Source organism: Halarchaeum sp. P4 (genome assembly GCF_051195175.1).
Classification (GTDB): domain Archaea; phylum Halobacteriota; class Halobacteria; order Halobacteriales; family Halobacteriaceae; genus Halarchaeum.
The window spans coordinates 1-57671 of the sequence record NZ_JBNTKC010000006.1 but is presented as its reverse complement, the minus strand read 5'-3'; the positions used below and the strand labels follow the sequence as shown (position 1 = coordinate 57671).

50 protein-coding genes are annotated in these 57671 nt (G+C 70.1%); 34 read left to right on the top strand and 16 right to left on the bottom strand.

What is annotated here, in order from left to right; all coding sequences use genetic code 11:
* The first annotated feature begins 804 nt into the window (after positions 1–804).
* Both ACQUS8_RS15440 and ACQUS8_RS15435 read left to right on the top strand, forming a co-directional pair.
* Positions 805–2127: an orc1/cdc6 family replication initiation protein gene (locus tag ACQUS8_RS15440; RefSeq protein WP_435102734.1), complete on the top strand. Its 1323-nt coding sequence runs from the start codon at positions 805–807 to the stop codon at positions 2125–2127.
* Between the two features lie 246 nt (positions 2128–2373).
* The gene (locus ACQUS8_RS15435; protein ID WP_435102732.1) at positions 2374–3207 is read left to right on the top strand and encodes an NmrA family NAD(P)-binding protein; all 834 of its coding nucleotides are present in this window, start codon (positions 2374–2376) and stop codon (positions 3205–3207) included.
* Between the two features lie 6 nt (positions 3208–3213).
* On the opposite strand, the gene ACQUS8_RS15430 is transcribed toward ACQUS8_RS15435, so the two are convergent.
* The 4 genes from ACQUS8_RS15430 to ACQUS8_RS15415 are packed head-to-tail and all read right to left on the bottom strand — an operon-like array spanning position 3214 to position 5758.
* Positions 3214–3633 carry a CopG family ribbon-helix-helix protein gene (locus ACQUS8_RS15430; protein ID WP_435102730.1) on the bottom strand — a complete coding sequence of 140 codons (420 nt, stop codon included), beginning with the start codon at positions 3631–3633 and terminating at the stop codon, positions 3214–3216.
* Positions 3634–3678: 45 nt separating this feature from the next.
* Complete coding sequence (locus ACQUS8_RS15425) at positions 3679–3894, bottom strand: hypothetical protein (protein WP_435102728.1); 216 nt, start codon at positions 3892–3894, stop codon at positions 3679–3681.
* A gap of 25 nt (positions 3895–3919) precedes the next feature.
* On the bottom strand, positions 3920–5452 hold the full coding sequence (locus ACQUS8_RS15420) for a lipopolysaccharide biosynthesis protein (protein WP_435102726.1): 1533 nt from the start codon (positions 5450–5452) through the stop codon (positions 3920–3922).
* Between the two features lie 48 nt (positions 5453–5500).
* The gene (locus tag ACQUS8_RS15415) at positions 5501–5758 is read right to left on the bottom strand and encodes a hypothetical protein (RefSeq protein WP_435102724.1); all 258 of its coding nucleotides are present in this window, start codon (positions 5756–5758) and stop codon (positions 5501–5503) included.
* Between the two features lie 175 nt (positions 5759–5933).
* Here ACQUS8_RS15415 and ACQUS8_RS15410 point away from each other — a divergent pair, with 175 nt between their 5' ends.
* A complete protein-coding gene (locus ACQUS8_RS15410; RefSeq protein WP_435102722.1) occupies positions 5934–6740 on the top strand; it encodes an aldo/keto reductase in 807 nt (268 codons plus the stop codon).
* Positions 6741–6978: 238 nt separating this feature from the next.
* Positions 6979–7995: a zinc-dependent alcohol dehydrogenase family protein gene (locus ACQUS8_RS15405; protein WP_435102720.1), complete on the top strand. Its 1017-nt coding sequence runs from the start codon at positions 6979–6981 to the stop codon at positions 7993–7995.
* Here ACQUS8_RS15405 and ACQUS8_RS15400 read toward each other — a convergent pair.
* Together ACQUS8_RS15400 and ACQUS8_RS15395 are read right to left on the bottom strand one after the other, a co-directional pair.
* Positions 7992–8570: a GNAT family N-acetyltransferase gene (locus ACQUS8_RS15400; protein WP_435102718.1), complete on the bottom strand. Its 579-nt coding sequence runs from the start codon at positions 8568–8570 to the stop codon at positions 7992–7994. The two genes, ACQUS8_RS15405 and ACQUS8_RS15400, sit on opposite strands and share 4 nt — an antisense overlap.
* A gap of 186 nt (positions 8571–8756) precedes the next feature.
* The gene (locus ACQUS8_RS15395; protein WP_435102716.1) at positions 8757–9407 is read right to left on the bottom strand and encodes a polysaccharide deacetylase family protein; all 651 of its coding nucleotides are present in this window, start codon (positions 9405–9407) and stop codon (positions 8757–8759) included.
* 115 nt (positions 9408–9522) lie between these two features.
* Between ACQUS8_RS15395 and ACQUS8_RS15390 the strand changes: the two genes are divergently transcribed.
* Positions 9523–9915, top strand: a complete 393-nt coding sequence (locus tag ACQUS8_RS15390; RefSeq protein WP_435102714.1) for a ribbon-helix-helix domain-containing protein — start codon at positions 9523–9525, stop codon at positions 9913–9915.
* A gap of 1 nt (position 9916) precedes the next feature.
* Here ACQUS8_RS15390 and thiD read toward each other — a convergent pair whose 3' ends face one another.
* Positions 9917–11173, bottom strand: coding sequence for a bifunctional hydroxymethylpyrimidine kinase/phosphomethylpyrimidine kinase (gene thiD / locus ACQUS8_RS15385; RefSeq protein WP_435102712.1), 1257 nt, complete (start codon positions 11171–11173; stop codon positions 9917–9919).
* Positions 11174–11334: 161 nt separating this feature from the next.
* On the opposite strand from thiD, the gene ACQUS8_RS15380 reads away from it, so the two are divergent.
* From ACQUS8_RS15380 to thiM, 10 genes are all read left to right on the top strand, one after another.
* Positions 11335–12255, top strand: coding sequence for a TIGR03571 family LLM class oxidoreductase (locus ACQUS8_RS15380; RefSeq protein WP_435102710.1), 921 nt, complete (start codon positions 11335–11337; stop codon positions 12253–12255).
* Between the two features lie 261 nt (positions 12256–12516).
* Complete coding sequence (locus ACQUS8_RS15375) at positions 12517–14289, top strand: nitrite/sulfite reductase (protein WP_435102708.1); 1773 nt, start codon at positions 12517–12519, stop codon at positions 14287–14289.
* Positions 14282–14452, top strand: coding sequence for a hypothetical protein (locus tag ACQUS8_RS15370; protein WP_435102706.1), 171 nt, complete (start codon positions 14282–14284; stop codon positions 14450–14452). The genes ACQUS8_RS15375 and ACQUS8_RS15370 overlap by 8 nt, the downstream gene beginning before the upstream one ends.
* Positions 14449–15795 carry an MFS transporter gene (locus tag ACQUS8_RS15365; protein WP_435102704.1) on the top strand — a complete coding sequence of 449 codons (1347 nt, stop codon included), beginning with the start codon at positions 14449–14451 and terminating at the stop codon, positions 15793–15795. Before ACQUS8_RS15370 ends, ACQUS8_RS15365 begins: the two co-directional genes overlap by 4 nt.
* Entirely contained in the window at positions 15795–15935 is a 141-nt protein-coding gene (locus tag ACQUS8_RS15360; RefSeq protein WP_435102702.1) for a hypothetical protein, read from the top strand. The genes ACQUS8_RS15365 and ACQUS8_RS15360 overlap by 1 nt, the downstream gene beginning before the upstream one ends.
* Positions 15932–16477: a molybdenum cofactor guanylyltransferase gene (gene mobA, locus ACQUS8_RS15355; RefSeq protein ID WP_435102700.1), complete on the top strand. Its 546-nt coding sequence runs from the start codon at positions 15932–15934 to the stop codon at positions 16475–16477. Before ACQUS8_RS15360 ends, mobA begins: the two co-directional genes overlap by 4 nt.
* Before the next feature lie 114 nt (positions 16478–16591).
* Positions 16592–17869: a four-carbon acid sugar kinase family protein gene (locus ACQUS8_RS15350; protein ID WP_435102698.1), complete on the top strand. Its 1278-nt coding sequence runs from the start codon at positions 16592–16594 to the stop codon at positions 17867–17869.
* The gene (gene pdxA / locus ACQUS8_RS15345; RefSeq protein WP_435102696.1) at positions 17862–18863 is read left to right on the top strand and encodes a 4-hydroxythreonine-4-phosphate dehydrogenase PdxA; all 1002 of its coding nucleotides are present in this window, start codon (positions 17862–17864) and stop codon (positions 18861–18863) included. Before ACQUS8_RS15350 ends, pdxA begins: the two co-directional genes overlap by 8 nt.
* A 99-nt stretch (positions 18864–18962) precedes the next feature.
* Positions 18963–19640 (top strand): thiamine phosphate synthase, encoded by a 678-nt coding sequence (locus ACQUS8_RS15340; protein ID WP_435102694.1) that lies wholly within the window; start codon positions 18963–18965, stop codon positions 19638–19640.
* A complete protein-coding gene (gene thiM / locus ACQUS8_RS15335) occupies positions 19630–20457 on the top strand; it encodes a hydroxyethylthiazole kinase (protein WP_435102692.1) in 828 nt (275 codons plus the stop codon). The genes ACQUS8_RS15340 and thiM overlap by 11 nt, the downstream gene beginning before the upstream one ends.
* 3 nt (positions 20458–20460) lie before the next feature.
* On the opposite strand, the gene ACQUS8_RS15330 is transcribed toward thiM, so the two are convergent.
* Positions 20461–20769, bottom strand: a complete 309-nt coding sequence (locus ACQUS8_RS15330; protein WP_435102690.1) for a flippase-like domain-containing protein — start codon at positions 20767–20769, stop codon at positions 20461–20463.
* Positions 20770–20965: 196 nt separating this feature from the next.
* Positions 20966–21403, bottom strand: coding sequence for an Hsp20/alpha crystallin family protein (locus ACQUS8_RS15325; protein WP_435102688.1), 438 nt, complete (start codon positions 21401–21403; stop codon positions 20966–20968).
* Positions 21404–21523: 120 nt separating this feature from the next.
* Between ACQUS8_RS15325 and ACQUS8_RS15320 the strand changes: the two genes are divergently transcribed.
* Genes ACQUS8_RS15320 through ACQUS8_RS15305 form a run of 4 tightly spaced genes read left to right on the top strand, consistent with a single transcriptional unit; the run spans position 21524 to position 25551 of the window.
* Positions 21524–22321, top strand: coding sequence for an aldo/keto reductase (locus ACQUS8_RS15320; RefSeq protein WP_435102686.1), 798 nt, complete (start codon positions 21524–21526; stop codon positions 22319–22321).
* A 59-nt stretch (positions 22322–22380) separates the two neighbouring features.
* Positions 22381–23112, top strand: coding sequence for an ABC transporter ATP-binding protein (locus ACQUS8_RS15315; RefSeq protein WP_435102684.1), 732 nt, complete (start codon positions 22381–22383; stop codon positions 23110–23112).
* Entirely contained in the window at positions 23105–24325 is a 1221-nt protein-coding gene (locus tag ACQUS8_RS15310; protein WP_435102682.1) for an FtsX-like permease family protein, read from the top strand. Before ACQUS8_RS15315 ends, ACQUS8_RS15310 begins: the two co-directional genes overlap by 8 nt.
* A complete protein-coding gene (locus ACQUS8_RS15305; protein ID WP_435102680.1) occupies positions 24325–25551 on the top strand; it encodes an ABC transporter permease in 1227 nt (408 codons plus the stop codon). Before ACQUS8_RS15310 ends, ACQUS8_RS15305 begins: the two co-directional genes overlap by 1 nt.
* Positions 25552–25591: 40 nt before the next feature.
* Here the strand turns inward: ACQUS8_RS15305 and ACQUS8_RS15300 are convergent, their stop codons facing one another.
* Positions 25592–26107: a metal-dependent hydrolase gene (locus ACQUS8_RS15300; protein WP_435102678.1), complete on the bottom strand. Its 516-nt coding sequence runs from the start codon at positions 26105–26107 to the stop codon at positions 25592–25594.
* 72 nt (positions 26108–26179) lie between these two features.
* Complete coding sequence (locus ACQUS8_RS15295; RefSeq protein WP_435102676.1) at positions 26180–27190, bottom strand: aldo/keto reductase; 1011 nt, start codon at positions 27188–27190, stop codon at positions 26180–26182.
* 147 nt (positions 27191–27337) lie between these two features.
* On the opposite strand from ACQUS8_RS15295, the gene ACQUS8_RS15290 reads away from it, so the two are divergent.
* Entirely contained in the window at positions 27338–28144 is an 807-nt protein-coding gene (locus tag ACQUS8_RS15290; protein WP_435102674.1) for an aldo/keto reductase, read from the top strand.
* A 178-nt stretch (positions 28145–28322) separates the two neighbouring features.
* On the opposite strand, the gene ACQUS8_RS15285 is transcribed toward ACQUS8_RS15290, so the two are convergent.
* Positions 28323–29399 (bottom strand): mannonate dehydratase, encoded by a 1077-nt coding sequence (locus tag ACQUS8_RS15285; protein ID WP_435102672.1) that lies wholly within the window; start codon positions 29397–29399, stop codon positions 28323–28325.
* Positions 29400–29495: 96 nt separating this feature from the next.
* On the opposite strand from ACQUS8_RS15285, the gene mobB reads away from it, so the two are divergent.
* The 3 genes from mobB (at position 29496) to ACQUS8_RS15270 (ending at position 31337) form a co-directional block, all read left to right on the top strand.
* Positions 29496–29951 carry a molybdopterin-guanine dinucleotide biosynthesis protein B gene (gene mobB / locus ACQUS8_RS15280; RefSeq protein ID WP_435102670.1) on the top strand — a complete coding sequence of 152 codons (456 nt, stop codon included), beginning with the start codon at positions 29496–29498 and terminating at the stop codon, positions 29949–29951.
* Positions 29952–30126: 175 nt separating this feature from the next.
* The gene (locus tag ACQUS8_RS15275) at positions 30127–30552 is read left to right on the top strand and encodes a CBS domain-containing protein (protein WP_435102668.1); all 426 of its coding nucleotides are present in this window, start codon (positions 30127–30129) and stop codon (positions 30550–30552) included.
* Positions 30553–30650: 98 nt separating this feature from the next.
* Complete coding sequence (locus ACQUS8_RS15270; protein WP_435102666.1) at positions 30651–31337, top strand: trimeric intracellular cation channel family protein; 687 nt, start codon at positions 30651–30653, stop codon at positions 31335–31337.
* A gap of 98 nt (positions 31338–31435) precedes the next feature.
* Here the strand turns inward: ACQUS8_RS15270 and ACQUS8_RS15265 are convergent, their stop codons facing one another.
* The 3 genes from ACQUS8_RS15265 to ACQUS8_RS15255 all read right to left on the bottom strand — a co-directional run bounded on the left by ACQUS8_RS15265 (position 31436) and on the right by ACQUS8_RS15255 (position 39716).
* Complete coding sequence (locus tag ACQUS8_RS15265; RefSeq protein ID WP_435102664.1) at positions 31436–35656, bottom strand: PAS domain S-box protein; 4221 nt, start codon at positions 35654–35656, stop codon at positions 31436–31438.
* A 92-nt stretch (positions 35657–35748) separates the two neighbouring features.
* A complete protein-coding gene (locus ACQUS8_RS15260; RefSeq protein ID WP_435102662.1) occupies positions 35749–36606 on the bottom strand; it encodes a hypothetical protein in 858 nt (285 codons plus the stop codon).
* A 2-nt stretch (positions 36607–36608) separates the two neighbouring features.
* Positions 36609–39716 carry a 5'-nucleotidase C-terminal domain-containing protein gene (locus ACQUS8_RS15255; RefSeq protein ID WP_435102660.1) on the bottom strand — a complete coding sequence of 1036 codons (3108 nt, stop codon included), beginning with the start codon at positions 39714–39716 and terminating at the stop codon, positions 36609–36611.
* 264 nt (positions 39717–39980) lie between these two features.
* Here ACQUS8_RS15255 and ACQUS8_RS15250 point away from each other — a divergent pair, with 264 nt between their 5' ends.
* Positions 39981–41039 (top strand): sensor histidine kinase, encoded by a 1059-nt coding sequence (locus ACQUS8_RS15250; RefSeq protein ID WP_435102658.1) that lies wholly within the window; start codon positions 39981–39983, stop codon positions 41037–41039.
* Positions 41040–41117: 78 nt separating this feature from the next.
* On the top strand, positions 41118–41495 hold the full coding sequence (locus tag ACQUS8_RS15245) for a hypothetical protein (RefSeq protein ID WP_435102656.1): 378 nt from the start codon (positions 41118–41120) through the stop codon (positions 41493–41495).
* A 101-nt stretch (positions 41496–41596) separates the two neighbouring features.
* Here the strand turns inward: ACQUS8_RS15245 and ACQUS8_RS15240 are convergent, their stop codons facing one another.
* Positions 41597–42238, bottom strand: a complete 642-nt coding sequence (locus tag ACQUS8_RS15240; RefSeq protein WP_435102654.1) for a hypothetical protein — start codon at positions 42236–42238, stop codon at positions 41597–41599.
* A 338-nt stretch (positions 42239–42576) separates the two neighbouring features.
* Here ACQUS8_RS15240 and ACQUS8_RS15235 point away from each other — a divergent pair, with 338 nt between their 5' ends.
* The 9 genes from ACQUS8_RS15235 (at position 42577) to ACQUS8_RS15195 (ending at position 57566) form a co-directional block, all read left to right on the top strand.
* Positions 42577–43947, top strand: a complete 1371-nt coding sequence (locus ACQUS8_RS15235) for a diaminobutyrate--2-oxoglutarate transaminase (protein WP_435102652.1) — start codon at positions 42577–42579, stop codon at positions 43945–43947.
* The gene (locus ACQUS8_RS15230; RefSeq protein WP_435102650.1) at positions 43944–45422 is read left to right on the top strand and encodes a pyridoxal phosphate-dependent decarboxylase family protein; all 1479 of its coding nucleotides are present in this window, start codon (positions 43944–43946) and stop codon (positions 45420–45422) included. Before ACQUS8_RS15235 ends, ACQUS8_RS15230 begins: the two co-directional genes overlap by 4 nt.
* Entirely contained in the window at positions 45419–47266 is a 1848-nt protein-coding gene (locus ACQUS8_RS15225) for an IucA/IucC family protein (protein WP_435102648.1), read from the top strand. The genes ACQUS8_RS15230 and ACQUS8_RS15225 overlap by 4 nt, the downstream gene beginning before the upstream one ends.
* Positions 47263–47895, top strand: a complete 633-nt coding sequence (locus tag ACQUS8_RS15220; RefSeq protein WP_435102646.1) for a GNAT family N-acetyltransferase — start codon at positions 47263–47265, stop codon at positions 47893–47895. Before ACQUS8_RS15225 ends, ACQUS8_RS15220 begins: the two co-directional genes overlap by 4 nt.
* A complete protein-coding gene (locus ACQUS8_RS15215) occupies positions 47888–49285 on the top strand; it encodes a lysine N(6)-hydroxylase/L-ornithine N(5)-oxygenase family protein (protein ID WP_435102644.1) in 1398 nt (465 codons plus the stop codon). The genes ACQUS8_RS15220 and ACQUS8_RS15215 overlap by 8 nt, the downstream gene beginning before the upstream one ends.
* Entirely contained in the window at positions 49285–51120 is a 1836-nt protein-coding gene (locus tag ACQUS8_RS15210) for an IucA/IucC family protein (protein ID WP_435102642.1), read from the top strand. Before ACQUS8_RS15215 ends, ACQUS8_RS15210 begins: the two co-directional genes overlap by 1 nt.
* Positions 51121–51167: 47 nt before the next feature.
* Positions 51168–51944 (top strand): hypothetical protein, encoded by a 777-nt coding sequence (locus ACQUS8_RS15205; RefSeq protein ID WP_435102640.1) that lies wholly within the window; start codon positions 51168–51170, stop codon positions 51942–51944.
* Positions 51945–52017: 73 nt separating this feature from the next.
* Positions 52018–54099, top strand: coding sequence for a hypothetical protein (locus tag ACQUS8_RS15200; RefSeq protein WP_435102638.1), 2082 nt, complete (start codon positions 52018–52020; stop codon positions 54097–54099).
* Entirely contained in the window at positions 54096–57566 is a 3471-nt protein-coding gene (locus ACQUS8_RS15195) for a UvrD-helicase domain-containing protein (RefSeq protein WP_435102636.1), read from the top strand. Before ACQUS8_RS15200 ends, ACQUS8_RS15195 begins: the two co-directional genes overlap by 4 nt.
* The last annotated feature ends 105 nt before the right edge of the window (positions 57567–57671 follow it).

Sequence of the window (57671 nt, the reverse complement as noted above, 5' to 3'; positions counted from 1 at the left end):
GAGAAGCGGCGAACGGGGCGAACCTGGATCTCCGGAGTACTGCGGACACGGTGGTGTACGGTGCAGTAGTGTTGGCACGGATGTGACGCCACCACGAACACCACCACGTCCGGAGTAATGGAGCGGTCACGACGGTGTAGCGGTCCGCTACGAGAGCGCGCGACGATCCGATAGCACGACACCGGCATGTCCGGAGTAACTCCGAGGGCGAGCGAGTCGTCTCGGCAGTTTTCGGGAGTTGCTGGCCACCAGAAGCATAGAGTGGTGTGATCGCCGACGGGAGATGACCGATTGAGGGAGCGGGCAGCCGCTAACGAAGGCGTCCACAACACACCACCGTGTCCGCTGTTCTACGGTCGGCGAGCGACGGCGGGAAGAGTGGGACACACTCACCCCACCGTGTCCGCAGTAACGGGAATCAAAGGTGGGTGGGGGTCGAGAGAGGCGGAGAATACTGCCACGGCAGGACGGTGAGAGGTTGAGAGAAGTTGGTCACCGAGATAAGGAAACAGCAATAAGAAACACAATAAAGACAGGTAACTAAACAAACTATTCTAGCAGCGTATATTGCGGTTACTGTTTCTCTCTATCCGTCTTCAATCTTTCTCCTTATCTAGAGACCTCCGTCCCCACCCCCTCCCTCTCGTCGTCGTTACTGCGGACAAAGTGGAGGGGGTGTGTTCAGCGATATCCTTATCTGTCTCCGATTCTCGTTCAAGTACCTCCAGAACAGCGGACGCTACGGACACTCCGGACACTCCGGACGCGGTGGTTTTATGGTGGACGGAGTCCAGTGCCATTCGCATGGGACTCTTCGAGCGGGACACCGACATTTATCGGGACCGCGACGCACTCCGGGAGGACTACCAACCGGACGAACTCGTCGGGCGGGACGAGGAACTCTCCACCTACACCTCCGCCCTCCAGCCGGTCATCAACGGCGAACAGCCGAACAACGTCTTCCTCTACGGGAAGACCGGCGTCGGGAAGACCGCGGCGACGCGCTACCTCCTCGACCACCTCCGCGACGACGCCGAGGAGTACGACGACATCTCCCTCGACATCATCTTCCTCAACTGCGACGGCCTCTCCTCCTCCTACCAGGTCGCGACGCACCTCGTGAACGAACTCCGCGCCGAGCACAACCAGATCAGCACGACCGGCTACCCGCTCGCCACCGTCTACGAGATGCTCTGGGAGGACCTCGACTCCCACGGGGGCACGGTCCTCATCGTCCTTGACGAGATCGACAACATCGGCGACGACTCCATCCTCTACCAACTCCCCCGTGCCCGTGCGAACGGCAAACTCGAAGACACCCAAGTCGGTTTGATCGGTATTTCGAACGACTTCTCCTTCCGCGACGACCTCTCCCCGAAGGTCAAGTCCTCGCTCTGTGAGAACGAGATTCACTTCCCCGCCTACGACGCCACCGACCTGAAGGCCATCCTCCAGCAGCGCGCCTCCGTCGCCTTCCACGACGGCGTCCTCGAGGACGGTGTCATCCCGCTCTGCGCGGCCTACGGCGCGAAGGACGCCGGCGACGCCCGCCAGTCCATCGACCTCCTGATGAAGGCGGGCGACGTCGCGCGCGACGACGAAGCCACTACCGTCACCGAGGACCACGTCGACCGCGGTCGGACGGCGCTCGAACGCGGCCGCATCGAGGAGGGGATTCGCGGCCTCACCGAGCACGGCCACCTCGTGCTCTACGCGCTCGTGACGAACGACCTGGAGGGTGAGACGCCCATCCGCTCGCGCGACGTCCGGCCGCGCTACACGCGCTTCGCCGAGCTCGCGAACCGCGACCCGCTCGTCCCGCGTCGGATGCGCGACCACCTGAGCGAACTCGCGATGCTCGGCATCATCTCCGTGACCGAGCGCAACGAGGGTCGCCGCGGCGGGACGTACCGCGAGTACGAACTCGATATGCCGGTCCAGCAGGTGTTGAGCGCGCTCTCGGAGACGGTAGAACTCGTCGGCGTCCACGAGTCCGTGGTCGAACTCGCCGAGGAGGTGATGCCGGACGTCGCCGCGGCAGCGACCGCGAGTGCGGAATCCGACGAAGAGGCCGACGACGCGGCGGACGACGACCACGAGGACGCGTCGCTCACCTCCTTCGAGTAGCACGCTCAGTTTCGGCGCGCGCTCTCCTCCGCGCGAATTACTGCGGACACGGTGGGGTATGAGTAACGTTTATCCGTCCGTACCTCACTTGGTGAAGGGACGAACTGCGGACAGGGTGGTGTTCGGCGGGGGATATTCCGCCGGAGATACCGGTGTTCGGCCGCGATACTGCGGACGCGGTGGTGTTCGGGTGACGGCGGGCACCGAACCGAAAGGGCCCTGAAGGCGCACGCGGTAGGTCGGCCGATGCGTGTACTCGTCACGGGCGCGACTGAGCGCTACGGTTACGCCGCCGCGCGCGCACTCGACGACGCCGACGTGGACGTCACCGCGTTCGTCCGCGATCCCGACACGCCCGCTGCACCGGCGCTTGCCGAGCGCGGTATCGATATCGTTCGGGGTCGGCGCGACCAACTCGACCACGTCGAGGACGCGCTCGTCGACGCGGACGGCGTCTTCCTCGCTGTCGGCACAGGGTCGGCGCGTGCCGCCACCGACCAGGGCGAGACGCTCGTCCGTGCCGCCGACCGCACCGACACGCCCGCCGTCCACGCCTCGGTCTTGCACGCCGACGACCGGCCGGGCGTCCGCTGCGTCGACGTGCGCGCGAGTGTCGACGCCGACCTTTCCTCCCGGGGTGTCCCGCACGTTTCCCTCCGAGCGGGCGTCCCCCTCGACGCGTTCGAGCGCGCCCGCGACGCCGTCGAGGCCGAGGGGCAGCTCGCGTTCCCGCTCGAGGGTCACGCACGCGCCGCGCTCACGGACCCGCGGGACGTCGGCCGTGCCGCCGCCGCAGTCTTCACCACTGCGGGCGGCCCATCGGGTGCCGACCGTCTCCCCGTCACGAGCGGGACGCACTCGCTCTACGACGTCGCGGACGTCCTCGAAACCGTCACCGGCCGTGACGTGCGCGCGGACCCGCAACCGCCGACGGCCGCGCCGCGCTCGCAGACGGCCTTCTACCGGTGGGTGAACGAGGGGGCGCTCCTCGGCGCGGCGAGCGACGCGCTCGCGGACGCGTACGGCGTCGAGACAGCACCCATAGCCGACTACTTCGAACGCACCGACTGGGGCGAGTAAGAGACGCTAGGCGAAGGGCCCGACCTCGTCGACGGGCGTGACGGAGTAGTCGACGGTGAGGGTGTCCTTCGTGGCGCGAATCTTCCCGACGAACGTCGAGATGTCCTCGAGGCGGCCCTCGAGGATGAACAGCTCCATGCAGTGGTGGTCGCCGACGTGGCTGTGGAAGTTCGCGGCGACGAGGTCCTCGTTCTCGTGGCGGAGGTGCATCATCTTCTCCTCGACGGTCGTCGTCTCGTAGTCGAACAGCACCGTGACGACGGCCATCAGGTCGCGGTCCTCGAGGCGCTTGTCCTCGAACTCGCCGAGGAGGTTGCGCGCGGCCTCGCGAACGACCTCAGAACGCCCGGTGTAGCCGTGTTCGTCGGCGAACTCGTCGATGCGGTCGGCGAGTTCGTCCGGCATGGAGATGGAGACGACGGTCATGGTTAGTAACTCGGCGCCGCTCGATTAATAAGGATTCCTTCCGCGTCAGTGCGCGGAGTGCGCTTCGTGGTCGGACGTCGGGTGACGCCACGCCTCGAGCGTGTAGAGGCCGAGCGCGGCGAGCGCGATGATGGCGGCGGCGCCGATGACGTAGAACAGCGCCATCGACTGGACGCCGACGACGATAACGAGGACGAGTGCGACGACTTCGGCGAGCGCTGCGACGCCGAAGATGCCGAACCCGAGGTCTTTCATGTCCATATCGGGCGGTACTGTCGAAACCCGCTTATTCGTGTCGGTCCACGAGCGCCGCCCGGTAGCGCTCCCGGAGCGTCGCGGCGAGGCGGTGTTCGGCGGGCGTGAAGCCGAGATGCCGGAGGACGAGCACGTAGGCGAGCAGACCGAGCGCGGTGCCGACGAGCGCGTCGACGCCGCGGGGCAGGACGAGTGACGCGGCGAGCGCGAGCGCGACGTAGGGGACGGCGGCGACGAACGGGAAGGCGTGGCGGCGCGTGAACGGCTGGAGTCCTTCGAGGTGGTAGAGGACCGCGACTTCGGCGCCGTTGTTCAGGCTCAACATGAGGAGGTAGCTCGCGACGAGACCGGCGAGCCCGTAGACGGCGGTGAGCGGAATCGCGGTCGCGACGAGGACGAGCGTGACGGCGACGTTGACGACGAGGAGCGCGCGCTGGTTGTCCGTCATCGTGAGGAGGATGCCGACGCTTCCCGCGGCACAGGCGGCGTACTGCGCGAGGACGAACCCCGGGAGGAGGACGGCGTAGGCGGTGTAGGCGGCGCCGAACACGCCCATGATGGCGTGCCGGTAGACGACGGCGGGGACGGCGAGCCCCGTCACGCCGACGAGGACGAGGCGCGAGGTGACGTGGTAGAGGCGTTTCAGCGACTCGTGGTGCCCCTCCTCGTTGAGCGCGGCGACGACTGGCGGGATGAACTGGTTGATGGCCATGAGGGGGAGGCGGACGAGCGTCCCAACGACGACGCCGACGGTGAAGACGCCGGCGGCGACGCTCGTGAGGAGGACGGCGGCGAGCGGGTAGAAGCCGAGGCGCTGGACCGTCGTCGCGATGCCGCCGAAGAACAGCGGCACGGTGAACTCGAGGTAGCGCCGCGCGACGCGCTCGACGACCGCACCGCGGAGGCGTGGCTGGAGGCCGTGCGCGCGGGCGGCCCACGCGGCGGCGACGAGGCCGGTGAGCCCCATGACGAGGACGACGCCGACAGCGACGGCGACGAGGCTGTGGAGGACGAACGCGCCGACGACGCCGACGAGGAGTTGGGCGAGCGGGTAGGCGACGCGGAGGGTGAGGGTGAGCGGGCCGACGGCTTCGAGCGCGCGCAGGAGTTCGGTGACGGTGAACAGCCAGACGGTGGCGGGGAGCGCGAGCGCGAACACGCGGAGGAGCACCTCGAAGCGCGCGCCGTGGCCCGTGTAAGTAGTTATCGCGGGCGCGGCGACGAAGAGCGCGACGCCGAAGACGGCGGCGACGGCGAGGAGGACGACGACGGCGACGGAGACGTAGGCGTCGCGTTCCTCGCCCTCGGCGGTGGGGAGGAAGCGACTGAGGCCGCTGCGGAAGCCGAGCGCGAGCGCCCGCAAGAAGTCCGCGAGCCGTCGGGTGAGCGCGAAGACGCCGTAGGCGGCGGGCGTGAAGCCGTTCGTCAGGACGGCGGTGAACGCGACGGTGAGGACGCGCGAACAGAGGATGCCGGGGACGGAGACGGTGGCGCCGTGCGCGACGCGTTCGAGGGCGTCGTCGAGACGCGCGTCGACGTCGTCGGGTGGTTCGTCACTCGACACGGCACGCACCAACCGTCGACGCCGGATTAAGTCTGCCGGATAGGCGGGTCAGCGCATGTGCCGGAGGTGCCGGCGGTGTTTCGTGCGCGCGATCATGAAGACGAACGCGGCGAACGCCATCGTGAGGAAGCTCATCGCGATGATGACGGCGGCGACGGTGAGCGCGGACCCCGAGATGATCTCGGTGCCTCGCACGACGGCGATGGGCTCGCCGATGAACTCCCTGAGGAAGATGACGCTCCCGAGGCAGAGCCCGATACACCCCACGACCATCATCGTGAAGGAGTAGACACCGCTGTTCACCACGGTGTCCGGGCGACGAGTCGGCCGGCGCGGCGCCGTCCTCGACGTGGCCCTCCCTCCATAGTCATAGCTGATTGATTAGTCTTGATGGCTAATAACCCTTCTCAAACAAAAGATGGCTGACAGGCACCTCGCCGGAGCCCGGAGGTTCAAACCGCCGGTCGTCCAACCTATGCGTATGGCCATCGAGATGCCCCGCATCGGGCTCGGAACGTACACGGACAATGACCAGGAGGGCCGCTACGACGCCGTCAAGACCGCGCTCGACGTCGGCTATCGCCACATCGACACCGCGCAGGTCTACGAGAACGAGGAGTACGTCGGCGCCGCCATCGCCGACTCCGACGTCGACCGGGACGACGTCTTCCTCGCGACGAAGACCGTCCACCACGACGTCCCCGAGTCCACCGACGACGTTCGCGACGCCATCGAGGGCTGTCTCGAACGCCTCGGCACGAACTACGTCGACCTGCTCTACGTCCACTGGCCGACCGGCGTCTACGACGCTGAGGAGGTGCTCACCGCCTATCAGGAGGCCCACGACGACGGCCTCGTCGAGCACATCGGCGTCTCGAACTTCCTGCCCGAACACCTCGAGGAGGCCCGCGAGGTGCTCGACGTCCCCATCGCCGCCCACCAGTTCGAGATGCATCCGCTCCTCCCACAGGAGGAACTCCGGGCGGACGCCCGCGAACACGACTACTGGGCGGTCGCGTACTCGCCGCTCGCGCAGGGCCGCGTTGCCGACCTCGACCCGGTCGTCGAGGCGGCGGAGTCACACGACGCCTCGCCCTATCAGGTGTCGCTCGCGTGGCTGCTCGCGAAGGAGAACGTCGCCGCCGTCCCGCGCGCGACGGGCCGCGAGCACATCACCGCCAACTTCGGTGCGCGCAACCTCGATCTGACCGAGGAGGAAGTCGCGGCCATCGACGCCGTCGAAGAGCGCGAGCGAATCATCGACCCGGACTGGGCACCGTGGAACTGAACCCGTCGCGATAGCGTACTCGCGCGGAGCGCGAGTTTCACCGGTCACCGGCGATGCCCGTCTCCTTTTTCTCCCGTGTTTTTGCTGCGAGCGGTGCGCGGAGCGCACCCCGAGCAGGAAAAAGACGGCGGATAACCGACCCGGACTGGGCACCGTGGAACTGAGCGCTTAGTGAGAAGGGGGCGACATCCAACGCCTTCCCGACTTACAAGCGCGCGCCGGCACGATTTCGTCGTGTATGCGCGCGTACGAACTGCAGGAAGTCGACCCGGAGTTCGAGGGACTCGAGGAAGTCGAGCGTGAGCGCCCGGAGCCGGGTCCCGGCGAGGTGCTCGTCCGTATCGAGGCGGCCTCCATCAACTACCGCGACCTCGCCATCGCGGCGACGGAGTTCGGCTATCCGGGCGAGTCCTACCCGATGATTCCGCTCTGCGACGGCGCGGGCGACGTTGTCGCGGTCGGCGAGAACGTCGAACGCCTCGAGGAGGGCGATTCGGTGGTCGCGCCGTTCTTCCCGGAGTGGGTTGACGGCCCCGGGACGCCGGAGAAGACGAAGGTGGCGACGGGCGGCAACCGGCCGGGGACGCTCGCGGAGTACGCGGTGTTCCCGGCTGAGGGCACGCCGAAGATGCCCGAGAGCCTCGACTACGCGGAGGCGGCGACGTTGACGTGTGCGGGGCTGACGGCGTGGACGGCGCTCGTCGAGCACGGGAACCTCACCGCTGGCGAGTCCGTCCTCTGTCTCGGGACGGGCGGCGTCTCGACGTTCGCCCTCCAGTTCGCGGACGCGATGGGTGCGCGTCCCATCGTCACGTCCTCGAGCGACGAGAAACTCGAGCGTGCCGCGGAGCGCGGCGCGGAGACCACCATCAATTACGAGCAGACGCCTGAGTGGCACGAACCGGTCCTCGAGGCGACGGACGGCGTGGGCGTCGACCACGTTATCGAGGTCGGCGGCGCGGGGACGCTTGAGCGCTCCCTGCAGGCGGTGACGTACAACGGCGAGGTCCACCTCATCGGTGTGCTCGCCGACCAGGAGGCGGACGTCGACCCTGGCCCGATTCTGCAGAAGGCGAGTAGCGTGCGCGGCGTGAGCGTCGGGAGTCGCGCGTCCTTCGACCGGATGGCGCGCGCCATCGACGAGACCGGCATCGAACCCGTCGTGGACAAGACGTTCGACTTCGCGGACGCGCCCGAAGCGTACCGCTACGTCTGGAACGGCGAGCACACCGGAAAAGTCGTCATCGACGTTTAAGCGCCGCCGGCGAGGTCGCGGCGCATCTCGAACTCCAGCGGGCGTTCGGTGATGACCTCGAAGTCGTAGCGCTCGTAGAGCGAGACGGCGGGCGCGTTCGACTTCTCGACGTGGAGCCAGACGGTCTCGACGTCGTTTTCGCGTCCGTAGTCGAAGAGTTCGCGCATCGTGTGGGTGCCGACGCGTGCGCCTTGGTAGTCGGGATGGACGAAGATGGCGAGCTCGCAGGCGTCACCGGCGTGGTCGTCGTCGGGGACGAGGACGGCGTGGGCGGCAGGGGTATCGTCGTGGCGGACGACGAGGTGGGAGGCGTCGAACTCGCCCAGGCGTTCGAGCCACGAGCGGATGCCGTCGGTGTCGAGCGGCGGGAGGCCCTGTGCGCGGTCCTCGTGGCCGAACTCGTTGTACATCTCGGTGAGGTCGTCGACGACGCCCGTCGCCAAGTGGCCGCGGTGGCCGGTGATGTCGAGAGTGCGACCCCGATTGTCGGTGACGGACGTGCGGAACGCGCCCGTCGACTCCGACGTCGTGGACGACTGCCCGTCGTTCTCGGTGGTGGGGTTGCTCTTCGACATCTGTTGCTTGGATATGTGTACACTCCACTCTCGTATAGGGGTTTTCCCGCACGAAAGTACACACTATACTCGGGTACTTTCGTGTTCGTTCACGAAAGTACCTTACCGCGTGGTCGAACGTGAAGAATAGAATGGCCGTTTACAGATTGCCGGAGTGACCCGGGTGCGCTCGCGTCGCGCACGGCGTCAGACGAGGTCGAGCGGGTCGCCGAAGGTGACGCCGTAGTCGGCGAGGGCGTCGAGGTACGCCTCGAACTCCGCGACGCCGTTCCCGCCGTCGTGGAAGAGCAGGAGATCGTCGGGGTCGCTCTCGATGCGCTCGGCGTTCGCCGCGACGTTCTCCCGGATGCCTGCGGGCGTGTCGACCTCCCAGTCGTCGACGCTCACCGTCCACCCCCAGTCGCGGACGTCGCCGTGCTCCTCCTCGTACCAGTCGTAGGCGAAGGCCGAGGGCTCCGGCGGGACGAAGCCGTGGTCGGCGAGACACGCCTGGAAGCGGTCGGCCTGCACGTCGCCGCGGTCGCCGTAGGGGAAGCGAAAGAGCTTCGCGGGGCGTTCGGCGTCGGCGCGCTCGTAGACGTCTTCGATGAGCGACTCGGTGCGCTCGACTTCGTCGCGGAACGATTCGACGTCGAGTTCGGAGGCGTGGCTGTGCGAGTAGGCGTGGTTCCCGAGGACGTGGCCGGCCTCGACGGCCTCGAGGGCGTGGTCGGCGTAGTCGGCGAGGCGGCGGCCCTCGCAGAAGAAGACGACGGTGACGTCGCGCTCGGCGAGGACCTCGAGCTTCTCGGGGAGCGTCTCGGTGGGCGCGTCGTCGACGGTGAGGTAGGCGGTCACAGGCACGGAGTTCGACGCGGGGGACAAAGAGGGTTCGCGAGGCGGCGAACGCGTGCCGTGTCCGCGGAGGGCCAGGGGGTAGTTTTACGCCGCTCCAACGCCTCCCTCCACAGGAATGGTCAAGTCGACGGTCCGGTTCCCGGAGGAGGTGCTCGACGCCGTGGAGGAACTCGTCGAGCGCGACCTCTTCACGAACCGCTCGGAGTTCCAGCGCTTCGCCGTCGAGTGCATCCTCGCGCAGGTCGACGAGGAGTACGACCCCCAGATGCTGGACTACGACGAACTCCACGCGGAGGTGTTCCCCGAGGAGCACGAGGACACCACGGAGGGCGTCCCGGCGGAGGCGTCGATGGACGAGGAGTTCTTGCAGACGGCGGCGCGCGTCCGACAGTTCGCGATGCGCGGGAAACTGGAGACCGCCGAGGAGCTCGTTGACACGCGCTACTCGCCGGCGGACCCGCGCGCGCTCTTGCTCGAGGACTTGCTCGCGGGCTACCGCGAGGAGTAGCTTAGGCGTCGAGCGCCGCGAGGCGCTCGCGGAGGCCTTCTGCGTCCCCGGCGAACACCGTCGCGGCGTCGCCGTCAGTCGTGCTCGGGTCGACGAGCACGGGCGCGTCTGGACACGTCTCGAACGCACGCGTGACTCGTTCCGCCGTCGAGAGCGACGGGTCGGGTGCGCACGTCCGGCCCTCATCAAGAGCCTCGCGCACCTGCGCGTCATAATGGAACGTCGCGGCGTAGCGGAGGTCGGGGTCGTGTTCGCGCGCGGCGAGGAGGAGTTCGCCGGGTCGGCTCTCGACGCCGAAGCGCGGCACGCCGGTCACGTCCGGCGCAGCGACGGCGTCTTCCGACTCCGCGTAGGGCGTCGCGCCCGCGACGGCCGCACCGTCGGGCGCGTCGGCGGCGAGCGCACGGACGGCGTCGAGGGTGGAGAAGCGGGCGGCGTCGTCGCGGAGTGACGCGAGGTGGTGGACGCTCCCGGTGGGGCCGCCGACGGCGTGCGGGTAGCGGACGGCGCGCCCGACGGCCTCGATGCCCTCGGTGACGGCGTCGTCCAGCGAGTCGCCGGCGGCGAGGCGGGCGGCGATGGCGCTGGAGAGGGTACAGCCGGAGCCGTGGGTCCGCTCGGTGTCGACGCGCTCGCTCGCGTAGACGCGCGTCCCTTCACCAGTGACGAGGACGTCGACGGCGGTGTCGCGGTCGTCGTCGACGAAGGGGTCGCCGCCGGTGACGAGGACGGCGTCCGCGCCCTGTTCGCGGAGGGCGTCGCCGGCGGCGACGGCGTCCTCGCGGGAGTCGATGCTGACGCCGGTGAGTGCTTCGGCTTCGTCGGCGTTCGGCGTGAGGAGCGTCGCGTGCGCGAACAGCGTCTCGTAGGCGGCCTCGACCTGGTCGTCGGCGAGGGCGTCGCCGGAGGTGGCGACGAGGACGGGGTCGACGACGAGCGGCGCGTCGAGGACTGCCACCTTCTCGACGACGGTTTCGAGGACGTCCGGTGTGCCGAGCATCCCGGTCTTGACGGCGCGGACGTCGTAGTCGTCGACGACGGCGTCGAACTGGGCGGCGACGTCGGCGGGCGGGAGGTGATGGACGCCGTGGACGCCCCGGGTGTTCTGTGCGGTGACGCTCGTGACGACGCTCGCGCCGTAGGCGCCGCAGGCCTCCATGGTCTTCAGGTCGGCCTGGATGCCGGCGGCGCCGCCCGAGTCGCTCCCGGCGATGGTGAGCGCGACGGGGTAGTCGACGGGAGCGGGGCGGCGCGTCACGCGACATCACCCGCGACGGTGCGGTACGTCGGGTTTACTGGCGTCATACGCCACGATATAATGTAGTGGTATAATAGTGTGGTGGAGGGCCGACGGGCGACGGTCGGGTCGGCGCGTGCCGGCGTCCGGCGGTTTTTCCGCGCGCGCCGCCGAGTGACCGTATGGAGACGCCGAACCGAGGGTACGAGCGGCTCTTCGGTGGCGAGGGGTTGACCGTTGGGGCGACGTTCCCGCTCACGGGCACGAGCGAGGAGCGCCCGGACGCCGAGCGCGAACTCGCGCTCGCCGAGCACCTCGAAGCGCTGGGGTTCGACGGCCTGTGGGCGCGCGACGTCCCGACCTACTGGCCGAAGTTCCGGGACGCCGGCCAGACGTTCGACCCGTGGACGTGGCTCTCGCAGGTCGCCGCGCGCACCGACACCATCGCACTCGGGACGGCGAGCGTCGTCCTCCCGCTGCGTCACCCCGTGCACGTCGCGAAGAACGCGGCGAGTCTCGACCACCTCTCCGACGGCCGGCTCGTGCTGGGTGTGGCGTCCGGCGACCGCCCGCCCGAGTACGAGGCGTTCGGCGTTGAGGAGGACGAGCGCGGCGCGGCGTTCCGCGAGAGCGTGCGCGTGCTGCGCGCGGCGTGGCGCGAGGCATACCCCGAAATCGAGACACGCTGGGGGACGCTGGACGGCACGCTCGACGTCGTGCCGAAACCGACCGTGGGCGACCTGCCGGTGCTCGTGACGGGGAACAGCCGGCAGTCCCGCGAGTGGATCGCCGAGCACGGCGACGGCTGGCTCTTCTACCACCTCCCCGAGGACACCCTCCGGGACTACCTCGCCGACTGGCACGCGCGCACGGACGCGCCGTTCGTCACCACCTGCACGGTCGAGTTGGCGGACGACCCCGGTGCGGACCCCGAGCACGTCAACCAGGGCTTTCGCGCGGGTGCCGAATGGTTCCGCGATTACTTCCGCGACCTCGAGCGCTGGGGGGTGAGTCACGTCGTCGTCGGCGTGACGGGCGAGGACGCCGACGCCCGCGAACGGGCCTTCGAGCGGGTCGCCCGCGACGTCCTCGACGCGCTCTGAGGGACGAACCCGACGAACACGAAGAACCGGCGGTCACGACAGACTACTACTGGACAATTGGGACGTTTTAGACGTTTCTAGACCTTATACACATCCCGATTCTCCGTGTTCTCTTCATCGAAGTCAATAGAAATCCGATACTGGAAGGACGAATGAACAGAATGTTTTTACTTCCGAGTCTATACTGATTGTCCGTAATCGGCGCACGAGAGTTCACCAATTTCAGATATTGGTGGACACACGTGCTCAGAACACTCCACCATGGCACACAAGAAGGAAGACGTCAAGGGCGAGATGTACGGCGACGAGGTCAGGGAGAAGATCGAGGAGTTCGCTGAAGAAGGCTGGGAGTCTATCCCCGAGGACGAGCGCGAGGAGTGGTTCACGCGCTTCAAGTTCTGGGGGCTGTTCCACCAGCGCAGCGGGCAGGAGAGCTACTTCATGATGCGCCTCAACAACTGCGGGGGCGTGCTGAAGCCCGGCCAGCTCCGCGCCATCGGCGAGGTCGCGCGCGACTACGCCGTCGGGCCGGCCGAGAACCCCCGCTGGGGCAACGGCTGGGTGGACTACACCACCCGCCAGTCCATCCAGCTTCACTGGCTGAAACTCGAGGACGTCCCCGAAATCTGGGAGAAACTCGAGTCCGTCGGCGTCTCCAGTCGCTCCGCCGGCGGCGACACGATGCGCAACATCTCGGGCTGTCCGGTCGCCGGGAAGGACGCCGACGAGTACGTCCCGACGCGCGAGCTCCTCGACGAGATCGAGGAGGGCATCCGGGGCGACGACTCCCTCTCGAACCTCCCGCGGAAGTTCAACATCTCCGTGACCGGCTGCACGGAGGGCTGTGCGCAGGACTCCATCAACGACGTCGCGCTCGAACCCGCCCACCGGCCGGTCGACGGCGAGGACACGAAGGGGTTCAACGTCCGCGTCGGGGGCGGCCTCGGCGGACGCGAACCGCGGAAGGCGCGCTCGCTCGACCTGTTCGTCACCCCGGAGAACGCCTACGACACCGTGCGCGCGTTCGTCGAACTCTACCACGAGGAGGGCAACCGGCAGAACCGGAACAAGAACCGCGCGCGCTTCTTCGTCGACGAGTGGGGGACGGAGAAGATTCGCGAGGAACTCGACGAGCGCCTCGACTTCGAGCTCCTGCACGCCGGCACCGACTTCCGCGACGAGTACACCTACAACGCCGGCAAGCACGACGACGAAGGCGCACACGACCATGTCGGCGTCCACGACCAGACCGAGGAGTTGAGCTTCGTCGGCGTCAGCGTGCCCGTCGGACGGATGCCCGCCGAGGACGCCATCGAGCTCGCGGACCTCGCCGAGGAGTACGGCAGCGGCGAAGTCCGGCTTTCGCGCCGGCAGAACCCCCTCGTCATGGACGTCCCGGATGAGCGCGTCGACGACCTCCTCGAGGAGCCGCTCCTCGAGACCTACTCGCCGAACCCGAGCGTCTTCACGCGCGGCGGGATGGCCTGCACCGGCACCGAGTTCTGCTCCATCGCGCTCGCGGAGACGAAGACTCGAATGGCCGAGACCCTCCAGTGGCTCCAGCGCAACGTCGACGTCCCGGAGGACGTGACGCAGCTGAAGATTCACTGCTCGGGCTGCACGGCGGACTGCGGGCAGGCGATGAGTGCGGACATCGGCCTGCAGGGGATGCGCGCCCGGAAGGACGGCGAGATGGTCGAGGCGATGGACGTCGGTGTCGGCGGCAGCATCGGGCAGGACCCCACGTTCATCGAGTGGGTCCACCAGCGCGTCCCCGCCGACGAGGTGCCCGGCCTCCTGAAGGACCTCATCGAGACGTACGTCGAGCTGCGCAACGGCGAGCAGACGTTCCGGGAGTGGGTCGAGGCCACTGGCCACGAGACCATCGCCGAGCTCACCGAGCCCGCGGAGACCGACTACGAGGACCCGTGCCTCTACGACGCGAAGCAGTCGTGGTACCCGTTCGACTCCGGCGACGGCCCCGCCCCGACTACCGCGGACGGCACGCCCCTCGGCGCGGAGAGCGATGACTGAGGACGCCGCTGCGACGCGCACGAGCACCTGCGCGCCGATGGACGTTGCGCCCGAACTCCACGCCGACCCCGCGCCGACGGGCGGTGAGAACGACGCGACGGCCGTCGAGACGACCGAACCGGACGTGACCGACAACCACACCACCAGCACGTCACGCGAATGATCTCGAAGAAGACCGAACAACTCGTCATCGCCACCGTCGGGTTCTTCTGGGCGTTCCTGATGTGGTTCTCAACGGCGGCGTTCAGCACGTCCATCAGCGGCGCGTTCGGCCTGACGACCGGCGCGCTCGCGCTCCTCGCGTCGAGCGCGCTCTGGCTCGCGCCGCCCGGTCGCGTCATCGCGGGGTGGGCGGCCGACCGCTTCGGCGCGCACAACACGTTCTCGTTCATCCTCGCCTACTCGGGGCTGGTGAGCATCGCGTCGGCGTTCGCGTCGAGCTACGACGTGCTGTTCGTCGAGCGCCTCGTCGTCGCCTCGGCGGGCATCAGTTTCGTCGTCGGCATCCAGCACGTCTCCCAGTGGTTCGACGAGCACGAGATCGGCACCGCCGAGGGGATCTACGCGGGCACCGGGAACGCCGGCGCGGGCGTCGGCGCGCTCGTCCTCCCGCGGCTCTACGGGACGAACTTCGGCGACGCGTTCCTCCACCTCGGCGTCGTCGCGCTCCTCATCGCCGTCGTCTACAAGTGGCGCGGCGAGCCCGCGAAGGACGTCGAGACGGCGGAGACGGCGCGCGCGAACTCGGGCGTGAAGGATACGCTCTACGTCTGGACGCGCTTCGCCGCCATCGGGCTGATGCTCGCCTACGCGATGTCGTTCGGTCTCGAAATCGCGATGAACTCGTGGCTCCCGACCTACTACGCGATCGGGTTCGAGGAGGCGATCGCGGGCCTCGGCTTCACGGGTGCGGCCGCCATCCAGACGGCGGCGGGGACGTTCGCGGCCGTCCAGTCGTTCAACGCGTCGCTCTTCCGGCCGTTCTCGGGCTACATGTCCGACCTCTGGCAGCGCAAGGGATGGACGCCGTACCCGTTCCTCTCCGACGAGCAGGACTACGCGCCGCGCGTCCACTGGCTGATGACCGCGCTCGTGCTCATCACGGTGATGATGTGCGCGCTCAGCGCCGCCGGGATGCTGGGCCTCCTCCCGGTCTCGGTGGTCGTGCTCGCGGGCTTCGGCGTCGCGGTGAGCTTCGGGACGGGCGGCGTGTTCGCCATCGTCCCGCTGATGTTCAAGGAGCGCCCCGGGATTGCGGCCGGCTTCATTGGCGGCGTCTCGACTGCGGGCGGCATCGTCTACCCGCTCGTCTTCGGGTGGGTGCCGAACATCCACACGGGCTACGCGGTCGTCGCGGCCGTGTTCTTCGTGCCGTTCGCCCTGTTCTTCGTGTGGGCGATGCGCTCGGAGCAGGACCTGAGCGAACACGGTATCGGGTCGCGCGAACGCTGGCTCGGCCCCGAGTCGGGGTCCGACCGCTCCGTTCCCGCAGGAGGTGATGACTGATGCCTGACCAGACAGAACCGGACGAACCGTGGTATCGCTGGGGCAAACGCGTCCTCTACGCCGAGATGGGTGTCGCGGTGCTCGTCACCGTCTTCTCGCTCACGATGGCGTTCATGGGGGAAGCGGGGTACATCGCATGATCGGGCGCGAGGACTGCGCGGCCGTCGTCGTCGCGAGCGGGCGCACGCACTGCGCGCCAGAGGCCGAGTCGACCGACGTCCGTCGCCTCCACCACGTCGTCGAGCGCGTCGCCCCGCTGGTTGACGAGGTGGTGGTGTGTTGTCGGCGCGACCAGCGCCGTCGCTACGCGCGTGCGCTCGAGGGCTCGTCCACGCCGGCGCCGGACGCGACCGTCCAGTTCGCCCGCGAGCGCACGCCCGGCAGCCTGATGGCGGGACTGGCGGGTGCGCTCCACGAGACGGACGCGCCCTACGTCGCGGTGCTCTCCGCGGGCGGGCGCTCGCCGGGACGCCACGCCGTCGCGTCCCTCTTCGCGGCGGCGCGCGACGCCGGCCAGACGACCGTTCCGGTGGTGAAGGGGCGGCCCCAGCCGCTCTGCGCAGTCTACCACCGCGAGGACGCGCTCGCCGCCTGCGGTGCGGCCATCGCGGACGAGGCTGACCACGCGAACGGCGTCATCGACCACCTCGAGGGCGTCCAGTACCGCGCGGAACCGATCTAGTCGACGCCGGTTGGACTCTTCTGCGGTCGCGACGCCTCGGCGGACGCTCCGAGCGGCGGCCACGCCGATTCATGCGAAGACCTAACTACGCCGGCGCGCACGCTCCGGCATCGAATGAGCGAGGACGGCAGGTCGCACGCCGTCGGGGTCGTCGCCGACGACCTGACGGGTGCGATGGACACGGCACACGGGTTCGCCGTGCGCGGCCACGACACGACGGTGCTCGCGACGCTTCCGGGTGACGGCCCGGTCGACGTCGAGGCCGACGCGCTGAGCGTCAACACGGACAGTCGCTACGACGGCGCGCAGGAGGCTGCGGCGGCCGTGACGGACGCTGTCGAGCGCGTGGCCGCGCGCTGCGTCTACAAGAAGGTCGATTCGACGCTCCGCGGGAACGTCGGTGCGGAGGTGACGGCGGCGCTCGACGCCACCGACGCTGGAGTCGCGCTGGTCGCCCCGGCGTTTCCGTCCGCCGGTCGGACGACGGTCGACGGCGTCCACTACGTCGCGGGTACGCCGGTCGCGGAGACCGAGTACGGGCGCGACGAGAAGGGTCCGGCGTCTTCCGAGATTCGGGACCTGTTCGTCGACCGGCCGGTCGTCTCACTCACGCTCGACACCGTCGAGGCGGGGCGTGACGCGGTGGTGGACGCCGTCGCGGACGCGATGGCGGCGAGCGAGACGGCACCGGTCGTCGTCTGTGACGCGCGCACGGACGAGCATCTGGTGACGATTGCGGCGGCCGGAGCCACTCGAGACGCGCTCTACGTCGGGAGCGGCGGGCTGGCCGAGCACCTCGTCCTCGACGGTGTGGCGACGAGGCCGCCCTCGACGCCGCGACCCGCGTCGGGCGCGCCGCTCGGCGTCGTCGGGAGCGTGAGCGAGACGACGCTCACGCAACTCGAACGCGTGCCGGCCGAGGCTGTCGTGGCCGTGGACCCGGTCGCGCTCCTCGACGGGGACGGTGACGCGGCGGCGGTCGAGCGCGCCGCGGCGCGATTGGCGGCGGGTGACCCGGTCGTTCTCACGACGGCGACGCGGCACGCGACCGTCGAGGAGACGCTGGCGGCCGGCCGCGAGCGCGGCCTCTCCGCCGCCGACATCCGGGAGCGCGTGTCGAACGGGCTGGCGGGCGCCGCGCGCCGCGTCCACGACCGCGCGTCGCCCTCGGGCGTGTTCGTGACGGGCGGCGACGTCGCTCTCGCGGTGTTCGAGGTGTTCGACGCGACGGCCGTCTCGCTCTCCGGCACGGGAGTCGAGGCAGGGATTCCGGTGGGGACGTTCGCGGACGGCGTCGCCGCGGGCATCCCAGTGATAACGAAGGCCGGCGGGTTCGGCTCCCCGGAGGCAATCGTTACGTGCCTCGATGCGCTAACGCCCGAGAATGAGTAGTAGCACGCCCAGAATCGGTATCACGATGGGGGACCCGGGCGGTATCGGCCCGGAGGTCATCGTCAAGGCCTATCCGACGCTGTGCGACGTCGCTCGCCCGGTCGTCATCGGTGACGCGGACGTCATCCGTGCGGCAATCGACGTCTGCGACCTCACTCTCTCCGTCGAGGCTATTTCGGCGGTGGCGGACGCGAGCTTCGACTCGGCGCGGATTCCCGTGCTCGATTTGGACAACGTGGACGACCTCGTCCGCGGGGAGGTCCGTGAGGCCAACGGCGCGGCGAGTCTCGCGTACGTCGAGCGCGCGATCGCGCTCGCGCAGGCCGGCGACATCGACGCCATCACCACTGCACCCATCAACAAGCAGGCGACGAAGCTCGCGGGCAGCGACTACGCCGGCCACACCGGGATGCTCGCGGACTACACGGACACCGAGAACTACTCGATGATGCTCGTCGAGGACGACCTGCGCGTCACGCACGTCAGCACACACGTCCCGCTGCGCGAGGCCTGCGAGCGCGTCACGACCGAGCGCGTCCTTGACGTGATTCGGCTGACCGACGACGCGCTCGCGGACCTCGGCGTCGCGTCGCCGACGGTCGGCGTCGCGGGGCTGAACCCGCACGCGAGCGACGGCGGCCTGCTCGGTGACGCGGAGGACGCGGAAATCGTTCCTGCCGTCGAGCGCGCCCGCGACGAGGGTATCGACGCCGTCGGCCCCGAATCCCCGGATACGGTGTACGTGCGCGCCGCCCGCGGGGAGTTCGACTGCGTCGTCTCGATGTACCACGACCAGGGGCACATCCCCATCAAGATGCTCGGCTTCGCGGGCGACGCCGCCGTCTCCGGCGTGAACGTCACCATCGGCCTGCCGATACTCCGGACGAGCGTCGACCACGGGACGGCGTTCGACATCGCGGGCGAGGGCGTCGCGTCTGAGCAGAGTCTCGTCGATGCCGTCGAGGTGGCGGTGCAGATGGCGTCTCGCTGTTGACGCGTTTTTCCGGGCGACTGCGGCCCTCGCCGGTCGCGACGGGCCGTCCCGATATCCGAGTGCTTTTGGCTCGCCGATAACCACGGATAGATACAACCTGTGAATATCGGAACGTATCTCGTCACGCAGGGCAGTCGCTCACGCGGCCGCGCCACCGAGGACGTGGTCGCCGCCGCGATACGGGGCGGCGTCGACGTCGTGCAACTCCGCGAGAAGGGCACGAGCGCGCGCGAGCGCTACCACCTCGGGCGCGCGCTCCGCGAGCAGACCCGTGAGACGGACGTGACGTTCCTCGTGAACGACCGCGTGGACATCGCCGCCGCCGTCGAGGCCGACGGCGTCCACCTCGGCGACGAGGACCTGCCGATTGCGGCCGCCCGCGACGTCCTCGGCGACGAGGACCTGCCGATTGCGGCCGCCCGCGACGTCCTCGGCGACGACGCCGTCGTCGGGCGCTCCGTCTCCACCGTCGAGGCCGCCCGCCACGCCGTCCAAGCGGGTGCGGACTACCTCGGCGTCGGCGCCGTCTACGCCACCGACTCGAAGGACGTCCGCGAGGAACACGCCGAAATCGGTCCCAGTACTGTGGCCGCCATCGCCGACGCCGTCGACGTCCCCATTGTCGGCATCGGCGGCATCACCGCCGAGAACGCCCCCGAGGTAATCAGGGCGGGCGCGGACGGCGTCGCCGTCGTCTCCGAAATCACGGCCGCCGAGGACCCCGAATCAGCCACGAGAGAACTCGCCGCCGCCGTCGAGAACACCCATGACCACTGACTTCACCGTCGCCGAGACGCTCGACCGTATCGCCGCCGAACAACCCCTGATTAACTGCGTGACGAACGCCGTCACCGTCAACGACGTCGCGAACGTCACGCTCTACTGGGGCGGCCTGCCCGTCATGTCCGACGACGCCCGCGAAGTCGACGACATGGTCGCGGGCGCGCAGGGGTGTCTCCTCAACATGGGTACCGTCAGCGAGGACGGCGAGGAGGCGATGCTCACTGCGGGCCGCGCCGCGAACGAGCACGACGTCCCGCTCGTCGTGGACCCCGTCGGCGTCGGTGCGACGCCCACCCGCGACCGGGTCGCCGAGCGTCTCGTCACCGACCTCGATCCCACGGTCGTAAAGGGGAATTACGGCGAAATCAGTGCGCTCGCTGGCGGTGACGCCGAGGTCCGAGGCGTGGAGTCCGTCGGCGACTACGCGGACGTCGCGGAGTCCGCGGTCTCGCTCGCGCGCGAGACGGGCGCCGTGGTCGTCGCCTCCGGCGAGACGGACGTCGTCGCCACCGACTCGGCGGCCTACGAGGTCGAGTCCGGTGACCCGATGCTCGGCACCGTCGTCGGCACCGGATGCATGCTCGGCGTGACGCTCGCGACGTTCGCGGGCGCGCTCGACGACGCCGCGACGGCGGCACTCGCGGGGACGCTCGCCTTCGGTGTCGCCGGCGAAGCCGCCGCGGACGGCGAGTTCGGCGACTATCAGGGGCCCGCGAGCTATCGCGTCGCCTTCCTCGACGCCGTCGCCGGACTCGACGGTGTCGAGCACCCTGACCCCGATGCGCGCCTCACGCGCGTCCTCGACGCCTGACGCTCACGCCAGTTTCTCGATGTCCGTCGGCAACTCCCGGACGCCGACGACACTGTAGGCGGACGCGAGCGCGCCGAGCGCGACGCGGAACCAGTAGGAGCAGAGCCGGTAGACGACGACGGTGGCGGCGGCCGCGGCGGGGTCGACACCGGCGAGTGTCACGACGAGGCCGACGAGGACGAACTCGACTGCGCCCAACCCGCCGGGGAGCGGGACGGCGACGCCGTGGAGTTCGTGCAGGAGTGCGGCCGGACGGAAGGCGGCGAGGAGGACGACGGTGAGCGCGACACTCGCCACTGTCCGGCCGTTCATACGCGATCCCTATGGCCGTCCGCGATATAGCGGTTTGGCCCGCGGGCGCCGACCCGAGAGACCGGGGGCGGCGCCGCTCGCGGTCCCGGTGGGGATGGGGGCAGGAAGCGGTAGTGGAGACGCGGCGGCACGGCGGTGCCGCGACGCGAATCGGTGCAGACCGACAGCAGTCGCCGCGAGTCGACGCGGTCCGTCGTTACTGGACTTCGATGGTGTGGCCGCCGGACTCCTCGCGCTTGCCGAGGGTGACGGTGAGGACGCCGTTCTTCATCGTCGCGGCGACGTCGTCCTCGTCGATGGGCTCGGGGAGGTTGAGGCGTCGCGAGAAGGAGCGGCTACTGCGCTCCCGACGGATGTACTGTCCTTCTTCCTCGCCTTCCGCCTCGGACTCCTCGGTGTGCTCGGCGGAGATGGCGAGCGTCTGGTCCTGCACGCGGACGTCGACGTCCTCCTTCTCGAACCCGGGGAGGTCGACGGTGACGACGAACTCCTCGTCCGTCTCCTCGACGTCGACGGCGAACCCGCCGAAGGGCCCGCCCTGCTCGCCTTCGAACATCTGGGACGCCTCTTCGAACTGGCGGTTGAGGCGGTCGAAGAGCCGGTCGATGTCGTCGAACGGATTGCGTCGGGACATACACGACTGGATTCGTCCGCGGACAAATAAAGCGTGGTGGCAACCATGTCAGCGACCCGCAAGCCCGACGGGGCTACCGGAGCCCGCAGGGTTTTCCGGCCGCCGGGCGAGCCACCGCGTATGAGCGAGTTCCCGCGACTCGGCCTCGGGACGTACCGCAACACCGACCCCGACGCCTGTGCGACCGCCGTCGAAACCGCCCTCGAGGTCGGTTACCGGCACGTCGACACCGCGCAGATGTACGACAACGAGCAGTACGTCGGCGACGGCATCAGGGAGGCGGACGTCGCGCGCGACGACGTCTTCCTCGCGACGAAACTCGACACCGGCAACCTCGGTGCCGCGGACGTCCGCGAGACGACCGACGCGAGCCTCGAGCGCCTCGGTGTTGACTACCTCGACCTCCTCTACGTCCACTGGCCCATCGACACCTACGACCCCGACGAGACGCTCCCCGCGCTCGACGACCTCCACAGCGAGGGCACGATTCGGCACGTCGGCCTCTCGAACTTCACGCCCGACCTCCTCGAGGACGCCATCGAGACGCTGGACGCGCCCGTCTTCGCCCATCAGGTCGAGATGCACCCGCTCCTCCAGCAGGAGGAACTCCACGAGCTCGCCGTGGAGGACGACCACTGGCTCGTCGCCTACTGCCCGGTCGCGCGCGGCGAGGTCGCCGACATTCCGGAGCTCGTCGAAATCGGTGAGAAACACGACGCGACGCCCTATCAGGTGTCGCTCGCGTGGCTGCTCGCGAAGGAGAACGTCGCCGCCATCCCGAAAGCCACCTCGAAACAGCACATCGTCGAGAACTACGGCGCGCTCGACGTCGACCTCGACGCGGAGGACATCGCGCGCATCGACGAGATGGAGCGCGAGGAGCGCCTCGTCGACTTCCCCGAAGCCCCCTGGAACTAGAGGTCGGCTCGCGGACCCGCGGCCCTTATGCCGCCCCGTGCGTATGTCACGAGTAGTGTATGTCCGGCCGCGCCTCCGCTGACTCCGCCGACGCCGTCGTCTCCTGTACTGACGTCTCGAAACGGTACACGCGCGGCGACACCGGCTTCTTCTCCCGCGGGTCCTCGCGCCCGACCGTCACCGCCCTCGACGGCGTCTCGCTCGACGTCCACGCGAACGAAATCGTCGGTCTCGCCGGCCCCTCTGGGTCGGGGAAGTCGACGCTCCTCCACCTCCTCGCCGCCCTCGACCTCCCGACCGAGGGGTCCGTGACGCTCGCCGGCGAGCGAACCGACCGGCTCTCGACGCGCGAACGCGCGCGCCTCCGACTCGACTCGGTGGGCATCGTCTTCCAGCACTTCCACCTCCTCCCGACGCTGACTGCGCGCGCGAACGTCGCGCTCCCGCTCGTCGAGCGCGGCGTCCCGAAAGGCGAGCGCCGCGAGCGCGCCATCGACCTCCTCGAGCGCGTCGGCCTCGGCGACCGGACGACCCACACCCCGCCCGAACTCTCCGGCGGCGAACAGCAACGCGTCGCCATCGCGCGCGCCCTCGTCACCGACCCCGCGGTCGTGGTCGCGGACGAACCGACCGGCGAACTCGACACCGAGACGGGCGCACACATCTTGGAGGCGTTCCGCACCGTCGCCGAGGACGGCCGCGCGGTCGTCCTCGCCTCGCACGACCGCGCGACACTCGAAGCCGCGGACCGCGTCGTCGACCTCCGCGACGGCCGGGTGGTCGATGCGTAACCGCCTCCTCGGGCTGGCCGGCGTCGGCCTCCGGCGACTCTGGGGGCGGCTGCGCTCCGGGAACCGCCGGCGCGTCCTCCTCAGCGTCACCGGCGTCGCGCTCGCCATCGCGCTCCTCGTCGTCGTCTCCGGCATCAGCCTCGGCCTCGCGAGCAGCAACACCGTCTACGGCTCCGGCGTCGACTACTGGGTCGTCCCGGAGTCCGCGTCCGCCTCCACGATGGCTATCGACGTCGGGAGCGCGCAGTTCGGCGCCGTCCACCCGACCGCCGAGCGCATCGCGGGCATCGACGGCGTCTCCAGCGCCACGCCGGTCCGGACGAGCCTCGTCCGCCTCCAGTCGGGGAACACCAGCGAGTACGTCGTCCTCCTCGGCGTCATCCCGCAGGCTGGCGTCTCCGTCGCCGGCCTCTCCACTGGCAACCTGACGCCCGGCGACCCCTACTACGCGAACGGGAGCTACAACGGCACGTGGACGGGCGACGCCGCGCTCTCCGAGGGCGCCGCGAGCCTGCTGAACGCCACGAACGGGAGCACGCTGGGCGTCGCCGGGCAGGCGAACGCCTCCTTCACCGTCGTCGGCGTCCAGCGCGCGAGCGCCTCCTCGGGCGCCGGCCAGGTTCCGGTCGGCCTCGTCCACCTCGCCGAACTGCAGGCGATCACGGGCGGGACGGCGAGCGACACCGCCGACCAGTTCGTCGTCGCGACGAACACCCCCGCGGTGAAGGACGACCTCGCCGCCGTCTACCCGCACTCGCGCGTCGTCGCGAACGACCAGGGGAGTCTCGCCGCCATCGGCACCTCGAAACTCGCACTCGCCATCGCCCTCACCGCGTTCGTCGTCGCCATCGTCATCGGGACACTCTTCGTCGGGACGGCGCTCGGCCTCGAGGTCGCTGCCGACCGCTCGACGTACGCGACGCTGCTCGCGCTCGGTCTCCCGGCGCGTAGTCTCGGCGTCGTCGTCGCGACCCAAGCCGTCGCCGTCACCCTGCTCGGCGGCCTCCTCGGGTTGCTCCTCGGGGGTGGTGGCGTCCTCGCCGCGAACGCGCTCGCCCAGCAGTACCTCACCGACAGCGCCATCGCCGCCTACCCGCTCGTCTTCGTGCCCTACGGCCTCGGGACGGCGGTGGCGGTGGGGCTGCTCGCGACGCCCTACCTCGTCTGGCTCGTCACCCGAACGGACGTCCTCGACCACCTCGCCACAGAATAATGCTCACGAGATTCCGCGCCGCCGTCGGCATCGCGCTCGCCCAACTCCGGCGGGACCGCGTGCGCACGACGCTCGCCGTTACTGGCGTCGTGCTCGCCGTGCTCGCCGCGACGCTCCTCGCGGGCGTCGGTTTCGGCGTCGTCCAGACCGGACAGGAGAAGTTCGACCAGTCGGGTCGTGACCTCTGGATGACCGGCGGCCCGCTCCAACTCCAACCCGGGAGCGTCGGGGGCTTCCAACCCGGCATCACGGGCGCGCACACTCTCTCGGAGGAACTGCACGCCCGCGAGGACGTCCGGACGGCGGTGCCGCTCTCCTTCCAGACGGTCTACGTCGGCGCGAACAACTCCTCGCTCTCGACGATGGTCGCCGTGGGCACGCCCGGCGTCGGCGGGAGCGCGGTGAACCTCGCCGCCGGCGAGGGCTTCACGAAGGGTGGGCGCGCGCACTACGCGGGCGGGAGCTACGACGGCCCGATGACGCGCGAGGTCATCCTCGACCCGCAGACCGCCGAGCGACTCGGCGTCGGCGTGAACGACACCGTCCACCTCGGCGCGACCGTCGTCGGCGCGAAGTCACACGAGTGGCGCGTCGTCGGCATCTCGCCGACGTTCCGCAACTTCCTCGGCACCTCCGCGGCGACGGTGCCGCTCTCCGAACTCCAGACCATCACCGGCACCGCGCGCGAGGATCGCGCCGCGATGCTCACCATCGACACCGTCGAGGGCGCGGACCCGTCGGCCGTCGCCGCCGAGTTACAGGCGCAGTACCCGCAGTACGACGTCCGGACGAATCAGGAGCAACTGCAGTCGGTGCTCCGACAGAAGGCGCTCGTCATCGCGAGCGGCCTCACGCTCACGGTGCTCGCGGTCATCGCGGGCATCGCGCTCACCGTCAACTTGCTCCTCCTGCTGGTCTACCAGCAGCGCCGGACGCTCGCCGCCGTCCGCGCCATCGGCGTCTCCGAGACGACACTCGTCGCCATCACCACCGTGCAGGGGCTCGCAATCGGCCTACTCGGGGGCGCCATCGGCATCGCGCTCACCGTCCCGCTCGGACAGGGGTTGAGCGAACTCGCGGCGATGCTCGTCGGCTTCGAGGGCCTCGTCCGCACGCCGCCGCTCGTCCTCGGCGTCGGCGGCGTGCTCGCCGTGCTCGTCGGCGTCGTGAGCGCCGCCGTCGCCGGCTATCGCGTCGCCGGCGTCGAACCACTCGAACACCTCTGAGTGCCGGAGCCAGGGCGACTCCCCCTTCCGTTCGGCCGTGTCAGTCCGCCCGGTAGCGGTGGAACCGGCGGACGAAGACGAGACTCATCGTGGCGACGAGCGCGAGTTCGAACGCGAAGAAGGACGTGAGCTCGATGTTCGCGAAGTGCGAGACGAAACTCCCCTCGTCGCCGTACGGCGGCGCGCCGAGGAGCGGCCACACGAGGAAGACGAGGTACTGGAACTCGCTCGCGAGGACGTGCGTGATGGAGTCCGCGACGAGGTGGGAGGCGTAGCCGACGCCGAACGCGACGCTCACCGCTTTGCGGTCGTACCGTCGACAGACCACGTAGCAGACGCCGACGACGACGGCGAGCGTCAGTATCGAGTGCGCGAACGACCGGCCGGACGGGAGGACGCCGACCGTCCACGCGAGCGGCTTGTCGATGCCGTCGGGGAACTGCGTGCCGACGGCGAGCGCGCCGAGCGCGAGCCACGACGCCGCGTCGCCGCCGCGACGCCACTCGTAGGGCAGATACAGGAGATAGCCGAACGCGAGGTGTCCCCACGGCCACATACGTCTCCCGTGGGGCGTCGCGCGCTTATGGGTTGCCGTCCGGCCGCCGCGACGCGGGCGGATGCGGGCGCCTCAGATGTCGCTGTAGGGACCGCCCTTCGCTTCGGTGAGGCGCTCGACCTGCTCGTCGCTCAGGTCGATGGTCGCGGCGGCGAGGTTCTCCTCGAGTTGGTCGGTGGTGCGCGCGCCGACGATGGGCGCGGTGACGCCGTCACGGTGCATGAGCCACGCGAGCGCCGTCTGCGCGGGCGTCGCGTCCACTTCCTCGGCGACCGCTTCGAGTTCGTCGAGGACGTCGAAGTTCTCCGGCGTGAGGTAGGCCTCCTCGAACCCGCCGGACTCGGCGGCCAGTGAGTCGCCGGTGAGCCCCTCCTCGCGCTCGTACTTCCCGGTGAGGAAGCCCTGGCCGAGCGGGCTCCACGGGCAGACAGCCATCCCGTAGTCGCGCGTCATCTCCAGATAGCCGCCCTCGGTTTCGCGGTCCACGAGGTTGTAGCGCGGTTGGCTGACCGTGAACGGCTCCCAGCCCTCGCGTTTCGCGATTTCGTTCGCCTTCGCGACCTTCCACGCGTCCGGCCGGTGGCAGGACGCGCCGAGGTAGTGGACTTTGCCGTCCTCGACGAGGCCGTTCAGCGTCTTCATCATCTCGCGCGCCGGCGTCTCGTCGTCCCAGCGGTGGATGTAGAGGACGTCGACGTAGTCGGTGTCGAGGCGCTCGAGCAGCGCGTCGATGCGGTCGCGGACGTTCTTCCGGTTCGTCCCGCGGGAGTTCGGGTCGCCCTCGCGGATCTGCCAGTAAACCTTCGAGGCGATGGTGAACCGCTCGCGGTCGTGCCCGCGCTCCTCGAGCCAGTTCCCGATCCACTCCTCGCTCTTGCCACCGCCGTAGACGTCCGCGGTGTCGATGTAGCGGCCGCCTGCCTCGGCGTAAGCGTCGAGCAGTTCGTAGGCGCGCTCCTCGTCGATTTCGACGTCGCCCGTCTCGGTCTCCTTCCCGAAGCGCCACGTGCCGAACTGCAGTTCGCTCGTCTGCAGACCGGTCTCGCCCATCTGGACGAAGTCGAGGTCGATGTCCTCGGTCATCGTCCGATACGTCCCGCGTCGCACCGAAAAACGTTCAGCAACCGGCAGGCGACGAGCGCGTCCGCCACCCCTGGCGCGTCGGGCGCGAAACCGGCCGACGACGTGCCCGACCCGAAGCACTATACTTGCGCTCGCGCACGCACCGCTATGAACCGCGTTCCCTCACTCGGCCTCGGAACCTGGCAGAACACCGATACCGACCAGTGTGCCGAGAGCGTCCGGACCGCGCTCGAACTGGGGTATCGACACGTCGACACCGCGCAGTATTACGGCAACGAGTCGGCCGTCGGCGCGGGCATCGATGCCGCCGACGTCCCCCGGGAGGACGTCGTCGTCGCCACGAAACTCCACCCCGAGAAAACCGGCCTCGCCTTCGATGAGGTCATCGAGGGCTGTGAGGCCAGCCTCGAACGCCTCGGCCTCGACTCCATTGACCTGCTCTACGTCCACTGGCCGGTCGGCAACTACGAGGCGAGCGAGACGCTCGCGGCGTTCGACGAACTCAGGAAGCGTGGTCTCATCGAGCACATCGGCGTCTCGAACTTCGACGTCGACCTGCTCGAGGAGGCCATGGACGTCCTCGAGGCCCCGCTGTTCGCCCACCAGGTCGAGACACATCCGCTCCTGGCCCAGGACGACCTCATCGAGCACGCGCAGGCGAACGACTACTACCACGTCGCGTATTCGCCGCTCGCGCGCGGCGAGGTCTTCGACCTGCCGGTCGTGACCGACATCGCCGAGACGCGCGACGTCTCGCCCCCGCAGGTCGCGCTCGCGTGGCTGCTCGCCAAGGAGAACGTCTGCGTCGTCCCGAAAGCCACCTCCGAACAGCACATCGCGGACAACCGCGCGGCACTCGACCTCACCCTCACCGCCGACGAGATCGCGCGCATCGACGCCGTCGAGCGCGAGGAGCGGCTCGTCGAGCGCGACGGCGCGCCCTGGCTGAACTGACGCGAACCGCGTCGACTTTTGGTGCTGCACGCCGTCCGCCGCGACCGGCGAGAACCTCGAGGACGTCGCGCGCCAGATCCCGTGGAACGCCTCGGCTGCGAGATACCGGACTGGACGCGCCCCTACGAACCACACCGGGACGAGTGAGCACCCGACTGCACCGCCTTCGCGCCTCCCTCTATTGCCGCCGGCGCTCGCTCCTGACGGTGTCGACGACGCCGCGGAGATAGCCGACGGTGAAGCCCCGGGCGCGGTGTCGCCAGTCGTCGTCGCCGGTCATTTCGGGGACGTGGTCGGGGATGATCGCGCCGTCGAAGCCGACGTCGTGGAGCGCCCGCACGGCTTCGGGCGTCTCGAAGTTCCCCTCGTCGACGAACGTCTCGTGGAATTTCGGGACGGTGCCGACGACGTCGCGGAAGTGGACGAAGACGATGTCGTCGCGTTCGCCGAATCGCCGAATCACGCCCGGGACGTCCTCACCGAGCTGCGAGAAACACCCGAGGCAGAGCTTGAGTCCGTGGTTGTCGCTCGGCCGGTAGTCCATCGCGCGCTCGAAGTTCTCGACGTTCCGGAAGAGGCGCGGAATCCCGCCGAGTGACTCGATGCCGGGCGGGTCGACGGGGTGGAGCGCGAGCGTCACGCCCGCCTCCTCGGCGACCGGGAGGACGGTGTCGAGGAAGTGCTCGTACTGCTCCCAGAACTCCGCCTCGGTGTAGCGCCGGTCGAGGCCGTCCGCGAGAGCGTCCGGGTCCTCGATGTCGTCGAGGTCGAAGGCGGTGCCACACGCCCCGCCGCGGAGGTCGGCGGGGTCGGTGCGCATCGGGACGACGCCGCGCGGGTTCCACTGATACCCCAGAATCGGGACGCCGGCGTCGCCGAGGTTGCGAATCAGGGTCCTGATCTGCGTGAGGGCTTCCTCGGCGCCGTCGCGCCCGAACATCACGTCGCCGTAGAGCGAGTACGGCAGTGACTGGATGCCCGTGAAGCGGAGGCCGGCGTCCTCGATGCGGTCGCGCGCCGCCTCCAACTCGGTGACGGTCGGTATCTGGTCGCGGCCCACGGCGAGCGTTGCGGTGCCGTCCCGGTCGTTGAAGGCGTCGGGTTCCTCCTCGGTGTCGGCGTGGTCGACGAAGACGTCCGTCGCGCCGAGTTGGCGGACGAAGTCGAGGCGCTCGGGGCTGAGACTCCGGGTGCGCACGCCGACGCGGACGTCCGCGGCCGCGGCGCCGGCCTGCTCCTGACTCGTCTGACTCATCGGATAGCCCACCTTCCACCGAATCATCCATAATCGTTCTCCTTAGACCCGTGCCGCTGGCGCGCCCCTTACGTGCCGGCGCGCCCTACTCCCCCCATGAACGTCGTCGGCGTCGTCGGGGAGAGCGATGCGGGAAAAACTACGCTCATCGAGCGCCTCGTGCCCGCCCTCGGCGAGTACGGTTCCGTGGGGACGGTGAAGGGAATCCACCACGACGTCGAACTCGACACCGAGGGGAAGGACACTCATCGCCACCGGACGGCGGGCGCGGACCGCGTTGTCGGGGTCACCCCACACCTCACCGCGTCGTTCCGCCCCGTGGGGAAGGCGGACGGCGGCGAGGAGACGGCGCTGGAGCGCGCGCTCGCGGAGTTCGAGGACGCCGATTTCGTCGTCGTCGAGGGGTTCGGCGGGTCGCCCCACCCGAAGATTCTGGTCGGCGAGGGCGCCGATGACCGCGAGTTCGCGGGCGACGTCCTCGCGCGCGTCCCGAGCGGCGGGGCGGCGGACGTCGAGGCGCTCGTCGCGTGGATTCGCGCGCGTGAGGACTGAGCGACGCGCGAGCGCCGTCAGGTCCGCGCTCCCGAGGAAGCCGACTCGGAGGGGGAGCGTGCCCCGTCAGAGGCCGTGGCGGGGGCCGCGCACGTCTCGGCCGACGCGCCGCGGGCGTGGAGAGGGTCGCCTCGCCACTACCCTTTTCACTCGTGCGTCCGACATTTCTCCCGCTATGCCCGTCAGTCACCTCGCGGTCGAACCCGTCACGGCGAGCCCGGAGACGAGCGTCAAGGAGGTCGCACGGACGATGGCCGAAGACGGCATCGGCGACGTCGTCGTCACGGAGGACGAGAAACCGGTCGGCATCGCCACCGACCGCGACATCACGCTCGCCTACGCGGACGGCGAGGACCTCGACGCGCTCACCGCCGCGGACGTCATGTCCGAGAACCCGGTCACGATTCGGGGCGACGCCGAGGACGTCGACCTGCCCGAGCGGATGGCGGAGGCGAAAGTCCGGCGTCTCCCGGTCGTCGACGACCACGGCAAACTCGAAGGGGTCGTCTCGCTCGACGACGTGGTCGCCGTCGTGGGCGAGGAACTCGACGACGTCGCCACCGTCATCGAAGCGCAGTCGCCCGGCTACGCCCCGTCCTGACGTCGCCCGCACCCGTTTCTTTCGGACGTCCGTCGTCTCGCCACGTCGAGACGCCGAGACGCAGGCCTCAATACGCTCGGTCGCCTTCACTCGTAGTAGTGCTTCAGGCCGTCCTCGCCCCGTTGTTCGCCGACCCCTTCGCAGTGTTGAACTCGGTCGGGCTCGTCGCGTTCGCGCTCGTCGGCGCGACGAAGGCGATTCGCGAGGAGTTCGACGTCTTCGGCGTGACGGTGGTGGGGCTCGCGACGGCGTTCGCGGGCGGCGCGACCCGCGACGTCCTCGTCGGCCGCATCCCGCTCGCGCTCCAGTCGTTCGGCGAAATCAGCCTCGGCCTGCTCGGCGTCGCCCTCGCCATCGTCCTCAGCGTCGCGCTCGACGACGCCGACGAACACCCGGTGACGCTCGTCTCCGATGCCGCCGGCCTCGCGGCGTTCGCGACGGCGGGCGCCATCGTCGCCACGGACTTCGGCGTCTCCGGCTTCGGCGTCGTCGCCATCGCCGTCATCAACGCCTGCGGTGGCGGCGCGCTCGCGGACATCCTCCTTGACCGCTCGCCGTTCATCCTCGTCGAGGACTTCTACGCGAGCTGCACCGTGCTCGGCGGCCTCACCTACTGGCTCGTGGACGTCGGCGCGTTCGCGGGCCTCGTCGGCAGCGCGTCCGGCACCGCCGCGGCGTGCTGTGCCGCGGTCACCATCGGCGCGCGCCTCGTCGGCGTCTACTACGGGTGGCGACTCCCCACCGCACAGTCGCTCGGCGTCCGCACCGGACCGGGCGAACGCTAAGGCTCCTTCTCACGCCGTACGTCTTCCGCGAAGAACTGCGGACGAAGTGGTGTACCAATGGCGTGCGTATATCGCCCGCCCCACGTCGCGCGCGACGGCTACGAGAGCTCGTCGTCCTCGTCGAGCAGGCGACCGAACACCTTGTTCTGTGCCGCCCGGAGGTGTTGTGAAAACGTCGGCGAGGAGATGTCGAGGGCGTCCGCGACGTCCGACCCGTTGGCCGCGCGCGGCCATTCGAAGAACCCCGCGAAGTACGCCGTCTCCACGACGGTGCGCTGGCGCTCCGTGAGGTCCTCCGACCAGACCGCGTGCAGGCGTTCGAGCGAGTCGTCGTGAGCGGGCACCCGGCGCTGGGCGATGGCCTCCGCGCCGTCGTGGGTGTCCTGAATCGTCTCGATGACGCGCCGGACCTCCACGTCCTCCGGGAGGTGGACGGTCATGTCGAGGTCGCGGCCGTCGACGAGCACCGACTCGATGGCGCCGCCGAGCGACGCCACCTCCGACATCACGGGGACGTCGCTCACCCGGAGCTCGAAGCGCACGCCGTCGGACTGCTCGCTTACCACCGAGACGGCGTCCCACTCGGCCACCGACTCGGTCATCGCGTCCATCGTCTCGACGTCCGACTCGTCGGCGACGCCGTAGATGAGGAACTCGTCGTCGCTGACGGGAATCGCCCGTTCCAGCGAGATGGTGCCGTCCGCACCCCCCACCTCGTCGAGCGACTCGATGGCGTCCCGCAGGCGGAACTCGAGTTCGACCACCGTCTCGCTGAGGAGCGCGCGCTTGCGTTCGGCGGCGGCGATGGCGTGCCCGACGATTTCGCCGAGGTGGCTGATGACGTCCCGCTCCTCCTCCCAGAAGGCGTCCTCGCGGTCCGCGTAGACCGTGAGGACGCCGTACACCGTCTCCTCGTGTGCGATGGGTATCGCGGCGGCGGACGCGACCTCGTGGACGGAGTCACACTCCGCCGCCGCACAGTCGTGCGACGTCTGTATTTCGCCCGTCCGGAGGGCGCGACTCGCCAGATGCGGGTCCTCGACGTCTGGGTCGGTCGAGAGTTCGACGTCGTCGAGGACGGCGTCCCCGCCGGCGGTCGCGCGGACCGTCACCGTCTGCGAGCGCGGGTCGGGTGCGCCCACCCACGCACACTCGTAGGACTCGGAGGCGACGAGGTTTTCGCAGGCCGTCTCCTCGATTTTGCGGCGCGTCGAGCGGTTGATGACGGCCTCCGTGACGCCGTGCACGACGTCGTTTAGTTCGTTCAGCGCGGCGAGGCGTTCGCGCTGGCGTTCGAGCGCCCGCTCGTACTCCGTGCGCTCGGTGACGTCCTCGGCGATGCCGACGACGCGACTGACGCCGTCACACTCATTCACGACGGGTCCCGCGCGGGCGTGAACCCAGCGCGTCCCCTTCTCGGGGTGCTGGATGCGGAACACCTCGTCGTAGGACTCCTCAGGGAGGCGACTGTAGGCCTCGCGGACGCGCTCGCGGTCCTCGGGGTGGACGGTCTCGACGAACGAGTGTGGGTCCTCGTAGAGCGTCTCGCGCTCGCGCCCCCAGATATCCTCGAACGCCGGGTTGATGTAGAGCATCTCCGTGGTGTCCGGCGTCGTCATCCACACCGTCTCCTCGAGGTTCTCCGCGAGCGTCCGGAACTTCGCCTCGCTCTCGCGGAGTTCGCGCTCCATCTCCTCGCGCTCGGTGACGTCCTGCACGACGAGCATCCCGGCGTGGACGCCGTCGTCGTCCTCGATGGGGAGGGTGCGCGCCGTGAGATACCGGTCGTCGGCCTCGAACTCGAACTGGCTCGCCTCGCCGTCGAGGGCGGCCTCGAAGTGGGTTTCGAGCGTCTCGCCGATCTCCGCCGGGTAGACGTCGGTCGCCGACTGCCCGACGTGCTCGTCGGGGTCGATGCCGATGTCGTCCACGAGACGGCCGCCGACGGCCGTGTAGTGCGCGTCCTCGTCGAAGAGGCCGACGGCGCCCTTCGGGAAGTTCTCGACGAGCGTCCGGTAGCGGCGCTCGCTCTCCTCGATCTGCTGGCGGTGCTCGATGCGCTGACTGATGTCCCGGACGACGCCGACGCGACGTTCGCCCTCCTCCGTCGGGAGGGACGCGAACGCCGCTTCCGTCGGCACGGTGTCGCCGTCCGCGGTCGTCACCGTCGCCTCCATCGCGGGTCGGGTCACCTCGCCCTCCGCCATCGACGCCCGTATCTCGGCCGCGCGCTCGAGCGCGTCGTCGTCGACGATGAGCGACGCGTGCGCGCCGACGAGTTCCGACCGGTCGTAGCCCGTCATCTCCGCGAACGCGTCGTTCACGGTGGTGAAGTAGCCGTCCTCGTCGGCGACGTAGATGCCGTCGCTGATGGTCTCGACGATGGTCTCGTACTTCGCGAGCTCCTGCTCGCGCTCCTTACGCTCGCTGATGTCCTGCGCGACGGTCATGCCCGCGAAGACGTCGCCGTCGTCGTCCGTGATGGGGATGGCGTCGAACCACCACTCGCGGCCGGCGTACGTGACTTCGTCCGAGGACCGCTCGCCGTCGAGGGCGCCCCGCAACATCGGCTCGATCTGCGCGGCGCCCGCGTCGTGCCAGACGTCGGAGAAGTGCTCGCCCTCGACGTCCGCGGCGTCGACGTGGAGGTCCTCGAAGCCCCGTCCGGCCGCGAGCGTGTACTCGAGGTCCTCGTCGAAGAGCGTGACGAGGCCGTTCGGGAAGTTCTCCGCGAGCGCCCGATAGCGCTGCTCGGACTCCGCGAGCGCGTCCTCGCGCTCCCTGCGCTCGGTGATGTCCCGGAAGTAGACCGAGAGCCCGGTCTCGGAGGGGTAGACGCGGACCTCGAACCACGTGTCGAGTTCGCTCGCGTACTCCTCGAAGGTGACTGTCTCCTGCTCGTGGAGCGCGCGCTCGTAGCGCGACTTGGTGCCGCGCTCGATGGCCTGCGGGAAGGCCTCCCAGAGGCGCTCGCCGCGGAGGTCGCGGCCCTCGGGGTTGATGAGTTCGTGCGCTTGCTCGTTGAGGTGGGTGAAGCGGAACTCCTCGTCGAGCGCGAAGAAGGCGTCCGAAACCCGCCCGAACACCTCGCTCAACTCCGCCTCCAGTTCGTCGGTGCGCCGCTGGAGGCGGCGCTCGCGCTCCTTGAGTTCGGTGACGTCCTCGCCGGCCGCGACGACGCGCTCGACGCTGCCGTCCTCGTCGCGGATGGGCGCGGCGTTGACACGATACCACCGGCGCTCGCCCTCGGGTGATTCGAGGGCGATTTCCTCCTCGAAGACTGCGTCGCCGGTCTCGAACACGCGGGCGGGCGGCATCTCCGACCTCTCGAGCCGGGCGCCGTCGGCGTCGTAGGCCGTCCAGCCGTCGTGGTCGGCGGCGTCCTCGAGGTCGTCGTCGGGGAGTTTGAGGAACTGCTTGGCGCGTTTGTTCGCGAGCACGGGGTCGCCCGCCTCGTCCTTGACGGCGATGGCGACGGGCGTCGTCTCGATGAGGCGCCGGGTCTGGTTGCGCTCGCGGCGCAACTGGCGCTCGCGCTCCATGCGCTCGGTGGCGTCCTCGACGGTGACGATGACCATCGAGAGGTCGCCGTCCGCCGTCTCGACCGGGGCGGCGCTGAAGGAGAGCCAGCCGTCCTCGCCGTCCGGGCGCTCGACGCGCGCCTCGACGTTCTCGACGCGCTCGCGGCTCTCGACGGCCCGCTCGAACGGTCGCTCGCTCGGCGGTATCTCCGCGCCGTCGCCGTCGTAGAGCGTCCACGGCTCGCCGTCGTGCTCGCCGTTCGCGTCGTCGGCGTCGCACCCGAGCAGTTCGGCTGCCCGGTCGTTGACGGTGATGACGTCGCCGTCGGGGTCGAGCGCGCTGATGCCGACGGGACTGGCGTCGAACACGCGGTCGAGGTGGGTGTGCTCGCGTCCGCGCACCGGCTCGGAGTCGCGCTCCTCGGCGACGACGACGGCACCCGCGGACTCGCCGTCGCCGACCGGTGTGACGCGGAGCGTTCGCGGGACGGCCTCGCCGTCCGCCGTCCGTAACTCGACGTCGAGGGTCGTGGTGTCGCCCTCCTCGAGGCGTGTTCGGACGCGCGCGGCGTCGCGCTCCTTGAGAAGTCGGTCGATCGACGACCCGGCGAGGTCGCCCCGGTCGTAGCCGAGGCGTTCGCTGGCGACGTCGTTCACGTCGAGCAGTCGGCCGGTCGCGTCAAGGTGGTAGACGCCGTCGTCGACCGTCTCGAAGAGCGCGCGCGAGCGACGACGGACCGCGTCGGGGTCCAGCCGCTCGCGGAATCCGGTAGCGGAGCGGGTCCCCTCTTCACTCATTACGTGGTACCTTCGGGCGAGCGAGGATAAATCCCCGGTCAGACTCCGCTCGCCAGCGGCGAATACCCGAAAAACGAGACACGGCGTCTCCCCTACTCGCCCGTCCGGCCGCGGCGGCCGACGGCGAACAGGAGTACGCCGAGCGCGACGGCGAGGCCGAGACCGGGACTCGACCCGGTCGTCGACGGCGTCGTCTGCGCGGTTGTCGTCGCGATCGTTTCGGTGGCCGTGGTGCGCTGCGTGGTCGTCGTGCTGGTCTGCGTGGTCGTCGTCGCGGCCGTCTGCTGGGTCGTGCTGGCGGTCTGTGTGGTCGTCGTGCTACCCCCGGGCGCGGCGTTCCCGCCGCCACCGGTGTCGCCGGTCGACCCGCCGGTCCCACCAGTCCCATCGGTGCCGCCGGTCGACTCGGTACCGCCGTCGGTCCCGCCGCTGCCGCCGTCACCCGTGTTCTCCCCGCGAGTGCCGACGGTGAGCGTCGCGTCCTCGGTGGCACGGACGTCGTAGCTGTTTCCGGCCTCGTCGCCGAGGGCGGCGACGCGGAGCGACAGCGCCCCCGAGGTGTTCGTCTCGGCGGCGCGGACGGTCACCGAGGCGACCCTGACTGTGCCGGTCTGGGCGGTGTCGAGGCCGACGACGCGGACCGTCGCCGTGCCGTCCGACACCGAGCGCTCGACCATCGCGGGGTCGCCCGGAATCGAGACGGACGCGACGCTCGCGACGGCCTCACCATCGGCGTCCACGCTGAGATTGTACGCGCCGACGCCGCCGTTCGCGTCCGTCACGACGACGTCGTACGTCGCGTTCGCGCCCCGCTCGACCGTCTGGTTCGCCGGCTGGAGCGTGACGGTGGTCGCGCCCGCGCCGACTGCGGGGGCGGTGAGGACGCACGCGGCGAGCGCGAGGACGGCGCAGGCGAGCGCGGCGTGTCGGCCACGTCGGAGCGCACTCACGCTCAGGCCTCCGCGCCGGCGAAGAGCGCCTGCACGTCGCCGACGGTCACGCGGTCGTCGCCGTTGAAGTCGAAGGCGGGCGCGCTCGCCTGAACCGCGGCGTCGTCGCGCGCGGCGAAGAGCGCCTGCGCGTCAACGACGTCGGCCGACCCGTCGCCGTTGACGTCCTGGTAGCGCCCGTCACCGTCGGGGTCGGCCATCGCGAGGCCGTTCCCGGTGAGGTCGCCGGCCGTCACCGTGACGCGGGCGTTCTCGACGGACGTGACGGCGTAGGCGCTGCCGTTCACGTCGTAAGGGCCGGCCTGCGGGGTGAGTTTGAGCGTCGTCGAGTCGTCGAGGGCGACGCCGCTGAGTTCGACCGTCGCGAGCGTCGCGTTCGCCGCCTCGACGCCGGCGAGCGCGACTTCGATGTGCGCGCTGCGGTTGTCGGGACCGATGGTCACCTCCGAGAGGTCGGCGCCGCGGGTGTCGACACCGGTGATGCGTGCGACGCCGGACGCGCCGACGCTGACGTTCAGTTCGTACGCGCCGACGCCCCCGCTCGCGTTCGAGACGCGGACGGGGACGCGCGCGGTGTCACCGAGGGGCGCGTCGAGCGTGCCGCCGTCACCGAGCGCGAGGCCGACGGCCGCCTCGGGCGCGGGCGTCTCCTCGGACGAACCGGGCAGGTCGGTGCCGAGGTTCGCGTTCAGCACGGCCTGCTCGAAGTACTCGAACGCGATGGCGTCCGTGTCGTACGTCCCGTAGAGCTGGAGGGTGTCGCTGGACGCCGCGAGGGTCGCGTAGGCCTCGCGCTCGAACGTCACGGTGACCGTCCCCGCGTCCGCGTCGTAGGCGACGTCGGTGGCCGCGAGGACGCCGGTGGTCTCGTTCTGTGCGACGAAACTGGAGGCGTTCACGCCCGTCGCGTTCGCCGGGACGTCGACCGTCGCGGTGACGGTGTCGCCGGAGACCTCCAGCGTGGCGTTCCCGGCGTCGTGGGAGACGCGGCGGATGCGGTCAGTGTCGTTGGGGGCAATCGGGCTCTGCGCGTCGAGGTACTCGACCGTCGCGGTGCCGTAGAGGGTGCGCGTGTCTTTCACGGTCGGCTGGCTGGCGAGGCCGACGGAGTAGGGTTGGCCCTCGAGTTTCTCCCAGCCGGCCATGTAGGAGTTGACGGTAACGGTGTAGGTGGCGTCCGGATCGAGCGGCTCGCCGTTCACGTAGACGTCCGTGACCGGAATGCCGGACGTCCGGGCGTTCATCTCGTAGGTGACGCCGCTCACCTGCAGTTTCGGTTCGAGGCCGTACTGCGGGCTGTCCTCGACCTGCGAGGCGAGCAGGTACTTGAGTTCGGTGCCGTTCAACTGCTTGGTGACGAGCGTGTTCCCGAACGGCAGGGAGGTGTAGACGTCGTCGTAGGTAACGTTCCCGGGCGGGATGACGAAGTTCCCGCGGATGCCGCCCGCGTTCGTCACGGCGACGTCGGAGCCCTGGTTCGCGCGAAAGGCGTCCGCGATGAAGTTGCCCCACGCGGTCTCGTCGTGGTAGTTCGACGCGGAGGTGGAGTCGAGGGGCACCCGCGTCACGCCGGCGACGGTGGAGAGGTAGTCGCCGCGTGCGTCCGCGACGAGCGAGCGGACGGACCCGTTGACGGGCGCCGAGTCGTCGATGGTTCGGACGCGGCCGTCGTCGAAGGAGACGCCCGCGTCGCTCACGGTGAGGTTCGCTTCGGCGATGGCGTCGGCGTTCGACCCGGCCTCCATCACGACCGCGCCGGAGGTGGACTGGGGTTCGTAGATGACCTCGTCGTGGCCGGTGACGACGACGTCGATGTGCTCGGTGCTCTTCGCGAGCGTCTTCGAGGGCGCGACGCCCATGTGCGCGGCGGCGATGACGACGTCGACGTTCTTCTCCTCCTTCAGCTTCGTCGCGATGCGCGCGCCGACGTCGCGGTAGTCGGCGACGCGGTAGCCGTTCGCGGCGAAATCGACGGCGGTGGTCGGTTTCACCTGCTCGTCGACGAGGCCGACGATGCCGACGGAGACGTTCCCGCGCTCGACGATGGTGTAGTTCTTGGTGCCGGGGACGTTCCCGCCGTCCTCGCCGCGGACGTTGGCGAGGAGCCACGGGAACTCGGAGGCCGCCGAGAAGTTCGACACGGCGTCGAAGCCGTAGTCGAGGTCGTGGTTCCCGATGACTTCCGCGGCGGGGTCGATTTTGTTCAGCACTTTCGTCGGAACCGTCCAGTTGCTCACGGGCGCGAGCGAACTCGGACTGACCTCGTCGCCGCCGCCGACGACGACAGTTGGGTTATCGTGGGCGGCGCGGCGCTCGTTCAGCGCGGCGACGAGGCGACCCGTAGCGTTCGGGTCGGACATTGCCGTCTGGACGTCGTTGTAGGAGACGACGGTGAGCGTCGTTGCGTTCTCGCCGCCGCCGCCGTCGCCGCTGCCGGCGCTCCCGCCGGACGACTCAATGGGCGCCATCGCGGTCGGCCGGACCTTGAACGCGCCGTAGTCGTAGTGAACGACGCCGGTCATGGAGGCGATGGTGGCGCCGGTCTCGGCGGGCGTGGCGTTCGCGCCCTCCGCGGCGACGTTGTCGACGGCGAGCGTGCCGCTTCCGTCGCTGACCGCCCATTCGCCGTACTGGCCGGGCGTGGCGGTGACGGTGAGGTTCGCGACGGCGACGCGGACGCCCTCGTAGGCTTCCGCGCTCGCGTTCGCCGTGGAGACGGCGGTCGCCGCGGGGACGGTGGTGCTTCCGGTCACGGTGACGTTGGCGTTCGCGGCGCCGGCGTCGAGTTCGGTGAGGCCGTTGTACTCCTTCACGGGCGCGCTGACACGGACGGTGTCGCCGGGTGCGACGCTGGCGTTCGACACGCCGTAGACGAAGACGCCGCTGTAGGCGCCGGTGCCGTTCTGGAGGTAGAAGCCGTTCTCGACGACGAGCGTGACGGTGCCCGACGTGGTGACGGTCTCGCCGGCGTACGGCGAGGTGCCGGTGTCGCCGGCGGGGGTCTGAATCGCCTCGATGGGGACGGTCTGGTCGGTGGTGGTTTCCGCCGCTGTCGCGGGGAGCGGGACGACCGAGACGGTCAGGAGCAACACGAGGGCGGTGGCTGTCACCGTGCGTGTCGCACTGGTCGCTGTCGCTGTCACGAGTGTCAGATGCGCTGTCAGTCTCCATCCTAAACCTATATAATATCCTACTAGTGGAGAATAGATATATACTGCCGCGGGGTGAGAGATATAGAGCGCTCTGGAGGCGTACGGCCGCCGAGAACGGCGGACACGGCGGTGTGGGGCGTCGCGAGCGAGGTCGGTACGGGGACTGACAGGTCCGATCGAACCCACTAACTGTTAACAACGGGCAGTACGTTCCTCCGCTGAATGGGGTTCTACAGGGAGTTCTTAGGTGAGGGGGAGGCGCTCGAGGAGGACGCAACGTTCCTCCGCGAACTCCTCGAGAACACCTCCGAAGGACTCCTCACCATCGACACGGACAGTGTCATCGTCTTCGCCAACCCCGCCGTCGAGGACATTCTCGGCTACGCCCCCGAGGAACTCGTCGGCAGCTCGAAGATGAAGATCATCCCCGAGCACCTGCGGTCGGCGCACGTTGAGGGCCTCGAACAGTACGTCGAGACCGGCGAGAAGCACTTCGACTGGGACGGCGTCGAGCTGCCCGCGCTCCACAAGGACGGCCATCGGGTGCCCGTCTCCGTGAGCCTGCGCGAGCACGAGTACCGCGGCGAACGTCTCTTCACGGGCATCTTCACCGACATCAGCGAGCGCAAACGCCGCGAGCGCGAACTCCGCGAGCAGACCGCCGAACTCGAGGAGTTCGCCGACGTCCTCTCACACGACCTGCGCGCGCCGCTCGACGCCGCCCAGTCGCACCTTCGGAACGTCCGCGACGTCGTGGACGAGGACGCCGCCGAGGACGTGCGCGCCGTCGAGGACGCGCTCACCCACATCGACCGCATCATCGAGGACACGCTCGTCCGGACGCGCGGGCACGCGGAGGCCGACACCGTCGAGACGCTCCGGCTCGCCGAGGAACTGCGCGCCGCGTGGACCGTCGTCGACACCGACGACGCGACGCTCGTCCTCCCCGACGGCGCGTGGTTCGTCCGCGCCCGGAGCGCCCGTTTCCGGCAACTCGCCGAACACCTCTTCCGGAACTGCATCGAGCACGGCGGCCCCGACGTGACAGTGCGCGTCGGGATTCTCGACGACGGCGAGGGGTTCTACGTCGCGGACGACGGCCCCGGCTTTCCGTCGGACATCCTGCAGCCGGAGGGCGCGGCGACGTCGGCGCCCGGACGGTACGGCCTCTCCATCGCCGGCACCATCGCGAACGAACACGGGTGGGCGATGCGACTCGGCGACGCCGACGACGGCGGTGCGCGCGTCGAGTTCACGGACGTCACGCTCGTCGAGCGATAGCGCCGCCACACCTATTCGGGTCGCCGCCGACGGGGTGAGTATGCACGGGACGCCGCGGCCGCCGGCGGGTGTCGCGCCGTGAGCCTCGCCATCACGCACTTCGCGTTCGGCGCGCTCTGCGCGACGCTCCTCCTCGCCTACCTCCCGGTGCGGACGCGCTACGGCTTCACCGTCGCCGTCGGGAGCGGCATCTGGGCGATGCTCCCCGACTTTTGGCACGTCGCGCCCGTCGCGGGTCGGGCCTTCCGCGAGGTCGGCCACTCCGCCGTCGGGAACGTCTTCTGGTTCCACCCGCTCCTCGACGCCGCCGACCCGGCCGACACCCACATCGTCGGCGCCGTCACGGTCGGCGTCTACTTCCTCGTCAGTCTCGTCCACGCCGAGCGCCGCCGCGACGGCCCGGTCCTCGCCATCGAGTGGGAGCGCCTGCCGCGCGTGCTCAGGCGTCGGCGGTGATGGCGGCGGAACCTGCTGGCGGGTGGCGTGCGCATCGCCGCCGTCTGCCACATTGGCTCCCCGGACAGCGGCCCCGGGCGTTCGGACGGCCTGAGTGTCGTTCAGTCAGCTCGTTTCCGCCCTGAGGGCCTGTGGGCGAGGTGGACGAGGAGGCCCGCCGTCGCGCCGAGCGAGACGAACAGGAAGAACGCGAGTTCCGCGCCCGCCTCGGAGACTCGCACGCCGAGGACGCCGACGAGCGGCCACTCGGTCTGGCCGAGCAGGAAGGTGACGAGCGCGCCGACGGTCATGAAGGGGTGGCTCACCGGGTCGGGGCGCTCGACGGCGGCCGTCACCGCGCCGTCGTTGCGGAGAACGGCGTACGCGCGAGCGGTGAGGCCGGCGATGGCGAGCACTTGGGCGGCGCCGAGTCGCACCGCGACGGCGTCGACGACGCGCAGGAGGAACGCGTGGAGGTAGAGGATGGCGACGGTGCTCCCGAGAATCGTCACCGTCTCGACGTCCCGGCCGTAGTGGGAGAACTCGGAGTACTCCTTGATGAGGTCGACGCTGAACGTGAAGTAGAGGATAACCGACCCCCACCAGAGCTGGCGGTAGTCGAAGAGCAGGGTGGCGAGCGCGCTCGCCGCGACGACGAGGCTCCACGCGACGACCACGCGGTCCCGCGAGCGGAGGGCGGCCTCGACGCGCTCGATTACGCCCATCGCGGCCTCCTCGACTGCGCCCGCGGCGCTCGACGACACGTGACCGCCGTCGCAGGGGCCGCCGTCGCGCGCGGCCGCCGCGGCGCTGCCGGCCCTGTCTCTCGGGGCGTAGTTGGGCGCACGGTCTGCGTGCCCCGACAGTTCTCGGCACGTCCGCAAAGAAGGCCGTGCTCACCGGGATGGCCGGCCGTCCGCCGACTCCCTTCGGCTCGCGAACTCAATCTCGTCGATACGTCACTCGATTTAGGCTGGCCTAAAATCCGACAGCTTTACGTGTTTTAGGTTGGCCTAAACCGATGTATGCCGCACGAGCGAGTCCGACCACGACCGCAGAACCCGCTACAGTCGGCGCGAACACATCGAACGGGGGTGTCCGCGTGAGCTACCGCGACGCGAGCAACGACGTGATGCTCGCCCAGCAGGCCGAACGGGAGTCGAACGCGCGCACCTACCCGCGCCACCTCCCACTCGCCATCGCGGAAGCCCGCGGCGTCACCGTCACCGACATGGACGGCGAGCAGTACTACGACTGCCTCGCCGGCGCGGGCACGCTCGCGCTCGGCCACAACCACCCCGTCGTCACCGAGGCGATGGAGCGCGTCCTCGAGAACGACCGGGCGATTCATACCCTCGACATCACCGCGCCCGCCAAGGAGCGCTTTGTCGACGAACTCATGGCGAGCCTCCCCGACGAGTTCGCCGAGACCGCGAAAGTCCAGTTCTGCAGCCCCGCCGGCACCGACGCCGTCGAAGCCGCGCTCAAACTCGTCAAGTCCGCCACCGGGAACGGCTCGATTCTCGGCTTCCAGGGTGCCTACCACGGGATGACCGCCGGCGCGCTCTCCCTGCTCGGCGACGCCGAGACGAAGGACGTCCCCGGCGTCCTCGCCGACGTCCACCACCTCCCCTACCCCGACGACTACCGCCAGCCGTTCGGCGTCGAGGGCGAGGACGGCCATCGCCTCGCCAGCACCTACGTCGAGAACCTCCTCGCCGACCCCAAGAGCGGCATCACTGACCCCGCCGGGATGATTCTCGAACCCGTGCAGGGCGAGGGCGGCGCGATTCCCGCCCCCGACGCGTGGCTCCGCGAGATGCGCCGCATCACCCGCGAACACGACGTCCCGCTGATTCTCGACGAGGTCCAGACCGGCCTCGGACGCACCGGCGAGACGTACGCCTTCGAGCACGCCGGCATCGTCCCGGACGTCCTCGTGCTCTCGAAGGCTTTTGGTGGCGGACTCCCGCTCTCCGTCGTCGTCTACGACGAGTCGCTCGACGAGTGGGGGCCCGGCGCACACGCCGGCACGTTCAGGGGCAATCAACTCGCGATGGCCGCCGGCGAAGCCACCATCGACTACGTCCGCAAACACGACCTGCCTGCGCACGCCGCCGAGATGGGCGCGCGCCTCCGCAAGCACCTCGAGAGCGTCGCGCACCTCGACGCCGTCGGCGACGTCCGCGGGCGCGGCCTCATGCTCGGCGTCGAGTTCGTCGACCCCGACGCGCCGTGGTCGGGCGCCGGGCCACACGCCCCCGACGGCGACCTCGCCGCCGCCGTCCAGGAGGCCTGCTTCGAGCGCGGGCTCGTCCTCGAACTCGGCGGCCGCGAGAGCGCGACCGCGCGCTTCCTCCCGCCGCTCGTCGTCACGCGCGAACAGGTGGACGACATCGGCCGAATCTTCGCCGAGGCCGTCCGTGACGTCGTCCAGACTGACGACTCGCTCACCGTGGAGGCGTCGCCGTGAGCACCGAGCGCCTCTTCCTCGAGGCCGACCTCGGGCCGCAAGCCTACCGGAGCGCGATGGCCCAGGTCGTCGACGCCGTCCTCGACGCGCGCGGCGACGACCCCTACTCGGGCGCGACCCCCGACGACCTCGCCGCGACGCTCGACGTGCCCGTCCTTCCCGAGGAGGGCGTCGGCCTCCCCGCCGCCATCGAGGACGTCACCCGCGACGTGCTCGCGCACTCCGTCGACACCTCCCACCCGCGGACCGCCGCCCACCTCCAGTGTCCGCCGATGGTGCCCGGCCTCGCCGCCGAGGCGCTGATCGCCGCGACGAACCAGTCGCTCGACTCCTTCGACCAGGCGCCCGCCGCCACCGTCCTCGAAGAACGCGTCGTCGACGCGCTCGCGGACCTGTTCGACCTCGGGGACGCGGCGGACGGCGTCTTCACCAGCGGCGGCACCCAGTCGAACTTTCAGGCGCTCCTGCTCGCCCGGGACCGCTCCCTCGGCGAGCAGTACGACCACGACGTCCAGCGCGACGGCCTCCCCGCAGAAGCGGGCGACCTGCGCGTCGTCGTCTCCGAGGAGGCACACTTCACGTCCCGGCAGGCCGCCCACTTCCTCGGCCTCGGTGAGGACGCCGTCGTCGGCGTCGAGACCGACGCTGAGCACCGTATCGACCCGGCCGCACTCGAGGCGACGCTCGACCGACTCGCCGACGCGGGAAAGGAGGTGTTCGCCGTCGTCGGGACGGCGGGGACGACGGACTTCGGCGCCATCGACCCGCTCGCCGACCTCGCGGACGTCGCCGCCGCCCACGACGCGTGGTTCCACGTCGACGCCGCCTACGGCGGGGCGCTCGCGCTCACCGACGAGGCCGAGCGCCTCGTGGGCATCGAGCGCGCGGACTCGCTCGCCGTCGACTTCCACAAGCTCTTCTACCAGCCGATCAGCTGCGGTGCGCTCCTCCTCGGCGACGGCGCCGACTTCCGGTGGATGGCGCGCAACGCCGCCTACCTCAACCCGGAAGCCCACGAGGAGCGCGGCGTCCCGAACCTCGTCGCGAAGTCCACGCAGACGACGCGGCGCTTCGACGCGCTCAAACCCTACCTCGCCTTCCGCGCCGTCGGCCGCGAGCGCTTCGGCGCGCTCGTCGAGTCCACGCTCGAGGTGGCGAACCGTACCGCGACGCTCCTCGACTCGGCCGAGGACTTCGAACTCGTCGCGCCCCCATCGCTCAACACCGTCGTCTTCCGGTATCGACCCCGGAAGGGGCTCGATGCGGAGGCTGTGAGTGACCTGAACGCCGCCGTCCGCGAGGCGCTCCTCGAGGACGGCCGCGCCGTCGTTGCGCGCACCGACGTCGAGGGCGTGACGAGTCTGAAACTCACCCTGCTGAACCCGACGACGACGCTTGATGACGTCGCCGCGACGCTGGACGCCATCCGCGACGTCGCCGCGGACGTCGACGCCGCGCGGGAGGTGTCGCCATGAGCACACCCAATGGCACCGAAACCGGCGCGGACGCCGAGCGTGGCGACGCGAGTGCCGACGCCGATGCCGTCGACCCGGACCGCCGCGCCGCGGACGCCACCGTCCACGCCTTCCTCAACTGCTACCTCCGCGAGCGCGGCGACTACGAGGTACGGGAGACGGCAGTCTCCGGGGTCGAGCCGGGCGACGACGGCCTCCTGACCGTCACGCTCCCCGCGCAGGACGTCGCGCTCCTCGCGCCGCTCGACTACCGCTCGCCCACCGAACGCCACCGCTTCGAGACGCCGGTCCGGTATCGCCTTCCTGCTGGTGGCGTCCACGAGGCCGACCCCGCGACGCTCGCGACGCTCGTCCTCACGGACCTCGCCGACGAGGCGGACACGGCCGTCCCCACGGCGTTGCTCCGGCGCGTCCTCACCAGCCAGCAGAACACCCGGGAGTTCGTCGCGGCGCGCGCCGACGACGCGGAGCGCCTCTACGCGGAGACGCTCCCCTTCCGCGACGCCGAGCAGGCGCTCGTCTTCGGCCACCACCGCCACCCGACGCCGAAGAGCAGGCAGGGCATCGCCGCGCACGACCGCGAGGCGTACGCGCCCGAACACCGCGGGTCGTTCGCGCTCCACTACTTCCGCGCCGACCCCGCGCTCGTCACGCAGGACTCCGCGCTCGAGCGGAGCGCCGCCGACTGGGTGAAGGACGCCCTCCGATGCGATGACTCGGTCTCGGAGGGGTTCGTCGCCGAGCACGTCGAGAGCGACGACGTCCTCCTCCCCGTCCACCCGTGGCAGGCCGACTACCTCCGCTCGCAGGAGTACGTCCGGGAGTTGCTCGGCGACGGCCTCCGGTATCTCGGCGCGGCCGGCCGCGAGTTCCACCCGACGACGTCCGTGCGCACGCTCTACAGCGAGGCCGCGCCGTTCATGGTGAAGTCCTCGTTGAACGTCCAAATCACGAACTCGGTGCGGACGAACAAGCGCCCCGAGTTGGAGCGCGGCGTCGCGGTCGCCGACCTCCTCGACACGGGCTTCGGCGACGAACTCGCCGCCGAATTCCCGCGCTTCGACGTCGTGCGCGACCCCGCGTATCTCGCGCTCGACGCCGGCCCCGGGGCCGAGTCCGGCCTCGAAACCGTCCTGCGCGCCAACCCCTTCCGCGGCGGCGCCACCGAGAACGCCACACCAGTCGCGTCGCTCTGCCAGGACGCGATTCGCGGCCGCTCGCGGCTCGGGCGCATCGTCGCCGCCATCGCCGAGCGCGAGGGCCGGAGCACCGATGCCGTGAGCGCCGAGTGGTTCCGCCGCTACCTCGAAGTCGGCGTCCGCCCAGTCCTCTGGCTCTATCTCGTGCAGGGCGTCGGCCTCGAGGCCCACCAGCAGAACTCCGTCGTCACGCTCGACGACGCGGGCTATCCCGCGGCGTTCCACTACCGCGACAACCAGGGCTTCTACTTCCCCGAATCGCAGTACGAGCGGGTCGCCGACTACCTCCCGGGCGTCGGCGAGCGCGCGGACACGATTTGCGCGGACGCGCTCGCCGACGAGCGCCTGCGCTACTACGTGATTCTGAACAACGCCCTCGACGTCGTGAACGCCCTCGGCTACGCGGGCGTCGCCGACGAGACCCGCCTACTGGGCGTGCTCCGGGACGAACTCGAACGCGCCCGCGAGCGCTACGACCGGCCGTCCTCCGACTTCCTCGACCCGCTGCTGGAGGACGCGACGGTCCCCTGCAAGGCGAACCTCCTGACGCGCTTCCACGGCCTCGACGAGCTGGAGAACGACCTGGAGAACCAGTCCGTCTACGCCGACGTGAAAAACCCCATCGTCACCGAACTCGAGCGATGACTGACCCAGCATCCACCGTCTACGACGACTACGCCTACCAGACCGACGACCGCAGCATCGAGCGCCACGTCGCGCTCCGGCCGGCCAGCGAAGCCCGCGACTTGGGCCGACTGCACCGCTGGCTCGGGAGCGAGCACGTCAAGCCCTACTGGCAACTCGACCTGCCGCTCCCCGAATTCCGCGAGCGCCTGCGCGAGAAACTCGAGGACGACCACCTCACGCCCTACATCGGCTGCCTCGACCACGTCCCGATGAGCTACTGGGAGTGCTACTGGGCCGCCGCGGACGACGTCGCCGCACACTACGACGCCGACCCCGCCGACAGGGGGATTCACCTCCTCATCGGCCCCACCGAGTACCTCGGGCGCGGGTACGCCGTGCCGTTGCTACGCGCCGTCACCGCGATGCAGTTCCGCCACCCCGAGACCGACCGCGTCGTCGCGGAACCGGACGCGCGCAACGACGCCGCGATTCGCGTCTTCGAGCAGGCCGGCTTCCGCGACGAGGGGACCTTCCACTTCCCCGAGGCCGAGAAGGACGCCCGCCTCATGGTCTGTGAGCGCGCGGACTTCGAGGCCGGGCGCGCGGACGCGACAGCTGCCGCCACGGAGGTGTCGAGCGATGACTGAGGGCGACGTTCGGGACGTCGTCGGCGTCGGGCTCGGGCCGTTCAACCTCGGGCTCGCCGCGCTCCTCGACGGCGTCGAGGAGGACGTCGATGCGGTCTTCCTCGAACGCGAGCCGGAGTTCAACTGGCACGAGGGGATGCTCCTCGAGGGCACGACGCTCGAAGTGCCGTTCCTCGCGGACCTCGTGACGCTCGCCGACCCGACGAGCGAGCACAGCTACCTCAACTACCTCCGCGAGACCGGACGTGTCTACGAGTTCTACTTCTACGAGACGTTCCAGATTCCGCGCCGCGAGTACAACGACTACCTCCGCTGGGTCGTCGAGCGCCTCGACACGCCCGCGTTCCGCCGCGAAGTCGTGGACGTCCGGTGGGCGGACGGCGACGCGGACGGTGCGGACGACCCAGACGCCGGCCACTACGTTGTCACCGCCGAGGACACCGAGACGGGCGAGACACACACCTATCGGGGCGAGAACCTCGCGCTCGGCATCGGCTCGCGGCCCCACGTCCCCGAGCACCTCCGCGGGCACCCCGAGGCGGACGTCTTCCACACCGCGCGCTACCGGCACAACCGCGAGCGCGTCCTCGATGCGGACTCCGTGACGGTGGTCGGGTCGGGGCAGAGCGCCGCCGAGGTGGTCGAGGACCTGCTGGAGCGCCAACCCGAGCACGACTACCGGCTCGACTGGCTCACCCGCTCGGAGGGGTTCTTCCCGATGGAGTACTCGAAACTCGGCCTCCAGCACTTCACGCCCGAGTACACCCAGTACGTCTACGACCTGCCACAGGAGACGACGGACGACCTCGTCGCGAACCAAGACCTCCTCTACAAGGGCGTCGACCCGGGGACGAGCGCGGACATCTACGACCTGCTCTACCGGCGCTCCATCGGCGGGACCGACCCGGACGTCGGCCTCTTCGCGATGACCGAGGTCCGGGATATCGCCGCCGTCGGCGACGCTTACGCGCTCGACTGCCACCAGTGGCAGGCCGAGGAGTCCTTCGTCCACGAGAGCGAGGTCGTCATCCTCGGCACGGGCTACGAGCGCCCCACGCCGGCGTTCCTCGATCCGCTGGAGGACGCCATTCGCCGGGACGAGCGCGGGCGCTTCGAGGTGACCGCCGACCACCGCCTTGCCGTCGACCTGCCGGGCGACGTCTTCCTGCAGAACGCCGACCTCCACACGCACGGCGTCGGCGCGCCCGACCTCGGCCTCGGCACCTACCGGAACACGACGTTCGTCAACCGCCTCGTCGGCCGCGAGGCCTACCCGGAGGACGCCGACACCGTCTTCCAGGACTTCTCCGTCGAGCGCTTCGTCGAGCACGCACCGGGCGCTTCCCGCGAGGAAGCCGAGACGACCGCCGCGACCCCGACCCACGACTGATGAACCCCGACGACACACTCCGCGAGACTGCACTGTCCCCCGACGTCCGCCGCACCGTCGAGCGCCGCCTCCTCACGAAGATGCTCGAGGAGTTCAGCTACGAGGAGATACTCGACCCCGAGCGGGTGGTCGACGGCGAGACGGCGACCGACGGCGAATACGCGACGTATCGCGTCTCACTCGACACGGCCGACTACCGCTTCGACGCCGCCGAACGCTTCCTCGACAGCTACTCCATCGATGGCGAGAGCATCGAGCGCCGCGAGGGCGGCGGCGAGCGCGGCGAGTGGGCGGTCACGACCGACCCGATTCGCCTCCTGCGCGACCTCGAGGCGAGCATCGACCTCGACGCGCTCACCGCCGGCAACCTCGTGCGCGAGTACGAACGCACCCTGCTCGCGGACGCCCACATCGAGGCGAAACGGCGCGCACGCGACGACTTCGACCCGACCGCCCTCGACTACGCCGAACTCGAGGGCGAGATGACCGGCCACCCGTGGATTACCTACAACAAGGGCCGGCTCGGCTGGGGGTACGACGACTACCGCGACTACGCGCCCGAGCGCGGCGAGCGCGTCACACTCTCGTGGGTCGCCGTCCGCAAGGAGGAGGCGTCGTTCGTCGCCACCGACGGCGTGAGCCACGACGCCCTCGTGCAGGCCGAACTCGGCGACCACTACGGGGTGTTCCGCGACCGCCTCGCCGAGCGCGGCCTCGACCCGGACGCCTACTACTTCCTCCCCGTCCACGACTGGCAGTGGGAGCACAGCATCGTCCCGCTCTTCGGCGGCGACATCGCGCGCGACGACGTCGTCCCGCTCGGCGAGGGCCCTGACGAGTACCTCCCGCAGCAGTCCGTGCGGACGTTCGTCAACGTCGACCACGAGGAGAAACACCACGTGAAGGTGCCGATGCGCATCCTCAACACGCTCGTCTGGCGCGGCCTCCCCGGCGACCGCACCGAAATCGCACCGACCGTCACCGAGTACGTGAAGGGAATCTACGAGCGCGACGACTTCCTCCAGGCGCAGGACCTGATCCTCCCCGGGGAGATCGCGGGCGTGAACTACGACCACGACGACTTCACCGCCATCGAGGGTTCGCCCTACCAGTACCACGAACTCCTCGGCGCCGTGTGGCGCGAGTCCATCTACACCTTCCTCGAGGACGGCGAGGAGGCCGTCACGCTCTCCGCGCTCATGCACGTCGACAGCGAGGGGGCGCCCTACCTCTCGCGGCTCGTCGAGCAGTCCGGTCTCACCGTCGATGAGTGGCTTGTGGAGTTCTTCGACACCGTCCTCCCGCCGCTCCTCCACTTCCTCTACCGCTACGGCACGGTGTTCTCCCCGCACGGCCAGAACACTATCCTCGTCGTCGAGGACGGCGTCCCCACCCGCCTCGCCGTCAAGGACTTCGCGGACGACGTGAACGTCAGCAACCGCCCGCTCCCCGAACTCGAGCGGCTCCCCGACGACGTCGACGCCGTCCTCCGCAAGGAGGACCCCGAGGGGCTCTGCCAGTTCATCTTCTCCGGGCTCTTCGTCTGCGTCCTCCGGTACGTCGCCGACGTCCTCGAACGCCACGAGGACTACGCCGAGGAAGACTTCTGGACGCACGCGCGCGAGACGGTGCTCGCCTACCAGCGCGACCATCCCGAACTTGAGGACCGGTTCGACCGCTTCGACCTCCTTCAGCCCGAGTTCACGAAGCTCGCGCTCAACCGGAACCGCCTCCTCGACTACGGTTACGACGACGCGCCCGGCCGACCGCACGCGAGCGAGCACGGCACCGTCGCGAACCCACTCCACGAGGTAGCCGACCGGACGGGCGACTGAGACCGGAACGGGACAGCTATTTGTGTCGGCAAAGGGACGCGTCTGCCATGCGTCGATTGGTCCTCGTCGCGTGCCTGCTCGCCCTCCTCGTCCCGCTCGCCGGCTGTGGCGTCTTCGCCGACGGCCCGCCGCCGAGCGACGAGCGCGCCGTCGACGCTGTCGAGACCGCGAACGCGAGCGTCGCCGACGTCGAGACGTACCGCTTCGACCTCGCGATGCACGTCACCGCCTCGAACGCCGACCGGACGCGGAGCGTGCGCGTCGACGGCAACGGGAGCGTCGACGTCCGCGAGCGACTGATGCACGCCGTCGTCCACGCCGAGGGCAACACCCTCCACTCCTACGTCACCAGCGAGCACGCCTACCAGGAGTGCGCGCCGCCGTGGCACGGCTACGCCGTCGAGAACGTCTCCGAGACCGGCCGGTGGGCGACCGTCGCGCCGCTCCACCGTCAGCTCGCGCTCCTCGACCGGACGAACGTCTACTGGCAGGGGAACCGCACGCTCGACGGCAACCGGACCGTGCTCGTCACCGCGTCGCCGAGCGCCGCCACTCTCACGTCGTTCGTCGAGAACCGGCAGACCGACAGCGTCGACCTGCAAAGCGGCGGGTTCGAGAACGCGACGGTGCGCCTCTGGCTCGACCCCGAGACCGACCGGCCGGTGAAGTTCGAACTCCGCCTGCGCCTCTCGCGCGGCGAGACGACCGCCACCGCGACGCTCACGACGCACTACCGGGACTACGGCGCGCCGGTCTCGGTCACGGTCCCGTCGAACGTCACCGACCCGGAGACCCAGTACGACCTCGGCTGTCCCGCCTCCTGAGGCGGTCTGGGCGAAACGCGTCGAATCGCGACCATTTATCTCGCTCTCGTGCCAACTACGCGGTCGTTCGACCGTGCGCCGCCACACACGACCCGACGGCCTCGACGGGCGCCCCCTCGCGCTGACCGTCCACGTCTGCGCCGAGGGGACGCTCACCGAATGGGCGACCCGGAGCACGACGCCGCGCGACCTCGTGCTCACGCCCGAGCGCCTCCACCGGCGCAACCTCAAGCACGCGCTCGCCACGGCCGGCCGGCCACGGAGTAGTCTCACTCTCACCGACCCCGCGAGCGTCGCGGCGCGCGTCGCGGGCGACGGCGAACGCCGCGTCCTCGACCGTGCCGACCGCCTGCGCCTCCTCGGCGACGTGCTCGGCGACCCGCCCGACGGGGCCGACGCCCTCCATCGCGCCCTCGGGTCCGACCTCGCGGCGCACGCCGAGACCGTCGAGGCCGTCCGCGAGGAACTCGACGTCGTCGCCGGCGACCACCCCGCACGCCGCGACGCCCTCGACTCGGTGGCCGACGCGCTCCCCGCGCACGCGAGACGAGAAACGGCTGCCCTGCTCGACGGGGTGCGCGCCGTCGAGGACGCGCTCGCGACGCGTGTCGAAGGGGACGTCTCCGGCGTCGACGCGTTCCGGGCGGCATGTGACGCGCTCGCCGACAGTGACGGGACCGCGTGGACGGGGGCCTTCCCGACCATCGAGCGCCTCGCCATCGCGGGCGTGAGCACCCTCGGCACCGCGCTCCTCGACTTCCTCGCGCACGTCGCCGCGTACACCGACGTCGACGTCCACCTCTTCCTGCGCGCCCGGACCGGCCCCCGCATCGCCGACAGACTCCCCGGTCGCCTCCGGGCCGTCGGTGCCGGAGCCGTCGACGTGACGATGGCTGACGGGCCGCCCGAGCGACCCGGGCTGGCCGTCCCCGCCGCCGAACTCGTCGCGACCACCCGCCGCGAGGAAGCGCGCGCCGCGCTCGCCACCGTCGACGCGCTCCTCGACCGAGGCGCCCCCGTCCGCGACGTGGCGCTCGTCACCCGCGACGTCGACCGCTACGAGCGCCCGCTCACCCGTGCCGCCCGTGAGTACGGCCGCCACCTCTCCGTCTGGACCCAGCTCGCGCTCCACGACACGCTCCCCTATCGCCTGCTCGTCGCCTGCCTCGACCTCCTCGCGGCACACGCCGACTCGGACGGCGGGCGCGTCGCGGCCGACACGCTGTTCGCGCCGTTCGACTACGAGTGGGTGCCCCCGGGCGCCGATTCCGGGAGCGTCTGGCCGCTCGCGCACCGCGAGGTCGCCGCGGTCCGGCGGGACGTCGACGACGGCGTCGCCCGCCCGCTCGCCGACTGGGTCGAGCACCTCGCCGACGTCCCGGGGCCGACCGCAGCCGGCGTCCGGCGGCTAATTCGGTGGGTGCGCGACCAGCCGACGACCCCACGTCCCCGGACGGTTGCGGCGTCACTCCGCCCGCTCCTCGAGGCCTACGAGGACGTCGTCCTTCCAGTGCGCTTCGAGGATGACACGCCCGACCTCGCCGAGACGTCACAGACCGCACGCGCACTCACCCGCTCGCGGAAACTCCTCGGGCAGGCCCGCGGGAAGTACGCCGACTGGCGCGACAGAGGCCACGTCACCGACGGCTGGGCAACCGTTCACGACATCGTCGACGCCGTCGCCACCACCCGGCCGGGCCGACGCGAACACGACAACGCCGAGCGCATCGACGTCCTCGACGCGAACGACACGTGGCTCCGCGAGTACCGATACGTCGTCGCGCTCGGCCTCGTCGACGGCGAATGGCCCGAACGCCCCGACGGCGCGCTCCCGGCGGCGACGCGGGACAACATCGTCGCCGGCGACGGCCCCGCCGCGAGTCTCGGCGTCCGGGGTGCGTGGACGGAGGAACGCGACGCCGACCACTTCGCCGACGCCTGCCGCGCCGCCACCGAGGGCATCGTCTTCACGCGCTTCACCGAGGACGCCGACGGCGTCACCTACCACCGCTCGCCGCTCCTCGACGACTTCGGCGCCGACGCGCCCGTCGTCTCGCGCGGCGGCATTGAGGCCCTGCTCGCAGCCGACCGGCGACTCCCCGACGCGCTCGACCGCGTCGTCGGAGAGCATGCGACACCGGAGGTGGCGGAATGAGCGATCCCGACCGCGGTACCGACCCCGCCCACGCCACGGACGCCGCCGACACAGATGTCCCCGAGCTACGGGCCGCGCAGCGCGACATCCGCGAGGCCTTCTTCGCGCACGACGCAGGGCTGTTCGTCCTCGACTGCAACCCCGGCGCGGGCAAGTCCACCGTCGCCGAGCGCATCGCCGCCGAAACGCTCGTCCGCGCACACCACGACGGCGAGCGCGCCCCCGAGCGCCGACTCTGCGTCACCTCCTTCGCGCGCGACGACGCCGCCGCCATCCAACCCGGCGTCGAGAACGCGCTGCACGCCCTCGCCGACCGAGACGACGCGCCCGTGGACGTCACGCCCATGGAGGCCCGCACGCTCGCGCGACGCCTCCGCCGGAGCGACACCCTCGGCACCATCGACAGCGTCCTCCGGACCGTCTTCGCCGACGTCGCAACCGAAGTCGGCTTCGCGGAGGTGCCGTCCGTCGGGAACGACGCTCTCCTCGCAACTGTCCGGGAGGACTGCCTCGCGGCGCTCCGCGACGACCCCGAGCACGCCGCGCGCGTCCGACGCCTCGACACCGCCTACCCCGGTGGCGAGTACACGGACGGCCTCGACGACCTGCTCGTCGCCGCCCTCCGTGCCGTCCGCGAACGCCGCCTCACCGTCGACGCGTTCGAGACGCGTCTCGCGGCGGCAATTGATGACGCCTATCCGCAGGGCGCGCCCGCCGACTTCGCCGCCGTCGTCCGGGATATCGCGGCGTTCGTCGACGACGGAACGGCCGAGCAGACTGCTGCAGCGTTCGACGAAGCCGACGAAGCGGCGTTCCTCGCTGCCGACCGGGCGTGCCACGACGCGTGGCGCGAGGCCGTCGCCGACTTCTGTACGCTCCTCGGCGCGTTCGAGGCGCGCTACGACGCGCTGACACGCGAGCGCGGCGTCGTCTCCCACCTCGACGCCGCCCACTGGGTCGCCACCTACTTCCGGGACGACGCCTACGCGAGCGACTACCGCGAGAGCCGACGCGCACACTACGCCGCCCGCCTCCGGACGCTCGTCATCGACGAAGCGCAGGACGTCGCCGTCGTCCAGCACGACGCGCTCGCGCCGTTCGTCGACTCGGACACCCGCGTCCTCCTCGTCGGCGACGTCAAGCAGTCCATCTACACGTGGCGCAACGCCCACCCCGAACTCTTCGAACGCGCCTTCGACGACGGCGACTACTTCGGCGTCGACTGGGAGACGCACGTCCGCGAGCGCGCGGACCGGACCTATCGCGCCCGCCCGGACGTCGCCGCCGCCGTCGATGCCGTCTTCGCCGACGTCCTCACCGACCCCGAGCGCGGCAACGCCGGCGCGCTCACGCTCGACTACCCGCCGCTCGTCCCCGAGCGCGACCCACTCGACGACCCGAGCGTCCACGTCGCCGCGTACGGCGCGAACGGTCGCCCCGGCACGTCAGACTGGGCCGCCGACGAAGCGGACCACCTCGCCACCTACCTCGCCGGCGCGCTCACCGACGGCACCTTCGAAACCGACGACTCGGCGGACTCGCCCGGTATCACCGTCCTCTTCCACCGGCGAACGCACATGGACACCTTCGCCGACGCGCTCGAACGGCGCGGCGTCTCCGTCGCCAACGCTAGCCAACACCTCTTCGCCCACCCGCTCGTCCGCCTCGTCGTCGCCGTCCTCCGCTGGCTCGCCGACCCCTTCGACCCCGACCACACCGCCCGCACCCTCGACGTCGACGCCGTCCCGACAGTGCTCGCCGAGTCCCTCGCCGACCTCGACTGGGACGTTCGTGCCGCAGCCGATGGCGACGTCGAAGACGACGGTGTCGCGACGGTTCTCGCGGGACTCGCTGCCCTCGCCACGCGACGCGCGCGCCACGCGAGCGACTCCGGTGCGCTCGTCGTCGAAGACATCGTCGAACGCCTCTCGCTCGCCGCCGACCCGCTCGACCAGACTGCTGATGACGCCCCAGGCCGGCGCGTCGCCGCGCTCGACGCGCTCCTCGAGCACGTCGCGGACTGGGAGGGCGACGACCGCTACTCGCCCCCCGAACTCGCCGACCTCCTCGGGCGCTACGCCGACACCCCTACCGATGGCCCGACTGTCCCCGTCCCCGACTCCGATGCCCACGACGTCGTCTTCCGTACCATCTACCAGATGAAAGGAGCCGAGGACGATGTCGTCGTCCTCGCCGACCTCGGTACCGACCTCGGCTTCCACGGCCCCCACCGCGACGTCTTCCTCGCCCGCGGCGACCACCTCGCACTCGCCCCACCCGCCGACGTCGATACGGGTGCCCCGTCCATCCACGGGTTCGACGGTGGCGTCTACTCTCACCCCGAACACGACACCGGCGACGGCGACCGCCGCGACGCCGGCCTCCGCTGGGCAAGCGAGCGGTGGGTCGATATGGGCCGACTCGCCGGGCCGCCCGCGCTCCGTGCTGCCGCCGGCGACCACCGCGCCGAACGCTGGCGACTCCTCTACGTCGCCGCCACGCGTGCGCGCGACCACCTCGTGTTCTCGCTCCCCCGCGAGCGCCCACCCGAACGCCGCCGTCCCCGAGACTACTGGATGGACGCCCTTCTCGAGGGGCTCGACCTCACCGACCTCTCCCGGGGTACGCGAACCCACGACTGTGCCGGGCGGGGTGTCGATATCGACGTCAACCACGTCTCGTTCGTCGACCGCGTCGCGACGAGCGACCCCGTGACCACCCCACACGCAGCGACGCGACCCGACGACGCCGCGACCGGCTGGACGCCGCGTTACGTCAACGCCAGCACGCTCTATCCGCTCGCCACCCACCCCGACACGTTCCTCCTCGACCACCTCCAAGGGAACGCCCTCCACACCGAGCGGGAGTCGCCCGCCGACAGGCTCCCGCTCTCCTTCGACGGCTACGGCCCCGATGCCGTCGGAACGGTCGCGCACGACGTCCTCACCACCGCCGTCTCGCAGGGTGTCGACACCGAGACACTCCGAGCATGTCGCGGCCCCCTCGCCAGCCGGCTTAATGCCGCACTCGACGACGTTCCCGACGCCGCACGCGACGAACTCCGCGCGTTCGTGACCGAGACCGTTTGCCCCCAGTTCGCCGCCACCGAGACGTGGGCACGCCTCCGGGAGAGCGACCCCGTGTACGTCGAAGAGCCGCTGGACGCCGTCGTTCACGTCGACGGTTTCGCAATCGAAACGCAGAACGTCGCCGACGTCGTCTCCCGCGACTCGACGGGTCAGTGGCACGTCGACGACCTCAAGCTCGCGCTCGCCCCGAGCGACGCTGAGACGCGTGCCCGCTACGCCCTCCAGACGGCCACCTACGCGTGGGTGTTCGAGCGCCAGTCCGGACACGCCGCCGTCTCGGTCGTCACCCGTCTCGGTGTCGACCCCGACATCCGGCGCGTCAGCGCGCCAAACGAACCCGTTGCTGCGTGGTTCGACGCACTTCCCGACCTCCGGTAACCCGACGCTGCCGTGCTACGCCACGCCGTCACGAAGGGGGTGGAGGTTCGACGGCCTTTTCTGTACCCCCGTCTTCTGAATAGATGCGAACGACGTGACGTAGTC

Bases quoted from the DNA above. Each gene is read 5' to 3' on its own strand.
- ACQUS8_RS15440 (WP_435102734.1), top strand. From the start codon at position 805: ATGGGACTCTTCGAGCGGGACACCGACATTTATCGGGACCGCGACGCA.
- ACQUS8_RS15435 (WP_435102732.1), top strand. From the start codon at position 2,374: ATGCGTGTACTCGTCACGGGCGCGACTGAGCGCTACGGTTACGCCGCC.
- ACQUS8_RS15430 (WP_435102730.1), bottom strand. From the start codon at position 3,633: ATGACCGTCGTCTCCATCTCCATGCCGGACGAACTCGCCGACCGCATC.
- ACQUS8_RS15425 (WP_435102728.1), bottom strand. From the start codon at position 3,894: ATGGACATGAAAGACCTCGGGTTCGGCATCTTCGGCGTCGCAGCGCTC.
- ACQUS8_RS15410 (WP_435102722.1), top strand. From the start codon at position 5,934: ATGGCCATCGAGATGCCCCGCATCGGGCTCGGAACGTACACGGACAAT.
- ACQUS8_RS15405 (WP_435102720.1), top strand. From the start codon at position 6,979: ATGCGCGCGTACGAACTGCAGGAAGTCGACCCGGAGTTCGAGGGACTC.
- ACQUS8_RS15400 (WP_435102718.1), bottom strand. From the start codon at position 8,570: ATGTCGAAGAGCAACCCCACCACCGAGAACGACGGGCAGTCGTCCACG.
- ACQUS8_RS15390 (WP_435102714.1), top strand. From the start codon at position 9,523: ATGGTCAAGTCGACGGTCCGGTTCCCGGAGGAGGTGCTCGACGCCGTG.
- ACQUS8_RS15380 (WP_435102710.1), top strand. From the start codon at position 11,335: ATGGAGACGCCGAACCGAGGGTACGAGCGGCTCTTCGGTGGCGAGGGG.
- ACQUS8_RS15375 (WP_435102708.1), top strand. From the start codon at position 12,517: ATGGCACACAAGAAGGAAGACGTCAAGGGCGAGATGTACGGCGACGAG.
- ACQUS8_RS15370 (WP_435102706.1), top strand. From the start codon at position 14,282: ATGACTGAGGACGCCGCTGCGACGCGCACGAGCACCTGCGCGCCGATG.
- ACQUS8_RS15365 (WP_435102704.1), top strand. From the start codon at position 14,449: ATGATCTCGAAGAAGACCGAACAACTCGTCATCGCCACCGTCGGGTTC.
- ACQUS8_RS15360 (WP_435102702.1), top strand. From the start codon at position 15,795: ATGCCTGACCAGACAGAACCGGACGAACCGTGGTATCGCTGGGGCAAA.
- mobA (WP_435102700.1), top strand. From the start codon at position 15,932: ATGATCGGGCGCGAGGACTGCGCGGCCGTCGTCGTCGCGAGCGGGCGC.
- ACQUS8_RS15350 (WP_435102698.1), top strand. From the start codon at position 16,592: ATGAGCGAGGACGGCAGGTCGCACGCCGTCGGGGTCGTCGCCGACGAC.
- pdxA (WP_435102696.1), top strand. From the start codon at position 17,862: ATGAGTAGTAGCACGCCCAGAATCGGTATCACGATGGGGGACCCGGGC.
- thiM (WP_435102692.1), top strand. From the start codon at position 19,630: ATGACCACTGACTTCACCGTCGCCGAGACGCTCGACCGTATCGCCGCC.
- ACQUS8_RS15330 (WP_435102690.1), bottom strand. From the start codon at position 20,769: ATGAACGGCCGGACAGTGGCGAGTGTCGCGCTCACCGTCGTCCTCCTC.
- ACQUS8_RS15325 (WP_435102688.1), bottom strand. From the start codon at position 21,403: ATGTCCCGACGCAATCCGTTCGACGACATCGACCGGCTCTTCGACCGC.
- ACQUS8_RS15320 (WP_435102686.1), top strand. From the start codon at position 21,524: ATGAGCGAGTTCCCGCGACTCGGCCTCGGGACGTACCGCAACACCGAC.
- ACQUS8_RS15315 (WP_435102684.1), top strand. From the start codon at position 22,381: ATGTCCGGCCGCGCCTCCGCTGACTCCGCCGACGCCGTCGTCTCCTGT.
- ACQUS8_RS15310 (WP_435102682.1), top strand. From the start codon at position 23,105: ATGCGTAACCGCCTCCTCGGGCTGGCCGGCGTCGGCCTCCGGCGACTC.
- ACQUS8_RS15305 (WP_435102680.1), top strand. From the start codon at position 24,325: ATGCTCACGAGATTCCGCGCCGCCGTCGGCATCGCGCTCGCCCAACTC.
- ACQUS8_RS15300 (WP_435102678.1), bottom strand. From the start codon at position 26,107: ATGTGGCCGTGGGGACACCTCGCGTTCGGCTATCTCCTGTATCTGCCC.
- ACQUS8_RS15295 (WP_435102676.1), bottom strand. From the start codon at position 27,190: ATGACCGAGGACATCGACCTCGACTTCGTCCAGATGGGCGAGACCGGT.
- ACQUS8_RS15290 (WP_435102674.1), top strand. From the start codon at position 27,338: ATGAACCGCGTTCCCTCACTCGGCCTCGGAACCTGGCAGAACACCGAT.
- ACQUS8_RS15285 (WP_435102672.1), bottom strand. From the start codon at position 29,399: ATGAGTCAGACGAGTCAGGAGCAGGCCGGCGCCGCGGCCGCGGACGTC.
- mobB (WP_435102670.1), top strand. From the start codon at position 29,496: ATGAACGTCGTCGGCGTCGTCGGGGAGAGCGATGCGGGAAAAACTACG.
- ACQUS8_RS15275 (WP_435102668.1), top strand. From the start codon at position 30,127: ATGCCCGTCAGTCACCTCGCGGTCGAACCCGTCACGGCGAGCCCGGAG.
- ACQUS8_RS15265 (WP_435102664.1), bottom strand. From the start codon at position 35,656: ATGAGTGAAGAGGGGACCCGCTCCGCTACCGGATTCCGCGAGCGGCTG.
- ACQUS8_RS15250 (WP_435102658.1), top strand. From the start codon at position 39,981: ATGGGGTTCTACAGGGAGTTCTTAGGTGAGGGGGAGGCGCTCGAGGAG.
- ACQUS8_RS15225 (WP_435102648.1), top strand. From the start codon at position 45,419: ATGAGCACACCCAATGGCACCGAAACCGGCGCGGACGCCGAGCGTGGC.
- ACQUS8_RS15220 (WP_435102646.1), top strand. From the start codon at position 47,263: ATGACTGACCCAGCATCCACCGTCTACGACGACTACGCCTACCAGACC.
- ACQUS8_RS15215 (WP_435102644.1), top strand. From the start codon at position 47,888: ATGACTGAGGGCGACGTTCGGGACGTCGTCGGCGTCGGGCTCGGGCCG.
- ACQUS8_RS15210 (WP_435102642.1), top strand. From the start codon at position 49,285: ATGAACCCCGACGACACACTCCGCGAGACTGCACTGTCCCCCGACGTC.
- ACQUS8_RS15205 (WP_435102640.1), top strand. From the start codon at position 51,168: ATGCGTCGATTGGTCCTCGTCGCGTGCCTGCTCGCCCTCCTCGTCCCG.
- ACQUS8_RS15195 (WP_435102636.1), top strand. From the start codon at position 54,096: ATGAGCGATCCCGACCGCGGTACCGACCCCGCCCACGCCACGGACGCC.